The organism is Gemmatimonadaceae bacterium (assembly GCA_020852815.1).
Classification (GTDB): domain Bacteria; phylum Gemmatimonadota; class Gemmatimonadetes; order Gemmatimonadales; family Gemmatimonadaceae; genus SCN-70-22.
Map to the genome: position 1 here is coordinate 1 of JADZAN010000035.1, position 43985 is coordinate 43985.

Sequence of the window (43985 nt, forward strand, 5' to 3'; positions counted from 1 at the left end):
GCGGCGACGGCGCTCCCACTCCGTGACGGGCTCGGCCCACCGCCCGGCCCCGACACACCACGGACGAGCTGCCGCCGCCTTGAGCCTACACCTGGTTTACCAACCTTCAATGGAGACATACAAGGACTCACGGAGACACGGAGGAGCACGGAGGAGAGCTCAGGATCGCCGTTCCCGTGTACCTCCGTTCCTCCGTGTGTCCTCCGTGTTGAAGGCTTCTGGTCCTTGAACTTTCTCAACCAATCTACCTTTGGTCGCGTGCGCGCGCCGGCCTCGGCGTCGAAGTGCAGAACCATTCTCCACCGCGGAGTATCTGGCGGTCGTTGCGGTTCTTGCGGTTCCAAGTGCTCTTAACACGGAGGCGCACGGAGGAGACACGGACGAGACACGGACGAGACTCGGAGGTAAACGAGGGAGTGCCGCGACGCGCCTTCATCCTCCGTGAGACCTCCGTGGACCTCCGTGTCGAGCTTTTCACGTTGCGGTCACCGGCGCCCGATGCGGCCAGTTGCGTGGAGCGCAACGACAAATGGGTCCCAGCTTTCGCTGGGACGTTGGGCGCTGGGACGTTGGGCGCTGGGAAGGTGAGCGCTCGGCGCCGTTTTTCGTTCGCCCGAACCGGCCAGCCGCGTGGAGCGCGACGACAAATGGGTCCCAGCTTTCGCTGGGACGTGGGACGCTGGGCGCTGGGACGGTGGGCGCTGGGAAGGTGCGCCTTCGTGGATCACTCCACCCGGTAGTCCCACAGCTTGAGCGGAAAGCTGTTCGGGAGCACGACGATCTCGTCGATGCGCACCGTCGGTGGAAGCGACGCGAGGTAGACCACCACCTCCGCCACGTCCTCGCTGCGCATCATTTGTGCCCTCACCTCGGCGGGAATCGGGGTCTCCTTCTTGTCCCAGATCGTCGTATCAGTCGGACCCGGGCTCACCACGCTCACGCGCACGCCGTACTTGTGGTTCTCGGCGAGGAGCGCTTGCGTGAGCCCCGCGAGCCCGAACTTGCTCACGCCGTACGGTGCGACGTTAGGCGCCGACTCGTGGCCGGTGATGGAACCGACGTTGATGATCGTCCCCCGCCGGCGCTCGCGCATCCCGCGCACTACGGCGCGGCAGGCGAGGAAGGCGCCGCGCAGGTTCACGTTGACGATCCGGTCCCACTCCTCGAGCGGGTAGTCGGCGACCTCGATGGGGCGCACGGTGCCGACCCCTGCGTTGTTGACGAGAAGGTCGATCGCCCCCAGGTCGCGCTCGGTCGCGGCCACGGCCGCGTCCACCTGCGCGGCGTCGGCGACGTCGCACCGCAGCGCCAGAGCTTCACCGCCAGCTGCACGAATCTCGGCGGCCACCGCTTCCACGTCGGCGAGTGTGCGCGAGCAGGCGGCGACGCGCATGCCCGAACCCGCGAGGCCCAAGGCCGTGGCGCGCCCGATGCCGCGCCCGGCGCCAGTCACGAGCGCCACCTGCCCGGCAAGCCGTGCGCTCTGCGTCATGCGTCGCCTCCCGCCAGCTGCACGGTCACGCCGCGCTGCGCCGAGCGTAGAATCGCACTCTGGACCTCCACGACATGCAGCGTTCGTGCGGCCGATGTCGGCGTGTCGAGTACGCGCGCTCGCACGGCGTCCAGGAACGCGGCCAGCGATTCGGTGAACGCCCCCTGCAGCATCCCGTTCACCTCGGTCGCGGTGGCCGGCCCGGCGAACGTGACGCGCTCGCTGTGCTCCTGCGTGTACAGCTTGAGTTCCCGCGTGCTCCCGCCCAGCCAGAGCGAGCCGCGCCCCCCCAGCACTTCGAGATACGAGTCGGCGGCCAGCGGGAAGGTGTCGGGAAGGATCCACGACGAGTGCAGGGCGATGACGGTCCCGCGCGCGGTGGTGAGGAGCGCGGCGTAGCCATCGACGCGCCCCTCCAGAGCGCGCTGCTCGCCCAGCGCGCCGCGGTGCGCCACCGCGGTGACCGAGACCACGCGGTCGCCTAACCAGTGCAGGATGAGGTCGATGTCGTGCGACGACATGAAGTGGATGGGGGTGGTCTCCGCGCTCCACGGGATCATGCGCTCCGGGACCCAGCTCGCGTCCCACCGGTGCGACTGCACGAAGGCCGGCGTGCCTAACGCCCCGTCGCGCACCAGTGCCTCCACCCGCCGGTGCTCGGCGAGCCAGCGCTGCGAATAGTTCACGATGAGCACGCGCGAACGCTCCCGCGCCAGCGCGACCATCGCCCGCCCCTCCGCCTCGTCGATCGCCAGTGGCTTCTCCACGAAGACGTCGACGCCCGCCTCGAGGCACGCGGTAACGGGTTCGAGATGCAGGTGATCGGGGGTGGCGACGCTCGCCGCGCGAACCTCGCCGCTCCCGTTAGGCCCCACCGCGGCGAGCATCTCGCGCGTCGTGCTGAACGCACGCGCACCCTTGCCAGACGCGACGTTGGCCGCGCGCGTTGCATCGGGGTCGACGACGGCAACGAGCCGCGCATCGGTGCGCTCGTGGTACACACGCGCGTGACGGCTGCCTAGGATGCCGGCGCCGATGACGGCGACTCCAACTGGATCGAGGGACATTTTGCGAAAGGACGAGAAGCCTGCCCCAGCGAAAGCTGGGAACGAGAAGACGAGAAGACGAGAAGACGAGAAGACGAGGCCCCGCCCCAGAACATGCTGGAACCGGCCCCAACGAAATCTGCGCTCCAGGCGCTCAACCGTCACGCGTGCGACGTGCTCCGTCACGCCAGTCGCTCGATTTCGCCACACGCGCACCACTAGGGCTCCTACGAGTTGCGTAGCCAGTGGTCATACGTCTTATTACTGACACTCGCATCTATACCCGTTCGCCCTCGTGCTAGGGTCGCTGGGTGCGAGTCCCCCCGGGAGCAATCCCGGGGGTTTCTTTTTGCCCATGGTCGAGGGAGCACGACAACGGTCGAGTCGGTCGAGTCGGTCGAGTCGGTCGAGTCGGTCGAGTTGGCCGAGGCGCTGTGGGCGCTCCAGGTGACGCCGAGTTATTCTCACGTCGTTCGCTCTCGCCTTCCATCCTCGCCGGAGACTCCCTGTGGCGCGCACTGAGTCGACGATGCTCGCGCTCGGCACCCTCGCCCCCGACTTCGCACTCCCTGACGTGGCGCATGGCCGCGTCGTGACGCGCGACGACGTGCGCGGCGACGTCCGCGACGGCAAGCCGCTCCTCGTGATGTTCATCAGCCGGCATTGCCCGTACGTCATCCATGTGGCGCAGGAGATCGCACGCGTGGGACACGACTACGCAGGGCGCGTGGCAATGGTCGCGATCGCCGCGAACGACATCGCCGGCTACCCGGACGATGCCCCGTCCAGCATGCAGGCGATGGCGCGCGACTACGGCTTCACCTTCCCCGTCCTGTACGACGAATCGCAGGAGATCGCGAAAGCCTACGCCGCGGCCTGCACCCCCGACTTCTTCCTCTTCGACCAGTCGGCGCGCCTCGCCTATCGAGGGCAGCTCGACGACGCGCGTCCCCGCAACGACCGCCCCATCACCGGTCGCGACCTTCGCGCCGCCCTCGACGCCGTCCTCGCCCACCAGTCGCCAAGCCCCGAGCAGTTTCCCAGCCTCGGCTGCAACATCAAGTGGCGCCCCGGCCACGAGCCCGCGTACTTCTCCACATCACCGCGTTAGGCACACGCGCGAACACCAGGACGGGGGACAAAAGTCGAGCGACGGCCGCATCGCGGCCGCCACTCCCGTCCCCCGTCCCCCCCCAGCCTTCGCTGGGGCAAGCTTTCTCCCGTCCGCTCTTCACGACGAGTAGTACGCCGCATTCTCCTCCACATACCCCTTCGTGAGGTCGCAGCCGTACGCCGTCGCCGACGCCTCGCCCAGCCCGAGGTCGACCTGCAGGTCCACCACCTCCGCGGCAAGCGTCGAGCGCACCATCGCATCCTCGAAGGACAGGCGCATCCCTCCCTTCACCACCGCGTAGCCGTTGATCCACGCGTCGGTGCGCTCCGCCGCGATGGGGAGTTCAAAGCACTTCCCGACCGCCATGAGGAGGCGCCCCACGTTAGGGTCGGCGCCATGCACCATCGTCTTCACCAGCGGTGAGTTCACGAGCGACTTGGCAACGCGCCGAGCCTCGTGCTCGTCGCGCGCCCCGCGCACGGTGGTGCGAATCAGGTGCTCGGCCCCTTCGCCGTCGCGCGCGAGGATCTCCGTCATTCGCACGCAGCTCGCGGTGAGTGCCGCCTGGAACGCCGCTTCGTCCACCGCGCCCGCCAGTCCGTTCGCCAAGATGGCGCAGGTGTCGGACGTGCTCGTGTCGGTGTCGACGGAGAGCATGTTGTACGACACGTGCACCGCCTCGCGCAGCATCCGGTCGAGCGTGCCGGCATCGAGCGCCGCGTCGGTGAAGATGTAGGCGAGCATCGTCGCCATGTTGGGCTCGATCATCCCCGACCCCTTGGCGACGAGGGTGATCGTTGCAGCTCCCACGCTCACCGACAGCGCCTTGGGGTGCGTGTCGGTGGTCATGATCCCTTCGGCGCCTAACAACGGATCGTCGGAGAGCTCCGTCATGATCCCGCGCACCCCCGCCTCGATCTTCTCGATCGGGAGCGGGACACCGATGACCCCGGTGCTGCTGACGAGGACGTGATCGGCGCTCGTCCCCACCTCGGCGGCTGCCGCTGCCGCCATCCGCCTGGCGCGCTTCACCCCTTCCGCGCCGGTGGCAACGTTGCTGCACTTGCTGTTGGCGATGATCGCCCGCAGCCGCCCGCCCTTGATCGTCTCGCGCCCGAGGATGATCGGCGCGCCGGGAAAATGGTTGCGCGTGAACACAGCCGCGGCTTCCGCCTCGACGTCGCTCACAAAGAGCGTCAGGTCCCGCGCCGTTGGCTTGAGCCCCACGTTGCGCGACGCGCAGTGAAAGCCGCGCGGAAAGCGCGCCGGCTGATGGAATGCAATCGAAGAAGTCACGTCAGGAAGTCGGAATGAATGGCCCCCGCGAAAACTCCCCACACCATCCCCCCCGCGCCAGTGACGAAGAAAAGAAACGCCCCCACCCCCATCCCCTATCTCGTCTTCTCGTCCTCTCGTCCTCTCGTCTTCTTCAGAATGACTTCATCCAGATCGAGATGCCCCTGCCACGCCGCCACCGGCTCCCCCAGCAGGATGAGGCGCGCGATGTGCCCCACGATCCCCGCCGCGTAACGCGCCTCGCTCGCCAGCTGCGGATAGCCACGCAGCTCGCTCCCGATCTTGCGCAGCGACTTGCGCGACCGCTCCGAGATAGCCTCCCATCCCCCCAGCCAGTTGGTGAGCGCGACATAGAAGTCCTTCGTCGAGGCGAAGTCGCCGCGTGACCGATGGGCATCGGCGTTGTCGCCGAGGAAGGGCTGCAGCGCCGGATCGTTGCCGTATGGCTCGATGCTCACGAAGCCCCGCTCGTCGGCGGCGTACAGCACGTTGCGACCGATGCGGCGCGCCTCCTGCCGCACCAGCCCCTTGATGGGGAGTGAATCGCACTCCTCCAGCACAAGGTCGACGCCACGCAGGAAGTCGCCGATGTTCTCTGACGTGACGCCCCCGTGCAGCGCCCCGACGCGCAGGTACGGATTGAGCTTGGCGATGCGGCGCGCGACGATCGTCGCCTTGGGGACGCCCAGGTCGTCGCACCCGCCGCCGAGTCGATTGAGGTTGGAGAGGTCGAGCGCGTCGAAGTCGGCGAGCCAGATCTCCCCGCACAAGTGCTCCTGCGCCACGTTGACCGCCGCCTCGCCCCCTACCGAGAGTCCGATCACCCCGATGCGCTTCGTGCGTAGCAGCGCCTGCTCCTCGGCGGTGAGCTTGTCCTGATTGCGGTTGGTGATGACCGCGAAGTAGCCGTCTTCTCCCAGCAGATGGACGACGCGCCGGTCCCACGGGAAGTGCCACCACGTCCCGATGGCGTCGCGATCGCCCGCGGCGCGCACGATCGCCGCGGCATGCGCGTGCAGCGTGGCAACGTCGCTCACCGACGGATGGAGCACCTGCACCAGCTCTTGCAACTGGCGGTCGATGGAATCGTGCACGGTGAGGTGCCGCGTGGCGCAGAGGGCGCGGAGTGCGTCGCCATCGCCCGGCTGGAGGATGATCGGGACGGGGCGCCACGTCTCATGCGCCGCGATGTCGAGGGCGTCCAGCGCCTCGCGCCATTCGGCCAGGGTATGCAACCGATCCACAGCGACAATCGAGGGGCGGTCGACGGCGGTCACAGCGCGAGCTCCCACGTCTGCCCTATGAGCCCTTCGCCGAACATCGTATGCGGCGACTCCTCCACGAGCGTGAACCCTTCCTGCTCGTAGATGCGTCGCGCCGCATGCAGGATGCTGTTGGTCCACAGCGTGATCTTGCGGTAGCCGAGTTGCCGCGCCGTGCGCAGGCACTCCTGCACCAGGCGCCGCCCCAGCCCGGTCCCGCGCGCGGTGGGTTCCACGAGGAGGAGGCGGAGCTTCCCGATCGTCTTGCTCTTCCGCACCAGCATGATCGAGCCGACCACCTCGCCACCGCGCTCGGCGATCCAGCAACGGTCGCCCGTGGGGTCGTAGTGCGCGACGTATTCGGCCACGACTTGCGCCACCAGCGCCTCGAAGCGTTCGTCCCACCCGTACTCGCGCGCATACAGCGCCCCGTGGCGATGCACGATCCAACCAAAGTCGCCGACGTGTGCCGGCCGGATGACGATGGGGCGCCGGCGCCCCTCGTCGGTGCGGGCGGGGTCGAGCAGGCGGCGCAGGGTGCGCATCGCTCCCACCAGTTCGCGCTGCTCTTCCGGCGACAGGTGCGCGACCGCGCGATCGACGTCGGCATTCGAGCGAGTGTCGAGCGATGCGAAGGCGCGCGCCCCCGCGCGCGTGAGCGCGAGATGCGAGTGGCGCGCGTCGCGCTCGGAGCGCGTGCGCGCCACCACACCACGCCGCGAGAGTCCGCGCAGCAGGCGGCTCAGGTATCCCGCGTCCATCCCGAGGTCGCGCGCCAACTCGGTTGCCGTCGGCCTGTCGCGATGCGCCAGCTCGTACAGCACGCGCGATTCGGCGAGCGTGAAGGGCGAGTCGAGGAGCCCCTCGCGTAGCGCCCCTACGCGCGCCGTGTAGAAGCGATTGAAGGCGCGCACCTCCGCGCGCAGGTCGTCGTGGGCCGCCGAGGCGGTGGAGGCAGGGAAGGGCGACGGTGTGCGCTTGGCGGCCATGCAAGGATCCTTCGTTGTCGTGAGCGCGCGGGGGCGGTGATGGTTGATAGTGTCCAGCAATTGCTTGCCAATGTCAAGTAACGTCCCCCGCCCATGCCGTACGCCGCATTGCGGCGCCGCCTCCCCCCGCCAAGCACACCCCCCCCACCCCCACTACCTTCCCCATCTCCCGTCTCCCGTCCCCCGTCCCCCGTCCGCCCTTGAAGCTCGCCCTCACCCGCGCCGTCTCGCGCTCCATCGCCGAGTGCGAGCTCACGCACGTCGAACGCACCCCGATCGACCTCGCCACGGCGCGTGCCCAGCACGATGCGTATGAGCAGGCGCTCGAATCGCTCGGCGTGCGCGTGGTGCGCCTCCCCGAACTCCCCGATCGCCCCGATGCGGTCTTCGTCGAGGATGCGGCGCTGGTGCTGGACGAGGTGGCAGTGCTCACGCGCCCTGGCGCCGCCGCGCGACGCCCCGAGGTCGACGCGATGGCCGGGGCACTCGCGCCGTATCGCCCAGTGGTGCGCATCACCGAGCCGGCCACGCTGGATGGTGGCGACGTGTTGCGGCTGGGGCGCACGCTGTACGTCGGGCTCACGCAGCGCACCACCGCCGAGGGGATCGCCGCGCTGCGCGCGCTGCTCACGCCATTTGGCTACGAGGTCCGCCAGGTGCATGTCGCAGGCGCGCTCCACCTCAAGACGGCGGTCACGCAGGTGAGCGACGAGTGGATCCTCGTCAATCCGGCGTGGGTCGATGCGTCGCACTTCGAAGGCTACGACGTCCTCACTGTCGACCCCGCCGAACCGTTCTCTGCCAACGCCGTCTTCGTGAACGGTGGCGTGATCCATTCGACCGCGTATCCGCGCACGCAAGCCATGCTGCGCGCGCACGGCATTCGCGTGGTGGGAGTCGACGCGTCGGAGCTGGCCAAGGCAGAAGGGGGCGTGACCTGTTGCTCGCTCATCTTCGACGTGCTGGAGCACGCAAGCCCCAGGGGGTGACGCCGCTCTACGACGGCGCGACAAGACGCTGCCGCACGACGCACGATGCGCGACGCACGACGGGGCCCGCACCGAAGTGATGCGGGCCCCGTCGCCTACCTGTTCATTGCCTGCGTACGAGCCTGCCCGCGTTCGCGGGGCGACGCGCTACTTGTGGCTCAGCTTGTAGACGTAGGCGGTCACGGCGCGACGCTGGTCGTCGCTCATCGGGACGCCGCCGTCGGGGGGCATCATGCTCGTGAACTTCTTGGGCTGCGACACGCCGTTCTTCACCGTGTTGTAGATCCCTTCCCACGAGCCATCGCTGTGCAGCCACTCGGTGTCGGCCAGCACCGGCGCGACTGTTCCCTGTGCGCCATCGGCGCCGTGGCAGGCCTGGCACGACGTGGCGCCAATGAGACCGTGGAACAGCGAGTCGCCTAACGCGAGCATCTGCGGCGTGATCGTGGCCGGGTCGAGCGAGGCGGCCGCGGCCGGCGCGGCAGGCGCGTCGGCGGCCGGGGTCTCCTCTGGCTTGGCTTCACCGCCGCCGCCACAGGCGGCGACAATCGCGGTCAGGATCACGAGGGAGCTCAGGGTGCGCATGGATGGATGGTCCTTGGGGTGTCGGAAGGCGGAATCCTGGGGGGAACACTCGATCATTGCAAATGAAATAAATCTCCTGCAGGTATGGGGTCAGGGACATCCGGAGTCAATGTCGCCGGAACCCCCACGCGTTGGGCCCGCCCCTGTCACGAACGCGGCCGTCTCCGCGGCTAGAAGTCTCGCCGCTTGAACGCCCGCAGCGCAAAGAGCCCGGGGGTGAGCGTCCAGATTGCCAACCCCGCAAAGGCGGCCACCATCCCTAGCGGTGACCCCATGATCCGCTGCATCACCGCCCCGGTATACCCCATCAGGGCCGAGACGTCGAACCGGAGCACCAGGAGAACGCGCGCCAGGTCCACGGGGTTGGCGAAAGAGAGCGCCAGCATCGGCACCTCCAGCGGGTAGTCCTGGAACGCCATCGCGACCCACAGCACGAGCCCGTCGTAGGCCACGGTCATCAGGAGCCAGACGGCGAGCGCAACGCCGAGCCCCTTGAGGCGGTCGTCAACCAGGCCGGCGATGAGCACCGCCAGCGCGCTGAAGACCGCCGTGAGCGCGCACCCCGCCAGGAGCATGAGTGCCAGGAGGGGGAGCGTGTCGACGTCGGTGGCGCGGTGGACGAGGACCGGAATCGAGACCCCCACCACGAAGGCGGCAGAGAGGGGGATCACCAGCCCGGCAAAGAGCCCGTGAAAGAGCGTCGTCCGCGCCACGGGCTGCGACAGGAGGAGTTCGTTGAACTCGCGCGCCCCGTGCCAGTAGATGGTCCCGAAGACGATGCTCACCAGCGGGATGAGGAGGATGACGACGTTGAGCAGGGAGAGGAGGGCGCGCGGCCCGCTCCCGCCCAGCCGGAGCAGTACATCGGTGATGGCCAGGAAGAAGAGCGCATAGCCAATCACCCACCGGTTGCGCAGCACGTCCATCAGGACGTAGCGCATGATCTTGAAGATCGTGCTCATGCGGTGCGGGCCTCGGCGGAGTGGGGCGCGGCTTCTCCTTCGGATACGCCACGCCGCATGAGGTACGCGATGGCGCGTTCGAGCGTCGACTCGCCGGTGAGCGCCTTGAGCTCGTCCTGCGTTCCGCTGAAACGCACCTTGCCGTCCAGGAGGAAGGCGATGCGGTCGGCAAGCTCCTCCAGCTCGCTCAGCACGTGCGAGGTGAGGATGAAGGTGCGGCCGCCCTCGCGTTCCTGGCGGATCTTGTCCTTGAGCACCCCGCTGGAGATGGGGTCGAGCCCGGCGGTGGGCTCGTCGAGGAGGAGGAGATCGGGCCTGAAGAGGAAGGCCAGCGCCGCGTTCACGCGTTGCCGCATCCCCCCCGACAGCACGCGGATCGGCGTCTTGAGGATCGGGGCGAGGTCGAACTCCTCGACCAGCTGCTCGTCGCGCCCGGCGGCGGCGCCGCGCAGGTCGGCGAGCATGCGGAAAACGTCGTACGCGGTGAGGTTCTCGGGAAAGCGCGCCGCCTGCGGCATGTAGCCAAGGTGCGCGCGATAGGCCGAGCCGCCATCCAGTCGCTTGCCGTCGATGAGGACTTCGCCCGCGTCGGCGCGCACGAGCCCGAGGAGGATCTTGTTGAACGTCGTCTTCCCCGAGGCGTTGGGGCCGATGATGGCCGTGACCTCGCCGCGCGCCACGTCGAGGTCGAGCCCCTGCAGCACGTGCAGGCGCCCGTAGCGCTTGTGGAGTCCCCGGGCCCTAACCACGGCGTGCATCCGGGGCGGGGCGCTTCATCAGCGGGCGCTCGTCCAGCAGCGTCTCGGGCGTCAACGTGGGAATCACGCGCTCGGCGAGGTCGAGGAGGTCCACGAGGAGGGAACGCAGCAGGATGAGCGTCGGCGGCGACTGTTCCACCACCAGGGAGAACAGGCGCACCGGGGCAAACGGGACGTCGCCGATGCCGTTGCGATCCAGGTCGTAGCCACGATAGCGGTCCCAGTAGTTCTCGCTGAAGCGCGACACGTTCTCGCGCGAGTTGGTTCCCACGTCGAACGCGTTGCGCGTGAAGATGTTCCCCTCGTACAGGTTCCCGGTGGCGTTGGCCAGCGTCTTGAGCGCCCACCCGTTGCCGTCGAAGGTGTTGCGCAGCACCACGTTCCGGTTGGCCCCCTCCAGGTACAACCCCACCGAGTTGGAGCGGAACTCGTTCTCCTCGATGCGCGAGTCGTTGATGTCCTTGAGCAGGAGCCCGTACGCCGCGCTCCCCCAGTTGTGCTCGAACCGGTTGTGCACCATCTCCACCCGGTTGGAGTACATCACGGCGACGCCGTTGGCGTTGTCGCGATAGAGGTTGTCCTCGTAGTGGCAGTCGTCGGAGAACATGAAGTGCATGCCGTAGCGCGCGCTCCGCTCCGTGTGGTTGCCAATCACGCGCCCCCGCTTCACGAACTCGAAGTAGATCCCGTCGCGGTGGCCGCGCACGTCGTTGCGCAGCACCTGCACGCGCTCGCTGGACCAGATGTGCACGCCGTTCCCCGATACCGTCTGCGCCGACTCGTGCCCGCGCACCACGTTGTCGGCCACCACGCAGTCGTGCACCTTGGCGAGGTAGATGGCAAAGAGCGTCTGATCCAGGCGGTTGCGCTCGATGCGGCAACCGCCGGCGTCGTGCACGAAGATCCCGGCACGCTCTTCCGACTGAGAGGGGCCGGTGTTGCGCACGGTGAAGCCGCGCACGGTGACGTCGTCGGCCGCCACCTCGAGGATGGTGTGCGTTCCGCCGCCGTCTATCACCGCCCCCGAGTCGCCCTCGAGCGTGATGCCGGGGCGCGTGACACGAATCGTCGGCTCGGCATAGACGCCGGCGCGCACCACGATGCGCGATCCCGGCGCCGCCTGCTGCAGCGCGTCGGTGATGCGCCGAATGGCCCCCGTGGGCGCCACCTCGAGCACGGGGGCGCTCGCGGTGCGCTGGGCCAACGCGTTAGGCGCGGCCGCGACGAGCCCCGCGAGCGCGGTTGCGCTGAGGGCGCAAGCTATCGCCAATCGCGAGGCGCACGAGGTGAGGAGGGGTCTCACGGTGCGCAATCTACGGCCGGGACGTGAAGGGAAGGAACCGGTGCCTGGCGCGGCGGCGTCAGTGCGCGTGCGACGACGTGTCGTGCGACATGGTGTCGTGCGCCATCGAGTCGTGCGACATGGCGCCGTGGGACATCGAGTCCATGGCACTGGCGCCCTGCGGCGGCGCCGCCACGCGCGATCGCACCTGTTCCCACGTCAGTACCTCACCCCCGTACTTCGCCACCAACTCGGCCGGCGACACGTTCGCCGCAAACGACGTCACCTGGCGCCCCATGGGGCTGTGCAGCGAGCCGCCCAGCAGGAAGCGCGCATCGGTGGCCGGGACCATCCCGCTCCCGTTGAAGTCTGCCACCCAGATTCCCTCGAAGCGCGCGGTGTCACCCGCCTGGGCAACATAGCCGGCCAGGCACTCCACCGCATCGAAGGTGACGATGCGCCCAGTGGTGGTGCGGACTTCGGCGCCGTAGCGCGTGTCCGAGATCGCCATCTTGCAGAAGTCGCAGGAGTCCTCGCCCACGATCAGGGGGCGAGGCCCCCGGTCGCGCTGGCACCCCGCCAGGAGTGCGGCGCCAAGTGCCAGCGCGAGGAAATGACGGAATGCAGCTGCGTTGAGGGGACGCATCGCTATCCGTGCCTACGCGACCAGCGCGCGTGAACTGACCCCGGCCGGCTTCTTCGCCGCGTCCGGCGACAGGGCGCCCTTGCGGTCGGTGACCAGCGCGAGGATCCCCAGGCCTAACGCGATGATGGCGGCGTAGCCTCCCGGCCCCGGGATCGACGTGGCGGTGAAGTTCAGCAACTGCTTGGAGCCGATCAGCGGGGGCTGGTACGACATCCCCGGTACCTTGATGATCGCATTCTCCATGTCGAGGTCGTGCCCGTACTCGTACTCCCACTTGTAGAAGTCGGCGAGGCCGGCGACGGCAATGAGCAGGAACGTCATCACCCACGCCTGCGCCAGGCGGCGCTTGCCGACGGCGGCGGCGCCAAGTCCCGCGGCCACCAGCACCCCGACGATGAACGGCATCAGTTTCAATTCCGGGATCGTCTCGGGGACGATCCGCTTCATCCCGATGTAGTGGTTGAGGTTGTTGATGTTCTCGAGGTCGTTTTCCTTGGCCCCTTTCACTGTATTGATCCAGATCTGCATCCCGATCCCTTCGGGGTACTGCGGCGCATCGAGGAACACGCGCCAGATCGGCAGCACGAACATGCCGATGAGCAGGACGGCGGAAAGGGCAATGAGGATGCGGGAACGGTTGGACAGCATGTCAGTCACGCACTCAGAGGGAAAAGAAAGGGGACGGGCCGGTGGTGCGCCCGCCCCCCGTTAGGCAAGCGCTTACTTCGAGCCGACCGGAAGTCCGGCTTCGGCGAAGGCAACCTGCGACTTCTTGCTCGTCGTGGCCTGGAGGGCCACCGCCGCGCCCGACGGCGCGACACGGACATACCCCTGCATCTCCTGGTGCAGCGCGCTGCAGAAGTCGGTGCAGTAGAACGGATACACGCCAGGGTACTTCGCCACCCACGTCAGCGTGCGCGTCTGGCCGGGCATCACGAGGAGTTCCGAATCGTTAGCCGAGCCGATCGCGGCGAAGCCGTGCGGGACGTCCCAGTCCTGCTCCAGGTTCGTCACGTGGAAGAGGACCGTGTCACCCGCCTGCACCCCCTCGATGTTGTCCGGGGCAAAGTGCGAACGAATGGCCGTCATCTTGACGTGCACCGTCCTGCCCGAGCGCGACACACCGGTTTCCTGCTCGGTGCGGGCCACGTACGGGTGCTTGTTGTCGGCCAGCTTGAAGAACTTGACCTGCTCCGTCTTGATCTTGCTCGCCAGGATCGCCTGCGCGTAGTGCGGCTCGCCGATGGTCGGGAAGTCGAGCAGGAGCTTCATCTTCGGCCCGGTAATGTCATACAGCTGCGCCGACTGCGTGAGCTCCGGCCCGGTGGGCAGGTAGCGATCCTTCGTGATCTTGTTCATTGCGATCACGTACTTGCCGTACGGCTTCTTCGTGTCGCCGCCGGGGACCGTGAGGTGCCCGATCGAGTAGTACGTCGGGACGCGGTCGGCCACCTTGCAGTCCTTCAGCGACCACTTCACGATTTCCGACGTGATGAAGACCGACGTATAGGCGTTCCCCTCGGCGTCGAACTCGTTATGCAGGGGGCCGAGGCCCGGGTTGGCCACTTCGCAGTACATCGTGGCCTCGTAGTTCAGCACCGGAATCGTCGACACTTCCTTCTCGAACTTCTTGTCGGCAATCGCCTTCTGGAACTTGGAGAACGAGTGCACCGGGATGACCGTCGCCAGCTTGCCGCCGCCAACGATGTACTCACCCGTCGGGTCCACGTCGACGCCGTGCGGCGACTTCGGGGTCGGGAGGTAGTACACCAGCCCGGGGCAGTCCTTCGGGTCCAGGACCTTGACCGAGTTCTTCATCTCGGTCGTGGCCATGTGCGTCGCCATGTTGTACGTGTTGTGCGCGTAGCGCGCGTTCCACGTCTTCGACTTCCCCTGCGCCACGCACTGCTCGCCCGCCTTCCAGTTCACGGCGGCGATGTAGTCCTTGTCGTTCTTCGACGCGTTCACTTCGAGCTTGGTATGCGCCTGCTCGGTGTTGTACGACGTGAAGAAGACCCAGCCATGCGACGGGCCCTTGCCCGGGCGCCCGAGGTCATAGTCGAAGCCGGGCATCAGCACCTGGAAGGCCACGTCCATCTTCCCTTCCTCGTTGGCCTTCACGAAGGAGATCGTCCCCTTGAACTCGTCGGCGAACTTGTCGAACCCGACATCCTTCTGGGGGATCGGCACGGAGAAGCGCGTCGCACCGACGATGTACTCGGTGTTCTCGGTGGTGAACGGCGCCCCGTGGTTGCCGCCCGTGTTGGGCAACTCGATCGTCTCCGTCGTCTCGAACGACTTGAGGTCGATACGCGCAAAGCGCGGCGTGTTGTTCGCATTGATGAAGAGCCAGCGACCGTCGTGCTCGCCGCCAGTCATTGACAGCGACGGATGGTGCGTGTCATCCCACGGCACCATTCCCCACGACGTGTTCAGCATCGCCCGGGTCTCGGTGTTGTAGCCGTAGCCGTTCTCCGCGTTTTGCGAGAACACCGGGATCACCTTCAGCAGTCGTCCCGACGGGAGGCCGTACACGCCGACCTGCCCGGAGAAACCGCCCGAAGTGAAGAAATAGAACTCGTCGTAGCTCCCGGGAGCGACGTACGTCTTGGATGCGGCATCCCCGAGGTTGCCAATCGCCGAAGACTTGGCCTTGGGGGCGCACGCGTAGAGCAGCATCACGCTGGCGACAACCGCGCCAGCAGACGCCATGACGCCCGATTTCCGCGTGAAGGACATAGGTAGACCTCTCAAAACAGAGAAGAACAGGTGGGAGTCGCATACGACCGTGCGGCCGCGGAAAGCGGCGTCGTCGGATCGCGGTAATAGCTTCGTCGTACCTGCAGGTTATGGGGGTAGTGGAATCCTCTATTTTTCGTAGAGGTTTATGGCCCTCCAGTTGGGGCATTCTCCGACCGCATAGCCGCGCCTCGGTCCTACCTTTTGCGCCGGAGTCCGTCTGCCCTTCCCAAGCTTCACTGGAGTCGTTATGCGCCTCACCCGCTTCACCGACAACGCTTTGAGGGCGCTCGTCTTCCTGGCGCTCGATCCGGACGATATTCCGACGGTCGGCGAGGTTGCCCGGAAGATGGGGATGTCCGAGGATCATCTCCTGAAGGTCGTGCAGCGGCTGTCGCAGCTCGGCTACGTCAAGACCATCCGCGGCCGCAACGGCGGGATGCGTCTCGCCAAACCAGCGGCAGAGATCGTCGTGGGGGAGGTCGTGCGGCGTACGGAAGATAACATGTCGCTCGTCCCCTGCTTCGATCCCACCGAAATCAACTGCCCCATCTCCGCCGCGTGCGGTCTCGCCCCGGCGCTCGACTCGGCGCTGCAGGCGTTCCTCACCACGCTCGACCGCTTCACCATCCAGGATCTCCTCGGCAAGCGATCCGAGCTGCGCCAGCTCGCCCAGTTCCCGGACGACGAAGTACTCGCGACCGAGGGCGCCCGGTAACAATACGAGGCGGCGCCGGGAGTTCCCGCCCCGCTCCGCGAATCACGCCTCACCCCGACGGCGCGCCAGTCCCATGACTGGCGCGCCGTTCGCGTCCCCCTCCCCCGCGCGGGCGAGACGAGTTCGACCGTTGCGCGTCAATACAGCGTGAAACTCCTCGTTCTCAATTGCCACGAGGCCTGGATCCACCAGCTGGGTGTGCTCCGGGCCGAGCTCGATATCGTCGTCGGTCTGCCGGGGCGCTACACGCGCGGGTGGGATGATCACATGCGCCCGCTTCCCGCGCTCGCGCGCCTGGTCACGCTCGATGACGTGCGCTGCGGCACGGTGCAGTACGACTGCGTCGTGAACCACAACATCACCGACCTGCTCGACACCAAGTTCGTCGATGCGCCCAAGCTCCTCGTCCTGCACGACACGCTCGAGGGACGCATGGCGCAGCAGGACGCCGACTTCGACGCGCGCGACATGCGCGCCGTGCTCAACACCTACCTGGCATCCGTGGGCGGACACGCCGTCGCCATCTCGCGCTCCAAGGCCAAGTCGTGGGGGGTGACGCACGTCGTCGTGCAGAACAGCGCCGATCCCGAGGCGTATCTCCCGCACGTGGGCGACGTGGCGTGCGGGCTGCGCGTGGCCAATCACGTGACCTCCAAGCGCGTCTTCCTGGCGTGGGACTTCCACGAGGAGGCCATGGCCGGCCTCCCTCTGCGCATCGTTGGTCACAACCCCGAGCTTCCGGGCGTGGCGCCGGCCGACGATTGGGATCACCTCAAGCGCATGCTGGCCTCGCATCGCTTCCTGGTCCATACCGCCGACCCGCGCTACGAGGACGGCTACAACATGGCGGTGCTCGAGGCCATGGCGGCCGGAATGCCGGTGCTGACCAACCGTCACCCGACCGGCATCATCGAACATGGCGTGACCGGCTTCGTGGCCGAGACGCCCTTCGAGATGCACGCCCACGCCGAGCGCCTGCTGGCCGACGAAGCGCTGGCCCACGAGCTGGGCGCCAACGGCAAGCGCTACATCGAACGCCACTTCTCTCCCGACCGATTCCGCGTGGAGTTCGGGAAGGCAATCCAGGAGGCAAGGAAGAAGTGGGCGCGCCGGAGGGGGAAGTCGATGGCGCGGTAGGGGCGGAGGAGGGAGAGCTTGCCCCGGCGAGGGCTGGGGGGAGGCGGGAGTGGCGGCCGCGGTGCGGCCGCCGTTTGCTTTTCCCGGGGGTAACCGAAGCCGCGACGCGCCGAACCCAGCCCCCCACGTACCGAACCCAGCCTCCCACGCCCACCTTCCCAGCGAAAGCTGGGACCCATTTGTCCTCGGCACACGCGCGATCGGCTGCTTCGGGGGCCAGTGACCGCGACACGAAAAGCTCGACACGGAGGTTCACGGAGGCGACACGGAGGCACACGGAGGAGACGCGGAGGCGTACGGGGGGGGACGCGGAGGCGTACGGAGAAGAGGAGGCGCACGGAGGAGACGCGGAGGCGAACGGAGGCGCACGGAGGAGACGCGGAGGCGAACGGAGGCGCACGGAGGAGACACGGAGGCGAACGGAGGCGCACGGAGGAGACACGGAGGCGTACCGAGGCAGCACGGAGGAGCATAGAGGAGACACGGAGGCGTACGGAGGAGACATGGAGCCGTTCGGAGGCAACCGAAGCAGTGCCGCCACGTACCGAACGCAGTCCCCCACGTACCGAACCCAGCCCCCCACGCCCACCTTCCCAGCGGAAGCTGGGATCCATTTGTCCTCGACACACGCGCGATCGGCTGCCTCGGGGGCCAGTGACCGCGACACGAAAAGCTCGACGCGGAGGCGCACGGAGGAAGCACGGAGGTAACCGAAGCAGTGCCGCGACTTGCCTCGATCCTCAATGCGATGCTCGAGACGCAGCTGCGACGGCAGGCGTGGCCACCACCACCGTTTGACTTTGGACACAGCTACTCCGTGTCGAGCCTTTCCATCGCCAACCCCGGCGTCATACGCAACCGGTCGCGCGCGACGTGAGGACAAATGGGTCCCAGCTTGCGCTGGGACGGTGGGGCGCGGTACTGGCACTCACCCGCGCCTCTAAACGTCCACAGCTCTTCCTCCGTGATGCCTCCGTGATACCTCCGTGATACCTCCGTGTCGAGCTTCTCCCCCGAACCCCGTGTCGAGCCTTTCCATCGCCAACCCCGGCGTCACATACGACCGGTCGCGCGCGACGTGAGGACAAATGGGTCCCAGCTTGGCTGGGACGGTGGGGCGCGGTACTGGCGCTCACCCGCGCCTCCAAACGTCCACAGCTCTTCCTCCGTGATACCTCCGCGTACCTCCGCGTACCTCCGTGTCGCGCTTTTCCCCCCGAGCTCCGTGTCGAGCCTTTCCATCGCCAACCCCGGCGTCATACGCAACCGGTCGCGCGAGACGCGAGGACAAATGGGTCCCAGCTTGCGCTGGGACGGTGGGGCGCGGTACTGCCACTCAGCCCCGTCTCCAATCGTCCACAGCTCTTCCTCCGTGATACCTCCCTGATACCTCCGCGTACCTCCGTGTCGAGCTTCTCCCCCCCGCGCGTCTCCCCCCGAGCTCGTCCCTCGAGCCGCCCCACCGCCCTCGCCCCCCCAACCCCCCCGCCAGTACCTTCCCGCGCATTCCTTCATCCGCACGAACTCCATGCGCGCGCTCCTCTCCGTCCTCTGCACCCTCGCTCTCGCGACCCCGGCTCTCCACGCCCAGCCCAAGCCGGGTGACTTCACCCTCCCCGAGTACCGCTTCGCCTCCGGCGAGGTGCTGCCGAACGTCCGCCTCCACTACCTCACGTTAGGCACGCCGCGGCGCGATGCCACGGGGAAGGTTGCCAATGCGGTGATGATCCTCCATGGCACCGGGGGGACGGGGTCGCAGTTCCTGGGGCAGGGCTTCGCCGGGGAGCTGTACGGGAAGGGGCAGCCGCTCGATACCACGCGCTTCTTCATCGTCCTCCCCGACAACATCGGCCACGGACAGTCCAGCAAGCCGAGTGACGGGCTGCACATGAAGTTCCCGCACTACGGCTACACCGACATGGTCAACCTGCAGCGCCTCCTCCTGTCGCAGGCGCTGGGCGTCGAACGGCCGTTCATGATCATGGGGACGTCGATGGGATGCATGCACGCCTGGGTGTGGGGGACGCTGTACCCCGATGCCCCGCGCGCGCTCGTCCCGCTGGCCTGCGTCCCCACGCAGATTGCCGGACGGAATCGCATGATGCGGCGCATGATCATGGACGCGGTCATGCAGGACCCCGAGTGGAAGGGGGGCGAGTACACCTCGCCGCCGCGCGGGCTGCGCTCCGCACTCGGCATGCTCTTCATGATGTCGTCGGCGCCGCTGGTGCAGCAGCGGCAGGCCCCCACGCGCGACGTGGCCGACTCGGTGATCCGCGCCTATCTCGATGCGCGCATGAAGGTCACCGACGCCAACGACATGCTCTACCAGTTCGATGCATCTCGCGACTACGACCCGTCGCCGCTTCTCGACCGCGTGGTGGCCCCCGTGCTGCACATCAACTCGGCCGACGACCAGGTCAATCCCCCGGAACTCAGGCTCGCCGAGCCGCTCATTGCCCGCGTGAAGAGCGCGCGCTTCGTGATGATCCCCATCAGCGACCGCACGCGCGGGCACGGGACGCACACCATGCCTGTCATCTGGGGCGACGAGCTGCGTCGCTTCATGGCGACGCTCCCGCCAGTGGACGGGGGGCGGTAGCCCCGTTTTCGGTCACCCTGACCGAGCGAGCGTGGCACCGATATGGCGGTAGGGGCGAGGCACCCCCGTTGGATGACCTCGCGGGGCATGAGTCGTCCCTCAGGTAATGCGACAAGCTCTGCCATATCGCCCCCGCTTCAACGCACCGCCGGCCGCCAAGCGCCCGACGCCCGCCCTGCATCGCCTGCATCCGGGGCACCGGCAGGCGGCGCGGCTGGCGCCGGCGACGGGCTCGCGCGGGCAGTTGCCCCGCCTGGCGTGGCTCGCCTGGCCGGTCCTGGGGGCGCTGGCGCTGGCCCTGGTCGCGCGCGCCCTCCCGGCCCAGCGCACGGTTCGTCCCGTTCGTGGTGAGACGGGCTTCGATCGCGCCCTGGCGGTGGCGACGGCCGACAGCGCCTGGGCGCGCATCGCGCACACCTACTACGACACGACCTTCCACGGGCAGGACTGGAACGCGATCGGGCGAACGCTTCATGCGCGCGCCGCGCGGGCCCGCGACATGCGCGAGGTGCGCACGGCGATCGGCGAGATGTTTGCCGCGCTGGGGGAGTCGCACTTCGTCCTCATCCCGTCCGATGCCATTGCCACCTGGGCCGATGCTCCCGTCGACGGCGAAGCGTTAGGCGATGTGGGGATCGAGTTCCGGCTGCTCGACAGCACCATCGTCGTCTCCCGCGTTGCGCCCGACGGAGCGGCGGCGCTGGCCGGCGTGCACCCCGGGTGGACGCTCACCAGCCTTGGCGACGTCGACGTGGCCGCCTTCATGCGCGAGCGTCTCGACGTCCCGCGGGGGCCGGCCCGCCGCCTCGCCGAGTTGCAGCTGCCGATGTCGCTCATGCTGCGAACGCAGGGGAGCGTTGGGTCCACCATGCGCGCCACCTTCCGCGATGGCGAAGGCCGCGTGCGACGCGTCGAGGCGGTGCGCCGCGCGGTGCCGGGCGAAGTGGTCCGCTTTGGCCACCTCCCGCCACAGGTGGTCCGCTTCGAGACGCAGCGCTTTTCCGACGACCGCGGATGCGTGGGCGTGATCCGCTTCAACGTCTGGATGTTTCCCGTCATGGCCAGGCTCGACGATGCCATGGTCGACTTCCAGCGCTGTCGCGGCATCGTGCTCGACTTGCGCGGCAACACCGGCGGCGTGACGGCGATGCTGCAGGGAATCGGTGGATACTTCGTCGACACGGCCACCTCGTTCGGGACCATGTCCACGCGCAGCGGGGCGATGCAGTACATCGCGACGCCGCGCCGAACCGATCGCCGCGGTGCCGCGTTTGTCCCTTTCGGGGGAGCGGTCGCCATCGTGCTGGACGGGCTGTCGGGGAGCACGTCGGAGATGTTCGCGGCGGCGATGCAGTCGATGGGACGCGCCCGCATCTTCGGCGAGCCGAGCGCCGGCCAGGCGCTCCCCGCCATGCTCGCCAGGCTCCCCAACGGCGACGTGATGCAGCACGTGATTGGCGACTTCACCACCGCCGACGGGCGCCGCATCGAGGCGCGCGGCGTGACCCCCGATGTGCGCTGGCCGTTGCGCCGCGCGGCGCTCCTGATGGGGCGCGACGAGGCCTTCATGGACGCGCTGGCGTGGACCGGGGCGGCGACGGTGACCACCGCCTCCCTCTCGTCGGCGGCGCGCTGACCGCTGGGCGTCGCGTTGGCCCTGGGCGGCGGCCGCCGAGCCGTGCCGCCCCCGTTTGCCCCCGGTTGCAACCTGCGCCGGCCGACGCACGTAGGATTTCGGCGAACGCCCCCGTGTCCCGCTGGTATTAGCTTTCTGCCGGGCGCTGGTCGGAGAACCGGCGTTCACCCACACTCTCGGAGATCCCGAATGTTCACTGTTTCGCTCCGTATGCCGCGTACCGTGCGCGCGCTTGCGGCCGTCGTCATGGTCCCCGTGGTTGCCTCGGTTGCGAGCGCGCAGGCGCTGCCGCCGGCCAAGGACCTCATCGCGCGCTGGGCCAAGGAGACCAACGCCGATGCGTGGAAGACGCACAAGTCCTCGCGCATGAAGGCGGCGTTCGACATGCCGGCGATGGGGATGAGCGCGACCATGGAGACGGTGACGATCTTCCCCAATGCGATGGCGTCGAAGGTCGACCTGCCCGGGATGGGGGAGATGCGTCAGGGGTTCAACAACGGGGTCATGTGGATCCTGAACCCGATGCAGGGGCCGTCGGTCGTGACCGGGGCGCAGCTCGACGCGGCCAAGGAAGACAACGACCCCAACAACTACTCGCGCATCTCGACGGCCATCGTCGCCAGCGAGACGGTGGAGAAGGCGACGTTAGGCGGGCAGGAGTGCTACAAGGTCAAGCACACCTGGAAGTCGGGAAAGGTGTCGTTCGACTGCTTCGGCGTGACCGACGGGATGATCACCTGGTCCAACGCCAAGGCGTCGACGCCGATGGGTGAGGTGGAGACGACGACGACCTTCGCCGCGTACAAGGACTGGGGCGGGATGAAGCGCGCCACGACCACCACCATCGACCAGATGGGGCAGCAGATCGTGATCACCGTGCAGGCGTACGAGTGGGACACGGTCGACCCGAAGGAGATCGAGGTCCCCGCCGAGATCAAGGCGCTCACCGAGAAGAAGCCGTAGGCGGCGAGCGTCGTGAACGCGAAGAACCGTTGGTTCTGGTCACTTGCCGCCACCGTCCTGGTGTGCGACGTGGTGACCAAGCGGATCGCGGAGCAGGCGTTGCAGCCGCGGCACGTCCCCCACGAGATCGTGGGGGACGTGTTGCGTTTCACGCTGACCTACAACCGCGGTGCAGCCTTCAGCATGTCGCTGGGCGACTACTCGCGCTGGGGCTTCGCCATCATGGCGGTGATCGTCCTCACGGTGCTGTGGCGCACGCTGGCCACCGCGCCCGACACCGACCGATGGCAGGGGGCCGCCATCGGCCTCGTCTCGGGCGGGGCGCTGGGGAACCTGGTCGATCGCCTGCGGCACGCCGAGGGGGTGGTGGACTTCATCGACATGGGGATCGGCGACACGCGGTTCTGGACCTACAACGTGGCCGACATGGGCGTCACCTTCGGCGCCATCATGCTCATCATCACGATGCTCCAGGCTCCCAAGGAGCCGGCGCCCAGCGAAAGGCTCCTCTGATGCTGTTGCTCCCCTTCGTGCACGCCGCGCTGGTGGCGACGTCGTGCGTGGCGTCGGCGCCTGCGTCGCCGGCGCCACACAACTCGGCAGCTGCAACCGCGGCGATCTCCGGCGCGGCGATCCCCGACTCCACCTATCGTCGCCTGTTCGAGTCCGGCGTGACGATGGACGCCTTTTTGGCGGCGGCCAGGCAGCGCAAGGAGCAGTGGGCCGCCAACTACGCGCGCGGTGCGGTGCCCGACGCCGTCCTCACCGCGGCACGATCTGCTCCCGGGCCGTGGAAGCTCCTCGTAGTCGCCGTCGACGGGTGTTCCGACTCGGTCAACACGGTGCCATACATCGCGCGGCTGGCGGAGCAGGTCATGGGCGTGGAGCTGCGCATCATCGACAGCGCCGCGGGGCGCGTGGTCATGGACGCGCACCGCACCCCCGACGGCCGCGGCGCCACGCCGACCGTCGTCCTCCTCGACGCCACGTTCAGGGAGCGCGGCTGCTTCATCGAGCGCCCCGCCGAGCTGCGCGATTGGATTTTGGGCAACAAGGGAAAGCAGGCGGACAAGGACATCATGGACCACAAGATGACCTGGTACGACACGGACGCCGGCCAGCGGACGGTGGCCGAGGTGGCCGAGCTGATTGCGGCTGCCGGGCGTGGCGAGGTGAAGTGCTGACCTACATCCTGGGCTTCGCCCCCATCGCCAGGTAGTCGAGCGCCAGCGTCGCGAGCGCCTTCATCCCCGGTACGAGCGCCGCTTCGTCGGCAAAGAAGCGGGGCGAGTGGTTGGGCGCGACCTTGGCCGGGTCGGTCCCCTTGGGCGTGACGCCCAGGAAGTAGAAGACGCCGGGGACCTTCTTCTGGTAGAGCGAGTAGTCCTCGGAGGTCGTCGTCTGCCGCCCCACCTCGACCTGGCCGGCGCCTAACGCGCGCCGCAGCGAGGGCGCCATTTTCTCGGTCAGCGGCGGGTCGTTGTAGGTGACGGGCGTCCCGCGATCGAACGTGATCTTCGCCGTCGCCCCATTCGCCTCGGCCATGCTCGTGATGAGGCGCGTGAACTTGGTGCGGATCGAGTCGCGTGTGGTTTCGTCGAAGGTGCGAATCGTCCCGCCAAACTCCACCGAGTCGGGAATGATGTTCACGCGCACGCCGCCGCGGATGTAGCCCACGGTCACGATCGCCGGCGTCAGCGTGAGGTCGACCTGGCGACTAACGATCGATTGCGCCGAGGTGATGATCTGCGAGGCGATCGTGATCGGGTCGACGCCGTTCCAGGGGAGGGCGCCATGTGTCTGCCGCCCGTGGATCACGACCTTGTACGTGTCGCCCGACGCCATGAGCCCGCCGCTGCGGTAGACGATCTTCCCCGTCTCGAACGGGAAGACGTGCAGCCCGAAGACGGCGTCGACCCTGGGATTGTCGAAGATCCCCTCTTCCAGCATCACCTCCGCCCCGCCGCGCTCGCCGGCTGGTGCTCCTTCCTCCGCTGGCTGGAAGACAAACACGACCGTCCCTTGCACCTCCTGCTTCATCCCGCTCAGCAGCTCGGCGACGCCCATGAGGATCGCGACGTGGTTGTCGTGCCCGCAGGCGTGCATGACGCCCACCTCCTGCCCGTTGTAGGTCGAGCGCACGGTCGACTTGAACGGGAGGTCGACTTCCTCAGCCACGGGGAGCGCATCCATGTCGGCGCGCAGCGCGACGACTGGACCGGGCTTCCCGCCGCGCAGTATCCCCACCACACCCGTCTTCGCGACCCCCGTCTTCACCTCGAGGCCGAGCTTCTGCAGGTGCTCGGCAACCAGCTTGGAGGTGCGGAACTCGCGGTTGCCGAGTTCGGGGTGCTGGTGAACGTCGCGTCGCCAGGCGACGACCTTGGTTTCGAGCGCGTGCGCGCGCTTGTCGACTTCGGCGTCGAGCTTCGAGGTCGCCTGGGCGGAGAGGAGGGCGGGGAAGGCGAGGAGGGCGGCGGTCGTTAGGCGCATGTGGCGGGGCGGGCGCGGGAGGGAGAAGGCGAACTGCTGGTTACCACGGCGGACACCGCGGGGAAGTGCAGGGGGCTGGGGTCCACCCCGAATCTGACCGAGCGGAGACGCGAGCAGAAGGAGGCTTAGGGAATAACAAGAACCATCGCGCGGTTCGTGGGTGGTGCGTTGGCGGGGTGTCCTGTCACGATTGGCCGCTGTCTTCAGTCGACGACAAGGCGAACTGCTTCGTTACCGCAGAGAACACGGAGGGGAAGTGCAGGGCGCTGCGTCCACCCCGAATCTGACCGAGGGGGAGGCGAGCGAAAAAGGCTTTGGGAAGAACATGAACCAGCGCGCGGTTGGTCGTCGGTTCGCGATGCCCTGTTTCAGCCGGAAGCCTTTGTGGAACGACGCGTCCCATCTGTCCGCACTCGTCCGCGTGTTGTTCCTAGCGGGCACAGCGGCGCGGCGCGATGCCGCAGCACACCCGGATAGCCGGCGAGCAGATGAAGAGGTCACGCGGATACCAGCCGAGCGCTCCGCAGCCGGTTCGACTGTGCCCCATACGTGACTCCTGACACCTGTATCCGCTGCTGTCGAGCTTGACCGCAGTTGTTCTGTTCGTACATTCGCACCCAAGAAACTTCACAGGTGCGTTTGGTACGCGATGGGTGTGTGCACCAGCCACTCCTTCTCACACCGTCGTGGCATTTGCAGGCTTCGGGGAGTTGGCCGAGAGAGAAGCGCTATGGAGGTGCGAATCCACGGACATGGAGCTCGGAACGTCGCTTTCGCCGACTGGAAGAGCACGCGGCGTCTGCGCAACCGTCCGTCGCGATTGCAGGCAGCTGGCGCCAATCTCGCCAGCTGCAGCTTCTTGATGCTCCTTACGGCGCTCGCAGCGTGTTCGTCGACTGCCGTTGATCCCAGCGATGGACTGAACGGGATCGACGTCGGACTACCTGCACGCACGCGTGCCCCCGATCTCGCACGCCTCACGGAGCGCACGCGTCGCGAGGGAGGCAACGTTTTTGTGCGGCTCACCGGTGAACCAACCGCCCTCGCGCTCGAGGTGCTTTCCCGCGCGGGCCTCACTGCAGCGCACGTGCCGGACCCGCCGCCGGGCATCGTCACGTTCGACAGCCTGCGCATCGCCACCGTGTGGGGGTTCGCATCAGCGTCAGCGATCTCGCGGATCGCCGCGCTGAGATTCGTGATCATGCTAGAGTCGTCGAGCGATCCCGATGGCATTGGCGCGATGGTACTCGCGAGCATCGCGAACGCGTCCTCCGAGTCTCCCGTGGAGCCGTGTACCGTGGATCGCAGTCCGAGGTTAGGCATGCGCTTGTACGGCCGCGGGTGCACGGCGTTACGGAGACTGCACCAGGAATCCAAGCTTGAGGGAGGGATGTGGCGATGACGAGACGCAGAATTGGCAGGCGTCGCGACCTCTACGGGGTCGCCATGTTGCTCACGCTGAGTGGATGCGAGGCCGATCACGATCCGATCTCAGTCGCAAGTCAAGTCGTTCGCGCCCTGCGGAGGTAGCGCTCTCCCGTCGCGTGACGGAGGTGGACACTGCTCGGTTGATTCGGCGCTTTCGTCAGCGCGGGAGAGGGCCTGTCTTTATCACCCTCACAGGCGAGCCGACCGAGCCGGCAGTCGCGGCGCTGCTAAACGCAGGTGCAAGAGCCCCGAGCGGAGCGTCACGTATCGTGCGTTTCGACAGCCTCAGAATATCCACCGTTTGGGCCGACCTCGACGCGGCTAGCATAAGGAAGGTTGCGTCGCTTCCGTTCGTCGCTCGCATCGAGTCCTCGGAAGACGAAGACACTATTGCGGGGTCGTCGAGCGTCCCCGTGAATGCTTCCGCTAGCGATGTGCATTGGAATCTCGCTATGGTGAAGGCCCCACAACTGTGGACGAACTTCGGGATCACCGGCGAGCGTCAGTTAAGTGGGGGCGCTTGGATCAGCAGCGCCATCGCTGTTCTGGATGAGGGTGTCGACTAACGCTTGGCCTATTACTCCGCATCTTGGCAGTTCTTCTCGATTCTTCAGTACTCGTACAACTTCAGCACCGACCCCACACCAGTCTACCTCGGGCAGCACGGCACGGACGTCGCCAGCTTTGCCACAGGTGAGCCTGATGGATTGTGGGGTGCGGGAGTGGCCCCACGCGCCAACATTCGGCCGTACAAAGTGCTACCCGCCACCGGGACGTCGACTGATTGGGGACCGGTGGTCTATGGACTCAATCAAGCGTACGCCGACGGGGTTTCGGTTGTGAACATGAGCTTCGGGAACTGTGGCGCTCTTCCGCCAACCTCTGTCGCTGCCGCGCTTCAGCAGTTCACCTCGCGCGTGCCCGTGGACGCTGCCAATCCTGGCATCGGCGTGAATCTCGTTGCGTCGGCAGGCAATGGCATCTACTCGGTTTCTGGGTGCTCCACCACGGCTCCGTCCTATCCTGGCGCGTATCCGCAAGTGCTGTCGGTCTCGGCGATTGACTCCGTGAAATCGCGCGGTGCTTACCCGGACCTTTCCTCGGGTGCGACCATCGACATCTCGGCGCCCGGCATCTGCGTGAACGGATTGCTCGTGGGCGGCGGAGCGAATCCGTGTATCGTAGGTACGTCGTTCGCTGCGCCCCACGTGTCAGGAATCATCGCCGCGATTCGCGCGAAGTATCCAACCTGGTCGGCGAGTTTCGTGGCTCAACGATTGCTCGCAACCGCGACGCCCATTCCGGGCCAGGCGCTACCAACGGATCCACGTTTCGGTTACGGACTCCTCGATCCCGTCGCCGCAGTGAACGTACCTGCTCCGTCGGTTTCGATTGCAGGCCCGAGCAGCGTCCGGCCCAATGTCCTTTGTACTTGGACCGTCAGCGTCAGTGGCGGCGTACCCGCGTACTCGTACCTTTGGTCACCTGGTGGAGCCACGACGTCGTTCGTCGAGCGCAGCTTCACATCGAGCGGTACGTTGTCGGTCACGGTCACGGATCAGGCGGCGCACTACGGTCAGGCAAGCAAGAACGTTACGGTGTCCGCCAACGCCCCTTTGTGTCAGGTGTAAGGTGCTGACCGTCATGCGAGGGCGAGCGCGCAGGTACCTGTCGGTGCGTTCGCTCCGCTTCTGCATTCGCTCCCGTCATGGCGAGGTTCGCAGCGGTCCGTGCCGTCGTCCTGCTCGTATCACGGAGTTGCATGATCTCGGCTTGCACGGTCTCGGTGTTCGGCAGGAACGGCCGTCAGCAAAGGGCGACCATCTCCTTCTCCTCAAACGCGTAGCCGACGGCTGTCGCGACGAGGCCTACTGAGCCCTCCAGATCCGCGCGTGATCTCCCGGGATTCTCGGACGACCCCAAGCAAGAAAACCACCTCCACACCATCCCCCACCGAATCTTCGGCGTGGCCCTACCCCCCCTGCACTTCCCCTTCGTGTCCTCCGTGTGAAGAAGATCTTCCCCTTCTCTCCATCACACGTCACCAACCTCGCGCGCCGAACCAAGCCGACCATCCCTCACCCCCGCGCAACCGGCGCAAAGAAGTTCACCCCGCGCACATTCTCGTCGATGGCTAGCGGCCGCTGCAGCGGCGGAAAGGCGCGCGCCTCGCAGTGCATGCGCTCGCACGTGCGGCAGGTGACACCCACCGGGACCGCCGCGTCGACGTTGGTCAGGTCGATGCCGTCGGCGTAGACCACGCGCCGCGCCGAGGCCAGGTCGCAGCCTAACGCGACGGAGTACATCACCGCGGGGGTGCGGAAGTCGCCGGAGTGGCGGCGCACGGTGCGCGCCACGGAGAAGAACGACGTGCCGTCGGAGAGACGCGAGAGCTGGGTGTGGAACATCCCCGGCTGCAGGAAGGCGGCGTGCACGCTCCACAGCGGGCACAGCCCCGAGAAGCGCGGGAAGCGCATCCCGGCAGGTGCAAACTTCTTGGAGATATTCCCGGCAATGTCCACGCGCACCATGTGGAACGCCACCCCCTCGCTCCCCGGCTTGCGCAGGTTGGTGAGGCGGTGGCACACCTGCTCGAACGAGGCACGGAATCGGTGGCCCAGCAGCTCGATGTCGTAGCGCAGCTGCTCCGCGGCCTCGAAGAAGTCGTCGTACGGCATCAGGACCGCCGAGGCGAAGTACGATGCCAGCGCCACCCGTGCCAGCGCGCGCGACTCGTCGGTGGTGAGGTACTGGTCGGCGACGATGCGCTCCAGCGTCTCGCTGCACTCGAGGAGCCCGATCTGGTGCGCGAGTTGGAAGTTGCGCGACCCGCGCCGCAGGACCTCGCTCAGCGACAGCTCGCGGCGCGCGGCATCGTAACGACGCACTGCGCCTCGCATCTCGGCCACCGTGCGGATCATCACGCGCACGCCGTGCCGCCCCTGCAGGTGCCTCGACAGCGACCCGAAGAGGTTCTCGCGATCGATCGTCGCCTCGCGCCACAGCCGCATCGCCTCCTGCTCCAACTCGGGAAAGTGGTTCTTCTGCCGCTCGATGAGGTCCGAGACCTGCTCGCTGGAGAGCCGCACGCGAAGCACCGAGGCGAGATCCGCCGACAGCTCCTCGCTCCCGCCGTCCTGCGTGTCGGCCAGTCGCTGCGCCATCGAGTCGAGCGAGGTCCGGGTCCCCGTATACGCGTGGTGCAGCTGCACGATGGCGCGCGCCAGCTCCGGCGACGTCTCCGACAGCTCCCGCACCTCGCGCGGCGCGACCGGGTGGTCCTCGAACAGGGGATCGGCGAAGACCTCGGCCAGGTCCGAGGCGAGCGGTGCGTCGGTGCCGGCGGCCAGGTCGCGCAGTTCGAGCCCCAGCACCTGCGCCAGCTTGAGCAGGAGCACCGTTGTGAGCGAGCGGCGGTCGTGTTCGAGCAGGTTGAGGTACGACGGGGAGATCCCCAGCCGCTCGGCGAGCGCCGCCTGGGAGAGGTTCTGCTCCAGTCGGGCCGCGCGTATCCGCCGCCCCAGTCGCAATCGCTCGCTCATGTTGCTCCCCTCGCTTGACCCGGTTCACACTTTACAGGAAACGTTTCCACTTAACGGTAACCGGATCGGCCTCACTGTGAAACGGCGGAGGGGCGCGCACGCCGAACTCGGCCGTCAATTATTGACACAAAGTGGTGACGGCGCGGCGATTTACACGCCGGTTGGGGCCCGCCCGGCCGGGCGCCGAGCCTTCCGTACCACCAGCGCCGGGAGGATCACCATCGCCGCCAGCGTTCCCGCCAGCGTCCCGCCGGCGGTCGCAAGGGCAATCGCGCCGAACAGCGTGCTGGTCTTCTCGCCAATCGCCAGCGGGAGGAGCGAGGCCAGCGACGCCAGCGTCACGAGGACGATCATCCCCGAGCGGTCGACCGCGGCGCGCAGCGTGCGCAGCGCGGTGAGCCGGTGCAGCTGGCGGTTGACCGTCCCGGCGCGGCGGCGCTGCAGTGCGGCGTCGATCATCAGGATCGCCTGGTGCACCGCCAGCCCCACCACGAGGATCACCCCCACCGCCGCCTCGCGCGTGAAGGCCGCGCCGGCAAGCCAGAACGCCGCGATCACCCCGCCTAACGCGATGGGGAGCGAGAGGAAGACCATCGCCGCCCCCCACACCGAGTCGAAGACGATCGCCACCGTCAGCAGCACCAGCGTCACCCCGATCGCAAAGACGAGCCACAGCCCCTTCTCCGACTCGTCAGGCTCGAAGAACCCAAAGCCCGCGTCGGCCACCGAGTACCCCGGCGGGACGGAGATGGACTTCATGAAGGCGTCGTGCGTGCGCTGCGCCAGCTTGTTAGGGCCGCGGAACTCGTAGGCGACGATGCGCACGTACTGCTGGTCCTCGCGCGAGATGGCGCTCAACGCCTCGCGCTCATCCACCGCCGACAGCGAGCCGATGGTGATCGGCGCGCCGCTCGTGGTGGGGACGATCGCGTCGCGCAGCTCGTCCAGCGAACGGTCGCGCGACCCCCGCGCCTTGACCGTCACCGGGATCTCGTCCCCCCCAATCTCCAGCAGTTGTCGCCCCACCGGGCCACGCACCTCGCGCGCCACCGCCCCCGCAAAGGCGGCCGCCGTCACGCCGTATCGTTCCAGCTTGGCGCGATCGGGCTCGATGGTCACCGCATACGCCTTCCCCGTCGAGAAGAACGACGACGAATTGATGTCCACGTCGCGCACGCGCGGGATGCGCTCCAGGCGCTCCTGGAGATCCATCGCCAGCCGCTCCACGCCGCCAAACGAGTAGCCCAGCACCTTGATGCGGAACGTGGCCGAGGAGATCGCGCCCATGCCTGACGAGAAGCCGGGCCCCTGCCCGCGCACGTTCACCGACGCGCCGCCGATGAAGACAGCCCGCTGCGTCAGCGCCTCCTCCAGCTCCTGCGGGATGGCGGTGTACTCGGCGTCGCGCCGGAAGAGGACGCGCATCCCGGCGCCAAAGCTCCCGTAGCTTTGTGCGGTGACCTGCTCCACCCCGGGGCGCCCCACCACCTGCGACTCCAGCTCGCGCATCGCCGCGTCGAGCGATGCGGGGTCGGAGCCGCGCGGGAAGTTGACGAACGCCGAGAGCGTGGTGCGCTGCTCCCCAAAGCCGGAAAACGAGAAGCGGGGGACCTTCTTGATGAACCCCCAGGTGAGCACGCCTAACGTGATGACGGTGAGCGAGAGCGTGACCCACCGCCAGCGGATGGCGCCCAGCACCAGGCGCGCGTAGGCGCGCCGCGAGCGCGGGAACGCCGCCTCGTGCACGCGATGCCCGCGGGCCAGGGCGGGGATCATCACCACCGACGCCACCAGCGACCACCCTAACGCAATGGTGAAGGCGGAGGCGAAGGGGACGAAGGCGGCGCGCGCGTTCCCCTGCAGGTAGAGGAAGGGGAAGAGGACCACGGCGGTGGTCAGCGTTGCACCTGTGACCGCAGGGGCAATGGCGCGCGCCACGCGGGCACGATCGCCCGGCGTGTCGGGAACGGTCCCCAGCCGGTCCATCACGATGAGCCCGTCCTGCACCAGGATCCCCACCCCCATCGCCAACCCGGCCAGCGTGAGGAGGTTGGCCGGGATGTCGAACACATAGAGGAGGAGCGCCGTCCCGGCGACCGACACCGACGCCGAGAGCATGACGAGCCCGGTGCCGCGCCAATCGCGCAACAGGACGAGGAGGACGACGAGGACGAGGCCGAAGGCGATGGAGCCGCGAATGAGGAGGTCGCGCAACTGCTTCGCCAGCTCGACCGAGTCGTCATACACCACTTGCAGCCTGGTCGCCGTGGGGAGGCGCCGCTGGATCTCGTCGATCGCGTTTCGCACCGCGCCGGCGGTCTGGATGGCGTCGGCGCCGGCCAGGCGCGAGACCGAGATGGCGATGGCCGGCTGCCCATTGATGCGGAAGAAGAAGCCGCGCGTGTCCTCCTCCGGGCGCACGGCGGCCAGCGAGCCTAACGCGAACGGGCGCCCCCCCGGGCCCAGGATCGGGAGGTTGGCCAGGTCCTCCACCGCGCGCGGCTGGTCACGCAGCACGACCGGGCGCTCGCTGGGGCCGCGCTGCTCCTTCCCCAGCGCCTGCACCACCCGCGCCCCGCCAATCGCGTCGCCTAACGCCTGCGGCGAGATCCCGAGCTGCCGCAGCAGCGCCGGGTCGTACGTGACCGAGACGCCGGGCTCCGTCCCCCCCTGCACACCAATGTTCCCCACGCCCGGGACCGCACTCAACCGCGGCTCCACCTGCTCGTCGGCGACCTTCTGCAGCGTCCCCGCCGTATACGGCCCGCTGATGGTGAGCGTGAGCAGGTCCTGCTCCGACAGCTCCTCGGGGACATAGTTCGACACCCGCGGCTGCGACGCCCCGGGGGGGAAGTCCTTCCGCAACAGCTCGATCCGCTCGAGGATCGACAGCCGCGCCACCTGCACGTCGGCGTTTGGCTCCAGCTCCACCGTGATCTGCGATCCGTTCTCCGACGACTCCGACCGCGTCTTGCGCACCCCCCGCACCGACTGGATCGCCGCCTCGATGGGGGACGAGATGTACATCTCCAGCAACTCGGCGCTCGCCCCCGTCCACGTCGTGCTGACCGTAAGGCGCGGCAGCTCCACGCTCGTGCGCGTCGCCAGCGGGAGGCGCGTGAACGAGACGAGCCCCGCCAGGAGCAACGTGACGGCGGCGGCCCAGACGACGGCGGGGCGGGAGACGGCGGCGCGAATCATCGAGAAGACGAGAGGACGAGAGGACGAGAAGACGAGGAATTGCTTCTCGCGAACGAGCCATCATCAGCCGCGCACATCGCCCCCCTCCGCCACCCCTCGTCTTCTCGTCTTCCCGTCTTCCCGTCTTCTCTCCAGGGCCGCATACGCGGTCGGCAACAAGAAGAAGGTGACAAGCAACGCCGACACGCTTCCGCCAATCACCCCGGCCGCCAATGGCTGGTACAGCGCACCACCGCTCCCCCAGCCAAAGACCAGCGGCAGCACGCCGGTGATGGTCGTGATGCTCGTCATCGCGATCGCGCGCAGCCGCTGGTGCCCGCCGAGCATGATCGCGTCCTCGATCGAGTGCCCTTCCTCGCGGAAGCGCCGGATCGCGTCGAGCTTTACCACCGCCTCGTTGTCGGCCATCCCGATCATCACCACGATCCCGATCAGCGCGACCGCGTTGAGCGACTGGCCGGTGATCCAGAGGAAGAGGATTCCACCCACCGCGGCCAGCGGGACTGTCAGCATCACCACCAGCGGGACCGTGAACGAGGCAAACTCGCCGGCGAGGACGAGGAAGACCAGCGCCACCGACAGCCACCCCACCAGCGTCAGTTCGCGCGTGGTGCGCTCCTGCTCGGCGTCGGCGCCGCTCACCTCGTAGGTGATCCCCGACGGGAGCGTGAGCGCGGCCATCGTTGCGCGCACGTCCTCGGCGGCGTTGCGCGTTCCCCCGCTCTCGATGAGCCCTTCCACCACCGCAACCGGGCGCTGCCCCACGCGCACCACTTCGATCGGCGCCTGGCGCTCTTCTGCTTTCACGAGTTGGGCTATCGGTACTCCCTTCACCGGCGTCGCCATTGCCTCCGCCAGGTCCTCGTTCTTGAGACCCGCAAAGCGCACGGAGATCGGCGTGCGACGGTCCGTCTCGCGGAAGTCGCTCGACTCCACCCCCCCCAGCCCGCCGGCCAGCGCGTTGGCCACGGCATCCACCGAGATCCCGCGCTCGGCGAGCAGCGTGCGCTGCAGCGTGACCTCCACCACCGGCTGCGTTCCGCCGTTGGGGTCGCGGACGTCGGCCAGGGACGGGAGCTTCTGGAGCCGCGCGCGCGCCGTGTCGGCCCACCGCGCCGCATCGTCCAGCGTGCGCGCACTCATCTCCACGCGCACCAGCCGCCCTTCGCGCCCGATGAGCGAGCCAAACTCCGACTGCCCCGCGAGGTCGAGCGCCAGCGCGCCAGCCGCAAGGTCCGGCACCGCTGCGCGCAGCTTGTCCGCAAACGCCGCCGCGCGCTGCCCCTCGGGCACCGGGACAAGGAGCTGCGCCGTCGCCGACGACCCGGGCTCCGCGCCGGCGAGGATCTCCTCGTCCGTCGCCACCCCGACGCGCGAATAGATCCCCTTGGCCCCCAGCGTCCGCGCCGCCTCCTCGATGCGCCCCACCTGCTGCGTCGTCGCCTCGATCGCCGTCCCCTCCGGCAGATGCAACGCGGCGACTACCATCCCTTCATCCACCTGCGGCAGGATCTCCCGCGGAATGCGCCCCAGCACCCAAACCGTGAGCACGATCGAAGCCGCCGAGATGCCGAACACCGGCCATGGGTTCTTGAGCGCCCAGCGCATCCCGCGCTCGTAGAGGGCTTCGCTCTTCTCGCCGATGCGCGTGAGGAAGGGCGGACGGGAGACAGGAAAGCTCGCCCCAGAAAAGGCTGGTGGGAGACGCGAGTCCTCGCTCCCCTCGCCACCCGCCGCCCTCCCTCGTCTTCTCGTCCTCTCGTCTTCTCGTCTTCTCCCAACGATCATGACCGGCATCAGCGTCAACGCCAACACCAGCGACGCGCCCACGCTTGTGACGACAGACAGCGATAAGTCCCGAAACAACGCCGCCGCGAGCCCCCGAACAAAGATGATCGGCCCAAACACCAGCAGCGTCGTCAGCGTCCCCGCAATCAGCGGCCCGCTCACCTCTTCCGTCGCCTCGATCGTCGCCTCCAGCAACGGACGCCCCTCCTCGCGCTTTCGCACCGCCGCCTCCGCCACCACGATCGCGTTGTCCACCAGGAGCCCCACGCCTAACGCCAGCCCCCCCAGGCTCAGCACGTTGATCGTCACGTCCAGCGCTTGCAGGATCACCAGCGCCAGGAGCACCGAGAGCGGGATCATCATCGCGATGGCTAGCGACATCCGCCAGTCGCGCAGGAAGAGCACAATCACGAACAGCGACAGGATCCCGCCAATCACGATCTCCTGCCCCAGGTTCGACAGCGCATCGACGACGAAGTTGGCCTGCGCGGCCACGATCGTGAGCCCGATGCCGGGAAACTCCTTGCGCAACTGCTCGGCTACGCGCTGGATCTCCCCCGTCACGGCGACCGTGTTGGCTCCTGCGTCCTTGTAGACCACGAGCCCCACCGCCGGCCGCGAGTCGAAACGCGTGAGCGTCTTGGGGTCGGCCACGGTCGTCGTGACCGTCGCCAGGTCCTTGAGCGTGATCCCCGAACCCGCGGGCCCCACGGGGACGTCGCGAATCTCGTCAGGCGTGCGGAACTCGGTCAGCGTGCGCACCGAGAAGCGGAATTGTCCGCGCCGAATCGTCCCCCCCACTCCGCTCACGTTCGCCGCGCGAATCGCCAGCGAAACGTCGTTCGGCGTGAGGGCGAGTGCGCGCATGCGCGCCGGGTCCACCTCGATGCGCACCTCATCTTCCGGCGCCCCCACCACCGCCACGCTCGCCACCCCGGCAATCTGCTCCAGTCGGCGTGCATGCACGTCCTCCGCCGTGCGCGCGAGCTGTCGCATGTCGCCGGCAATCGACATCGACAGTACCGCGATCGGGCGCTCCCCCGGGTCGCTGGTGAGCAGCGTCGGTCGTTCGGCGCGCTCCGGGAGCTGCGAACGGGCGTTGTCCAGCCGCTCGCGTACGTTGAGCAGCGTGGTCTGCATGTTGGTCCCCCACGCAAACCGCGCCGTCGTCGTCGCCTCGCCGTTGCGGCTCACGGAGCGCAGCTCCACCAGCCCCGGCGTGGCGGCAATGGCCTCTTCCACCGGCTCGGCAATGAAGCGCGACACCTCCTCGGCTGCAGCCCCTGTGTAGAGCGTGCGGATGGTCAGCACCGGGAGCTGCACGTCCGGGAGGAGCGACACCGGGGTGCGGCCTAGTGAGACCGAGCCTAACAACACGATCGCGAGGACCGAGGCGATCGTGGTGACTGGGCGGGTGACGGCGGCGCGGGCGAGGGACATGGAGCTGCGCTCTAGAAGACGAGAAGACGAGAGGACGAGAAGACGAGGTGGGGCATTATCGCGAGGGCTTTTGCCCGATCGCCTTTGCGCCGACCGTCGTCCTCTTGGGTTCCTCGGCTTGCACCACCCTCACCGGCGCATCGTGCGTCAGCGTCAGATGCCCCTCCACGATCACTTCGTCTCCCACTTCCACCGGAATCAGCCCGCTCGACGAATCGGGGAGCACTTCCGTCTCCCTCCCGTTGGTCCGGCCGGGCTGGATGTAGACCCACTGCGCGCGCCCGTCCTTCACCACGAAGACCAGGGGGCGGCCGTCGCGTTCGATCACGGCGCGCGCCGGAACCAGGCGGCGATTGGTGAGGCGAGACGCTTCCAGCCGCACGTCGGCGTACATCCCCGGGCGCAGCTTGCTCCCGCCAATCAGGCGCACGTAGGCGCGCCCCGAGCGCGTGGTCGAGTCGATCACCGGGAGGACTGCCGTGATGCGCCCAGTGACCTGCTCGTCAGGTGCAGCGGCGGAGGAGATGAGTGCGTTCCCCCCTTCGCGAATGAGCGGGAGGTCGTGCTCGAGGACGTTGGCCTCGATGCGGAGCGCGCCCAGGTTCACCACGCGCGTGATGCTCGTCCCCGCGCCCACGCGTTCCCCCTGCGAGACATCCACGCGGTCCACCATCCCGTCATAGGGGGCGGCGATGGTGGCACGCTCGCGTTCGAGCTTCGCCTTCTCCAGCCTAACGCGGGCTCCCTGCAGCCCCGAGCGCGTGAGCGCAATCCGTCGTTGGTCGTCGCTCGGCGGTCTGCCGAGTACGATCGAGTCGGGGGCGACCGCGTCGTAGTAGCGCACCTGGGCCTCGTCTACCGCCGCCTGCGCCTCGGCGATGGCGAGGTCGAAGGGGCGCGCGTCGAGCGTGACCAGCGGAGTCCCGCGCTTCACGCGGTCGCCGGGGCGTACCAGGACCTTCTCCACCGTCCCCGCCACCTCCGACTTGAGGAGCGCTTCGCCGTCGGAGCGGACCTGGCCCGTGGTGGTGACCGAGAGGACCAGGTCGCCGTCGCGGGCAGCCGCAACGGCGACCGGGAGGGCGAGCGCGGAGCGCGGGGTGGCGCTGGTGTCGGCGCTGGCGCTAGTGCCGGAGGCGTCGGCGGTATCGGCGCTGGCGGAGTCGCCGGTGGCGGCGCCGCGGAGTTTGTCGCAGGCGGAGAGGGCGAAAAGGCCTGTCACCGCGAGCACAAGGGAGAGGCCGTGGAGTTGGGTACGCGGCAATCGCATCTGATCGTTCAGCTGGGGCAAGTGTTTCACGGCGCGGCATCCATCCTGGAGAATCTACGCATTTCGATTGTCGCGACTTGACACTACGACATTTGTTCTACATATGTCGCGCGTGAAGCGCAAATGGTTTCCTCCGGGCGGGGCGTTTGCGATGGGGGGACATGGAGATCGAGGACTTTGGTCGAAACGGGGGAGTGCTGATACTGGCGGATGAGGCGCGTGGTCGGGAGGTTGCGGAGGTGGTGAAAGCGGGGATTCTTGCGCGCGCGCGCTCTCTCTCTCTCTCTCTCTCTCTCTCTCTCTCGGCCTCCATTCTCCGAGGGCGACGGACCCATCGCCGAATGCTGCCCGACTGCAGGCGCGTTCCTCTCGGCTGTTCGGGCTGGCGACGAGCGAATCCTGGTGGTCGATCCCTCGTACGTACATCGTCTGGGCGACGGCGTACTGGCGCTGCTGGTGACCCTTCTGAAGGGGCGAAGTCAGCTCCTTCGACCCGTCATCCTCTATGCGGACACCACTGAGTCTGCGATGCGAGGGACATGCGCACTCGCGGGAGCTGCTCGATGCACCTTGGTCGTTCGCGGCATCGACGACGCCGTGCTAGTGCAGGAGATCTTCGCGGGTTCGGGACTTGGTCCAGAACTTCACCGGCTGGTCGAGCACATCCTTCCGCGCATGACGACTCTTGACGATCGGGTGAGGGAGCAATGGGAGTGCGCGTTGCTCGCACCGGAATCGACGTGTGTCAAGCGAATCGCTGCCGAGTGTGGGGTGTCGAGGAGAACGATGGAGCGCTGGTTCGCGCAGTGCCAACTTCCGTCCCCCGGCCGCCTGTTCGCGATGGCGGCCGAGGCACACGAGTTGGATCGCAGTGACGCAAAGCGCACGCCCGCAGCAACGGCTCAGCGAGTGCCGAGATGAAGAGGGTTCGCCGTTCAGCGTTAGGCTCAACTCGCGCCGCTTCACGCGTGGCACGACGCTATCGTCGCGCCGGCTTTGCGCTATCGGTCGTTGTCGAGAGCAGGTAGGCGGCGAGTAACGGCTCGTCGTCGTCGTCGCCAATCATGACCAATGTGTCGCCGCGGATGGCAAAGCGTGATGCCTCGAAGGGAAGAAGAGTGGATCCCTGGTACGACAACGTATGACGATCGTACAGGTCCAGAATTCGACGGCGATAGTTGGAAGTTCCTTGGAATAGCACGATGAGAAAGCCTCGCCACGCACGGGCATCAAGGGCTCCTTTTCGTGCCCCCTTGGCGAGGCTTGAGCTTCGCATCCTACCATTGCTTTCTAGCAGCTCCTTCGCTTCTGGAAGCGGTTCGATATGCATTCCGAGCCGTGCCTCGCGATTCGGGGCAATCAGAGCGAACTCCTGCTCATAGAGCGGCAGCAGCGCGCAGGTGGAGTCGTCCGCCTGCCTTAGAGGGCCTTGGCGAACGATGAACGGCTGTGCTCGATGCCGAGGCCAGGGGGCAGCGATCGAGTCAACAATGCGCGCAGTCTCACCTGTCGTGGACACGAAGTAGTCGTACACATCGTGCCCAGATGTCTGTAGGAGCACTTCGTTGCTTCCCCAAGCGCATCCCGTTGCCCAGCGTCCCTCCCGCGATACGCGAACATTCTGAAGTTTGTCAGGGACCAGCGCGGTAATGCGGCCATCGCTGAACTCCACGGCCATGAGCCGCGACCACGTGCCGAAGAACCACACTGGTCTGTCCCCGAACTCAGCTGGTCCAGGTCCGCGTCGACCGACGGCGAAACGCGGGCGACCAGAGGCCGCGTCAATGACGTGGATTCGCTTTTCCCCGTAGTCGTAGACGGCGAGGCCTTGCTCCGCGAACTGAATGTCACTCGGATATGGAAGCGCTGGGAGCGACGACAGGCCGTCGGATCGCCACAAGGCACGTAGACGCAGCGGGCCCGCTCGACGCGGTGCCGACCACAGCGCAGGTTGACCAGTAACCTCTGAGCAAGTCCCTGCCGTCGTACAGGGCGCGTCACGCGAGCTCGACTCGACCACGGATGGCGACAGAAGGCACACTACTGAAGCACACAGAGCGGCTGCCGGAAGAGTCGTGGTGCGAGTCATGTATCTATGGCGCAGGTCGAGGTGACAGATGCTCTACAGTTCCAAGTGAGTACCATTGCCGAAACTCAAGAAGTACGGGCGTTCTTCGCGCTCCCCGTAGCCAAAGCGTCCAGACGACCGCGTTGCGACGCCAACCCTGCAGTTGGCGGACCTCGGCGTCGATCTCGCGCGAACGAGACCCGCCCAGCAGCACTTGGACGGCGTTGGGCGGGATCTCACCTCTGGCGCGCGCTCTCCTTCTTGCCTCACGCACGCCTGAACCGCAGTCGTCTTCTTGACCGATGACGTACCAGTGCGTGCCGGCGACTGCCGCTGGCAGTCGCTTGTCGACAAGTAGTGCCGTTGCCCCGTGGCCGAATGCGCCGAGAAGCGCGGCGACTCCAACCATGGAGGCTTTGGCAACTCGAATCAATACCACGTGGCGGCGGTGATCCATGCTGTAACTGCCGAGTACGACGCCCGTTGCGCTAACTATTCTTCGGTAAGATTCCCGGCGAGATCGATCGGCGTCGGCGTGCAGACGCCGTTAGCGCACACATCGAACCAGATTCTCTTGCAGTGTCCCTGCAGCCCTATGCATCCGCCGTCGGCAAGCGCCGGGGCCGGTGCGAAGATCGCCGTCAGCGACGCGACGGAGGAAATGGTGAGAAAGACACGAGTGGACTTGGACATGGGTGCCATCCGAAGCGAAGGTATGGTCCGAAGTGGACTTGCTGTCAGCAGGCAGCAGTCCGCGGACGCGTACTCTAGGCCTTCGCCGTGGCGGTCACCAAACGCCGCGATGCGACATCGCGCATGAAGATCGCGACGGCGATCTGCAGAACGTCGGGGCTGAACATGGGGCTCCCCCGCCTCTGGCGTGACCCCAGTTGCTGATCCAGCACTGCTGTCAGCCGTTGGTTGATTGCCAATGTACTGCTTCTCGCTGGTCCGCCCATTGATCCAACGCTTCGCTGCGGAACGCGGCGCCGATGTCGCAGACGATGCTCGGCGCGTAGCCGCGCGACCGCGACCGCGCCACGCGATCCAACGCGGCGATCACGCATTCCGCGGGCAGCGAGCGGTCGCCTGCGATCAGGAGACACTCCCGCGTGGCATCGTCCACGACCGTCAGAGTGCGACAGCGCCGACCATCGGCCAGGGCATCGCTGACGACGTCCATGCGCCCCCGCTGGTTCGCGCCGGTGATGGCCGGTTTGGGCACGCGCTCGAGCGCCCCCCGCTTGCGGACGCGCTGCCGGACGTGGAGCCCCGCCTCGCGAGACACGCGTTGCACCCGCTGGCGATTGACTCGCAGGCCGACGCGTCGCAGCCACCGGTCCAAGCGCCGGTACACGCGTCGGGAGCCCCACCGCGGCCGCAGGATCGCCACCGTCCGCAGACGCTCGGCCAAGGCCTGATCGTCCTTGCGCGACGGATCGCGCTGGCCCTTACAATGCGAGCGCAGCGAGCTTCCGAAAACGCCCGTCTGCAGCAAGCATCGTTAGGTCGGCGCCACACGGATGGTGCGTCGAAACAGCCCGTCGCGCAACACCACGGTGATGGTCCGCACCCCAATCGAACGTATGCTCGGCGCTCCTCGGTCCCGGAGCGTGCATGCCCGATGCGGCCTCGGCGGCGCGTGGCGTCTACAAGCCCCGGCGCCCGCAGGCATCGCCGCTCTTTCGGTTGGTGTCGGACCATCTGCATCGCCTGCAGACGGTCTACGACGAGCGCTTCGCGCGCAAGTACGGCCCATGGCGCCCCGTGGTCGCACAGGTCGCCGACAAGTTCCTCGCCTGCGGCGTGCTCGACCACGGGTTCGCGCGCATCCGCTGCGATGCGTGCACGCACGGGTATCTACTCGCGTTCTCGTGCAAGTGCCGCTACGTCTGCCCGAGTTGCCACGCCAAGCGGCTGGCCATCTGGACGCAGTGGCTGGACACCACGCTGCTCGCGCCGGTACCGCACCGGCAGGTGGTGCTCACCATCCCCAAGCGGCTCCGCGCCTACTGCCTGTACCGTCGTCGCCTGCTCGGCGAGATCGCCCGCGTCGCCGCCCGCACCGTCACGGCCGCCATCCGTACGCTGACGGGCGAGCGCGACCTCGCCGTCGGCATCGTGGCCTGCTTGCAGACGAATGGCTCGCGGGCCATTACAAAAGTGATCGCTCCGACAAGTCGGACGGCCCGACGGCGGGCACCGAGACGGTGGACCCGATGGAAGTTCCTCGTCCGGGTGCTCGTGCACATTCCGGACAAGGGGCAGGTCACGACACGGTACTACGGCTGGTATGCCAACCGTCCGCGCGGGATGCGACGTCAGGCTGAGCCCGCAGCAGCCGATACGCCACCCCTGATCGTCCCCGCCACACGACTCGCGCCGACCGAAGCCACTCGCCGATGGGCGGCCCTTCTGCCGCAGATGTTCGAGGTCGACCCGCTCGCCTGTCCCACCTGCCACGGCGCGATGCGCATCGTCGCCTGCATCACGCAGACGTCGGTGATCGACCAGATCCTCACCCACCTCCGCACTCGCGCGGCACACGCCACCCACGCGGGCGCGCGGAGCCCGCCATCGACGCGGGCCCCCGTGAGTCGGAGCACCGCACGCGCCCCACGCCCGCCCGCCGACGCCCCGACTCCCCCCTGAGGACGCGCCCCCCCACGCCCCACGACCACGCGGGGACGTTCGGCGTGCGCGGCGATCTCACCGCAGCGACCGCGCGGTCCCCACCGGCTCCCGCCGGCCCCGGGTCACCCATCCGGACCGCAGGCCGAACGGCCCGCGAGGCGCACCGGCGCGGTGGCGGTCGCGCCGACGCCCGCTCCCCGCTGCTCGCGAGGCAGCGGACCAGGGCCTATTTGAGTTTCCTATCGAGAGCCGGCCCTGTCGCCGGGCGAGGTGTGGCGCTGGTTACGGGGCGCCGCCCGGCCCGAGCAACATGTATCGCGAGTCAACGAACGCTATCCGAAAGAGCGCCCGATGCCGTTGAGTACAAGCAGGCCGCTGGCGGCATTGGTCGACGTGCTGCAAGATGGGCAGTTGGCCGAGGCGATTCTCGATCGCATTCCGGAGCTTCGCGCGCGCTTCGACATGCGCGGTCGCTCGTACGCATTCGACGTCTCACCGAGGACGACATAGCCACCCAGTGTGCGAAGTTTGCCCTGCCGCTCTCAGCATGCGACAGAACTCAGAGAAAGCTCCCGACAAGGTTGAGAGAACGGACTGACGCATCGACCGTACGGAGCTTTTGGCGCGGTTCGTCGCTGCGCCTGAGCGACTCGGCGGCGCGTCGCAGCGGTCAGACGGCCCTTCGGTTCACGGGGACGACGCGAGCCGGCGAGCGCGTCCTCTCCTGTGTAGCGTTCGCCGGCCATGCCAAGAAGTGGTCAACTCTCAGGGGAGAGGATGAGGATGAAGAAGAATATTCGGCTGTTGTGTTGCACCGCAGCATTGGCCTTCGGCCAAGCGGCATGTGAAGGGCCACCATTGTCGCCGACGGAGCAGAGCAATCGCGCGTCTCCCGGTCAAACCCGCACGTTGAATGGTTCGTCCGTCGTGCGTGTAGACCGGCCGGGTTTTGCGGAGGCCGAGCGTATAGTCCTGCATGGGACACGACTGCCGAGTGGCTGCGATTACTCCTTCGAGCACTCCTTGCAGTCGGGCAAGGTGACGGGCGGCATCGTCGAATACGATACGGCGACGTGCGACTTTGTAGTCGCAGTAGGTGAACTGGGCGCGCCGCCGACTCGTGTCGCTCCGCTCTACTCGGCATTCGCCGCAGAGAGCATCATCGTGCCAGGCGCTCGGTGGCCTACAGAGGAAGAGAAGGCAAAGTTCCCGCGTAGTGCAGTCGGTGTGTCCAGAGGTGAGTTTCGCGTCGTCTCGCCCTTTGAACGAGCTGCAATGGCCATAAGGCCCGCCTTCCCGTTCACGACGCCGGCGTCCGCGATGCCTAACAATTGCCCGACCGAATTAGACGGATACAAGTACGCCTACAACAACACCTACTTCTATGATCCGATCATGCTGAGGGTGAATGAAGATTCGGTGAACGGCGAATGGGCGTATATACAGCGGGTCTGCGTTCAGACAGCCATTCGGCAGTTCTGGGTCAAGTGGTTTGTCCCGACCGGCTGGAGTCACACGTTCTCCGCGTGGACCTCGACGTTCTCGATTCCGTATCCCTATCACTGGGTGAAGTTCGAGAACACCGCCACGTTCACCAACTGGCTCTTTTGCAATCCGGTGGCCGCAACCTATTCGGAGTATCCATTGGTGCGAATCATCGGTCACGATGACGGCCACGCCAGTTTCTACGACGACGCGTACTCAGTTGGCGATTGCGCGTTCTTATTGGGGAAGTACTGGGATCACTACGTGACGCTGGGCTAAGCACGCCTTGGCATTGTCCTGCCTCAGTTGAAATGTGACTCCCAACCGCTCACTCTATGCAGTGAGCTCGGAGGAGTCCATGAGTCGACCGAATGGCAAGAAGAAAGCTCGGCGACAGTTCACGCCGGATGAGAAGGCCAC

The 43985-nt window shown here is 67.3% G+C and carries 34 protein-coding genes; 14 read left to right on the forward strand and 20 right to left on the reverse strand.

The window, feature by feature from the left end:
• Positions 1 to 724 precede the first annotated feature (724 nt).
• Both IT359_17500 and IT359_17505 read right to left on the reverse strand, forming a co-directional pair.
• Positions 725 to 1492 (reverse strand): SDR family oxidoreductase, encoded by a 768-nt coding sequence (locus IT359_17500; protein ID MCC6930790.1) that lies wholly within the window; start codon positions 1490 to 1492, stop codon positions 725 to 727.
• On the reverse strand, positions 1489 to 2559 hold the full coding sequence (locus tag IT359_17505) for a Gfo/Idh/MocA family oxidoreductase (GenBank protein ID MCC6930791.1): 1071 nt from the start codon (positions 2557 to 2559) through the stop codon (positions 1489 to 1491). Before IT359_17505 ends, IT359_17500 begins: the two co-directional genes overlap by 4 nt.
• A 487-nt stretch (positions 2560 to 3046) precedes the next feature.
• On the opposite strand from IT359_17505, the gene IT359_17510 reads away from it, so the two are divergent.
• The gene (locus IT359_17510) at positions 3047 to 3649 is read left to right on the forward strand and encodes a thioredoxin family protein (protein ID MCC6930792.1); all 603 of its coding nucleotides are present in this window, start codon (positions 3047 to 3049) and stop codon (positions 3647 to 3649) included.
• A gap of 120 nt (positions 3650 to 3769) precedes the next feature.
• On the opposite strand, the gene argJ is transcribed toward IT359_17510, so the two are convergent.
• The 3 genes from argJ to IT359_17525 form a co-directional block, all read right to left on the reverse strand.
• Positions 3770 to 4948, reverse strand: a complete 1179-nt coding sequence (gene argJ / locus IT359_17515) for a bifunctional glutamate N-acetyltransferase/amino-acid acetyltransferase ArgJ (GenBank protein ID MCC6930793.1) — start codon at positions 4946 to 4948, stop codon at positions 3770 to 3772.
• 95 nt (positions 4949 to 5043) lie between these two features.
• The gene (locus IT359_17520) at positions 5044 to 6225 is read right to left on the reverse strand and encodes a ThiF family adenylyltransferase (GenBank protein MCC6930794.1); all 1182 of its coding nucleotides are present in this window, start codon (positions 6223 to 6225) and stop codon (positions 5044 to 5046) included.
• Positions 6222 to 7199 carry a MarR family transcriptional regulator gene (locus tag IT359_17525; GenBank protein ID MCC6930795.1) on the reverse strand — a complete coding sequence of 326 codons (978 nt, stop codon included), beginning with the start codon at positions 7197 to 7199 and terminating at the stop codon, positions 6222 to 6224. Before IT359_17525 ends, IT359_17520 begins: the two co-directional genes overlap by 4 nt.
• Positions 7200 to 7399: 200 nt before the next feature.
• Between IT359_17525 and IT359_17530 the strand changes: the two genes are divergently transcribed.
• A complete protein-coding gene (locus tag IT359_17530; protein MCC6930796.1) occupies positions 7400 to 8188 on the forward strand; it encodes a hypothetical protein in 789 nt (262 codons plus the stop codon).
• Positions 8189 to 8335: 147 nt separating this feature from the next.
• Here IT359_17530 and IT359_17535 read toward each other — a convergent pair whose 3' ends face one another.
• The 7 genes from IT359_17535 to nosZ form a co-directional block, all read right to left on the reverse strand.
• The gene (locus IT359_17535) at positions 8336 to 8773 is read right to left on the reverse strand and encodes a cytochrome c (GenBank protein ID MCC6930797.1); all 438 of its coding nucleotides are present in this window, start codon (positions 8771 to 8773) and stop codon (positions 8336 to 8338) included.
• Positions 8774 to 8943: 170 nt separating this feature from the next.
• The gene (locus tag IT359_17540; protein ID MCC6930798.1) at positions 8944 to 9735 is read right to left on the reverse strand and encodes an ABC transporter permease; all 792 of its coding nucleotides are present in this window, start codon (positions 9733 to 9735) and stop codon (positions 8944 to 8946) included.
• Positions 9732 to 10484: an ABC transporter ATP-binding protein gene (locus tag IT359_17545; protein ID MCC6930799.1), complete on the reverse strand. Its 753-nt coding sequence runs from the start codon at positions 10482 to 10484 to the stop codon at positions 9732 to 9734. Before IT359_17545 ends, IT359_17540 begins: the two co-directional genes overlap by 4 nt.
• The gene (locus IT359_17550; protein ID MCC6930800.1) at positions 10477 to 11796 is read right to left on the reverse strand and encodes a nitrous oxide reductase family maturation protein NosD; all 1320 of its coding nucleotides are present in this window, start codon (positions 11794 to 11796) and stop codon (positions 10477 to 10479) included. The genes IT359_17545 and IT359_17550 overlap by 8 nt, the downstream gene beginning before the upstream one ends.
• A 58-nt stretch (positions 11797 to 11854) precedes the next feature.
• Positions 11855 to 12421: a nitrous oxide reductase accessory protein NosL gene (locus IT359_17555; protein ID MCC6930801.1), complete on the reverse strand. Its 567-nt coding sequence runs from the start codon at positions 12419 to 12421 to the stop codon at positions 11855 to 11857.
• Between the two features lie 12 nt (positions 12422 to 12433).
• The gene (locus IT359_17560) at positions 12434 to 13078 is read right to left on the reverse strand and encodes a hypothetical protein (GenBank protein ID MCC6930802.1); all 645 of its coding nucleotides are present in this window, start codon (positions 13076 to 13078) and stop codon (positions 12434 to 12436) included.
• A gap of 63 nt (positions 13079 to 13141) precedes the next feature.
• Complete coding sequence (gene nosZ, locus IT359_17565) at positions 13142 to 15160, reverse strand: Sec-dependent nitrous-oxide reductase (protein ID MCC6930803.1); 2019 nt, start codon at positions 15158 to 15160, stop codon at positions 13142 to 13144.
• 250 nt (positions 15161 to 15410) lie between these two features.
• On the opposite strand from nosZ, the gene IT359_17570 reads away from it, so the two are divergent.
• The 8 genes from IT359_17570 to IT359_17605 all read left to right on the forward strand — a co-directional run bounded on the left by IT359_17570 (position 15411) and on the right by IT359_17605 (position 23400).
• Positions 15411 to 15878, forward strand: a complete 468-nt coding sequence (locus tag IT359_17570; GenBank protein ID MCC6930804.1) for an Rrf2 family transcriptional regulator — start codon at positions 15411 to 15413, stop codon at positions 15876 to 15878.
• A gap of 147 nt (positions 15879 to 16025) precedes the next feature.
• Positions 16026 to 17015, forward strand: coding sequence for a glycosyltransferase family 4 protein (locus IT359_17575; protein ID MCC6930805.1), 990 nt, complete (start codon positions 16026 to 16028; stop codon positions 17013 to 17015).
• A gap of 718 nt (positions 17016 to 17733) precedes the next feature.
• Positions 17734 to 17892, forward strand: a complete 159-nt coding sequence (locus IT359_17580; protein MCC6930806.1) for a hypothetical protein — start codon at positions 17734 to 17736, stop codon at positions 17890 to 17892.
• A gap of 651 nt (positions 17893 to 18543) precedes the next feature.
• Entirely contained in the window at positions 18544 to 19617 is a 1074-nt protein-coding gene (locus tag IT359_17585; protein MCC6930807.1) for an alpha/beta fold hydrolase, read from the forward strand.
• Positions 19618 to 19723: 106 nt separating this feature from the next.
• Positions 19724 to 21253 (forward strand): hypothetical protein, encoded by a 1530-nt coding sequence (locus IT359_17590; protein MCC6930808.1) that lies wholly within the window; start codon positions 19724 to 19726, stop codon positions 21251 to 21253.
• 189 nt (positions 21254 to 21442) lie between these two features.
• Positions 21443 to 22216, forward strand: a complete 774-nt coding sequence (locus IT359_17595) for a hypothetical protein (GenBank protein MCC6930809.1) — start codon at positions 21443 to 21445, stop codon at positions 22214 to 22216.
• Between the two features lie 12 nt (positions 22217 to 22228).
• A complete protein-coding gene (gene lspA / locus IT359_17600; GenBank protein MCC6930810.1) occupies positions 22229 to 22729 on the forward strand; it encodes a signal peptidase II in 501 nt (166 codons plus the stop codon).
• Positions 22729 to 23400, forward strand: a complete 672-nt coding sequence (locus IT359_17605; GenBank protein MCC6930811.1) for a thioredoxin family protein — start codon at positions 22729 to 22731, stop codon at positions 23398 to 23400. The genes lspA and IT359_17605 overlap by 1 nt, the downstream gene beginning before the upstream one ends.
• Before the next feature lies 1 nt (position 23401).
• Here IT359_17605 and IT359_17610 read toward each other — a convergent pair whose 3' ends face one another.
• Complete coding sequence (locus IT359_17610; GenBank protein ID MCC6930812.1) at positions 23402 to 24709, reverse strand: amidohydrolase; 1308 nt, start codon at positions 24707 to 24709, stop codon at positions 23402 to 23404.
• Between the two features lie 1997 nt (positions 24710 to 26706).
• On the opposite strand from IT359_17610, the gene IT359_17615 reads away from it, so the two are divergent.
• The gene (locus IT359_17615; protein ID MCC6930813.1) at positions 26707 to 27768 is read left to right on the forward strand and encodes a S8 family serine peptidase; all 1062 of its coding nucleotides are present in this window, start codon (positions 26707 to 26709) and stop codon (positions 27766 to 27768) included.
• A 447-nt stretch (positions 27769 to 28215) separates the two neighbouring features.
• Here IT359_17615 and IT359_17620 read toward each other — a convergent pair whose 3' ends face one another.
• The 7 genes from IT359_17620 to IT359_17650 all read right to left on the reverse strand — a co-directional run bounded on the left by IT359_17620 (position 28216) and on the right by IT359_17650 (position 40944).
• On the reverse strand, positions 28216 to 29679 hold the full coding sequence (locus IT359_17620) for a DUF2083 domain-containing protein (protein MCC6930814.1): 1464 nt from the start codon (positions 29677 to 29679) through the stop codon (positions 28216 to 28218).
• A 150-nt stretch (positions 29680 to 29829) separates the two neighbouring features.
• A complete protein-coding gene (locus IT359_17625) occupies positions 29830 to 32880 on the reverse strand; it encodes an efflux RND transporter permease subunit (GenBank protein ID MCC6930815.1) in 3051 nt (1016 codons plus the stop codon).
• Positions 32881 to 32943: 63 nt separating this feature from the next.
• Positions 32944 to 36108, reverse strand: a complete 3165-nt coding sequence (locus tag IT359_17630) for an efflux RND transporter permease subunit (GenBank protein MCC6930816.1) — start codon at positions 36106 to 36108, stop codon at positions 32944 to 32946.
• Between the two features lie 55 nt (positions 36109 to 36163).
• Positions 36164 to 37330: an efflux RND transporter periplasmic adaptor subunit gene (locus IT359_17635; GenBank protein ID MCC6930817.1), complete on the reverse strand. Its 1167-nt coding sequence runs from the start codon at positions 37328 to 37330 to the stop codon at positions 36164 to 36166.
• 1027 nt (positions 37331 to 38357) lie between these two features.
• Positions 38358 to 39056: a hypothetical protein gene (locus tag IT359_17640; GenBank protein ID MCC6930818.1), complete on the reverse strand. Its 699-nt coding sequence runs from the start codon at positions 39054 to 39056 to the stop codon at positions 38358 to 38360.
• 882 nt (positions 39057 to 39938) lie between these two features.
• Complete coding sequence (locus IT359_17645) at positions 39939 to 40139, reverse strand: hypothetical protein (protein MCC6930819.1); 201 nt, start codon at positions 40137 to 40139, stop codon at positions 39939 to 39941.
• 217 nt (positions 40140 to 40356) lie between these two features.
• Entirely contained in the window at positions 40357 to 40944 is a 588-nt protein-coding gene (locus IT359_17650) for an IS3 family transposase (GenBank protein ID MCC6930820.1), read from the reverse strand.
• Positions 40945 to 41063: 119 nt separating this feature from the next.
• Here IT359_17650 and IT359_17655 point away from each other — a divergent pair, with 119 nt between their 5' ends.
• The 3 genes from IT359_17655 to IT359_17665 all read left to right on the forward strand — a co-directional run bounded on the left by IT359_17655 (position 41064) and on the right by IT359_17665 (position 43844).
• A complete protein-coding gene (locus tag IT359_17655) occupies positions 41064 to 42098 on the forward strand; it encodes a transposase zinc-binding domain-containing protein (GenBank protein MCC6930821.1) in 1035 nt (344 codons plus the stop codon).
• Between the two features lie 333 nt (positions 42099 to 42431).
• Positions 42432 to 42590 (forward strand): hypothetical protein, encoded by a 159-nt coding sequence (locus IT359_17660; GenBank protein MCC6930822.1) that lies wholly within the window; start codon positions 42432 to 42434, stop codon positions 42588 to 42590.
• Between the two features lie 273 nt (positions 42591 to 42863).
• Entirely contained in the window at positions 42864 to 43844 is a 981-nt protein-coding gene (locus tag IT359_17665) for a hypothetical protein (GenBank protein MCC6930823.1), read from the forward strand.
• The last annotated feature ends 141 nt before the right edge of the window (positions 43845 to 43985 follow it).

Excerpts from the sequence above, each read along its gene's own strand:
- IT359_17500 (MCC6930790.1), bottom strand. The coding sequence starts at position 1,492 with ATGACGCAGAGCGCACGGCTTGCCGGGCAGGTGGCGCTCGTGACTGGC.
- IT359_17505 (MCC6930791.1), bottom strand. The coding sequence starts at position 2,559 with ATGTCCCTCGATCCAGTTGGAGTCGCCGTCATCGGCGCCGGCATCCTA.
- IT359_17525 (MCC6930795.1), bottom strand. The coding sequence starts at position 7,199 with ATGGCCGCCAAGCGCACACCGTCGCCCTTCCCTGCCTCCACCGCCTCG.
- IT359_17535 (MCC6930797.1), bottom strand. The coding sequence starts at position 8,773 with ATGCGCACCCTGAGCTCCCTCGTGATCCTGACCGCGATTGTCGCCGCC.
- IT359_17540 (MCC6930798.1), bottom strand. The coding sequence starts at position 9,735 with ATGAGCACGATCTTCAAGATCATGCGCTACGTCCTGATGGACGTGCTG.
- IT359_17555 (MCC6930801.1), bottom strand. The coding sequence starts at position 12,421 with ATGCGTCCCCTCAACGCAGCTGCATTCCGTCATTTCCTCGCGCTGGCA.
- nosZ (MCC6930803.1), bottom strand. The coding sequence starts at position 15,160 with ATGTCCTTCACGCGGAAATCGGGCGTCATGGCGTCTGCTGGCGCGGTT.
- IT359_17570 (MCC6930804.1), top strand. The coding sequence starts at position 15,411 with ATGCGCCTCACCCGCTTCACCGACAACGCTTTGAGGGCGCTCGTCTTC.
- IT359_17585 (MCC6930807.1), top strand. The coding sequence starts at position 18,544 with ATGCGCGCGCTCCTCTCCGTCCTCTGCACCCTCGCTCTCGCGACCCCG.
- IT359_17590 (MCC6930808.1), top strand. The coding sequence starts at position 19,724 with ATGCGACAAGCTCTGCCATATCGCCCCCGCTTCAACGCACCGCCGGCC.
- IT359_17595 (MCC6930809.1), top strand. The coding sequence starts at position 21,443 with ATGTTCACTGTTTCGCTCCGTATGCCGCGTACCGTGCGCGCGCTTGCG.
- IT359_17605 (MCC6930811.1), top strand. The coding sequence starts at position 22,729 with ATGCTGTTGCTCCCCTTCGTGCACGCCGCGCTGGTGGCGACGTCGTGC.
- IT359_17610 (MCC6930812.1), bottom strand. The coding sequence starts at position 24,709 with ATGCGCCTAACGACCGCCGCCCTCCTCGCCTTCCCCGCCCTCCTCTCC.
- IT359_17620 (MCC6930814.1), bottom strand. The coding sequence starts at position 29,679 with ATGAGCGAGCGATTGCGACTGGGGCGGCGGATACGCGCGGCCCGACTG.
- IT359_17625 (MCC6930815.1), bottom strand. The coding sequence starts at position 32,880 with ATGATTCGCGCCGCCGTCTCCCGCCCCGCCGTCGTCTGGGCCGCCGCC.
- IT359_17630 (MCC6930816.1), bottom strand. The coding sequence starts at position 36,108 with ATGTCCCTCGCCCGCGCCGCCGTCACCCGCCCAGTCACCACGATCGCC.
- IT359_17640 (MCC6930818.1), bottom strand. The coding sequence starts at position 39,056 with ATGGCCGTGGAGTTCAGCGATGGCCGCATTACCGCGCTGGTCCCTGAC.
- IT359_17645 (MCC6930819.1), bottom strand. The coding sequence starts at position 40,139 with ATGTCCAAGTCCACTCGTGTCTTTCTCACCATTTCCTCCGTCGCGTCG.
- IT359_17655 (MCC6930821.1), top strand. The coding sequence starts at position 41,064 with ATGCCCGATGCGGCCTCGGCGGCGCGTGGCGTCTACAAGCCCCGGCGC.
- IT359_17660 (MCC6930822.1), top strand. The coding sequence starts at position 42,432 with ATGCCGTTGAGTACAAGCAGGCCGCTGGCGGCATTGGTCGACGTGCTG.
- IT359_17665 (MCC6930823.1), top strand. The coding sequence starts at position 42,864 with ATGAAGAAGAATATTCGGCTGTTGTGTTGCACCGCAGCATTGGCCTTC.